The following is a 42,336-nucleotide window of genomic DNA, read 5'->3' on the forward strand; positions in this document are numbered from 1 at the left end:
TCCACCACGCCGCCGCCCGCCACTTCTCCCCGAGGTCACGGACCTTCTCCGGGTGGGCCGCCGCGAGGTTCCGTGTCTCGGCGGGGTCGGCTTCCACGTCGTATAGCTCCCACTCCCCCGCATCCCAGCCAGCCCCGTTGGGCTCGGGGAACACGGCCTTCCATCGGCCCTCGAGGAACCCGAGCCTCCCGTTGAGTTCCGTATACTGTGATGCCCTGGCTGCGGGGGCGAACCTGTCGTGGAGTATCCGCACGAAGGATTGGCCATCCATCTGGCGGGCGGGCAGACCGTGGCGTTCGGAGACTGGGTTGATGCCGGCGAGCTCCATCAGCGTCGGCGCGACGTCGACCGCATGGGCGAATTGGCGCCGGACGCCGTCGTCGTCGACTGCGCGCGGGAGCCCGGCCGGCCAGGAGACGATCATTGGCACGCGCACGCCGCCGGCGTGCGGGAATGTCTTGTAGAGGCGGAACGGGGTGTTCGCTGCGTAGGCCCAGCCGCGGGGGTGCTGAGCGTAGGTCTGCGGCCCGCCGATGAGGGCGGGGTCCCTGGGGACGTCCGCCATCCATCCCTCGGGCAGGCCCGTCTTGGGTGCGCCGAACCGACTGAAGTAGCTGCGGGTTCCCGTGGCCCCGCCCTCGGAGGTGCCCCCGTTGTCGGAAGTGAACACAATGATCGTGTTCTCGTACTCGCCCAGCACCTTAAGGTAGTCCACCAGTCGACGCAGGTTCTGGTCGACGTTGTCGATCGAGGCTGCATACACTTCCATGTAGCGGGCGAAGAGCTTCTTCTGCTCGTCGTCCAGATCGTCCCAGGCGGGGACGTCGAACCCGGGCTCGGTGTTCCGCGGCGCGCATTCAGTGTCCTCCGCGAAGAGACCTACATGGATCTGGCGGCGGAAGCGCTCGGCTCGGATGTGGTCCCAGCCCGACTCGTAGCGCCCTCGATACTTCTCCACGTCCTCCGCCTTGGCCTGTACGGGACCGTGTACCGCCGTGTGCGCGAAGTAGAGGAAGAAGGGCTTGGAGGGGTCGCTGGCACGCAGTTCGGACACCATGGACATTGCCTGGTCGGTCAGGTCATCGGTGAGGAAGTAGTCCCGGGGGTACTCGTCGATGACCACCTGGCTGTTGTCGCGCACCAGGCGGTGCGGGTGGAACAGCGATGTGAACCCGTCCATGCACCCGTAGTACCGGTCGAAACCGCGCTGGACCGGCCACGCAGACTTCTCGGCGGCATCGTGCATCTTCGCCTCCGGCGTCAAGTGCCACTTGCCGACCATGAACGTCGCATACCCGTGGGCGCGGAAGTGCTCAGCGACGGTAGGCACGTCCGCAGGTATCTCCATCGCCGCGTTCGGGAACCCGGGGTCGACATGGGGCACCCAAGCGAACCCAGCCCGATGCGGGTTCAGCCCGGTCATCAGCGAGGCTCTCGCCGGGGAGCACATCGGCGGCGTCTGGTAGTTGCCCAGCCGGTACCCCCCGGCAGCCAGTTCCTCAAGCGCCGGGGTGTCGATTTCGGACCCGTACGGCGAGATGTCGCTGTAGCCCATGTCGTCCATGAGCATGACGACGACGTTGGGCGCATCCGTCCTCGCCTGCGAGGCCGCCCCCCACGCGGGGACGGATTCACTGGCCCGCTCCGCCACTCGGCCGCAGAAGCCCGCATAGTCGCGGACCGGATACGGATAGCCGTCGCTGTACTCGTTCACTCGGTTCCTCTCCATCGGGCCCCTCGGGCGAAGTTTGCTGCCGTGGTGCCGGCGGGTTGCTAGACGGTGGCCGTCGCGCGTAGGAAACGACGGGTGCGCTCCTGCTGGGGGTTCTCCAGCACCTGCCGCGGGTCACCCTTCTCGACGACCAGGCCGCCGTCCATGAACACCAGTTCGTCTCCGACCTCCTTGGCGAACTCGATTTCATGAGTCACGACGATCATCGTCATGCCGCTGTCCGCCAACCCGCGCATGACGTCAAGCACCTCGCCGACCAGCTCTGGGTCAAGCGCGGAGGTCGGCTCGTCGAATAGCATGACCTTCGGGTCCATGGCCAAGGCTCGGGCGATGGCGACGCGTTGCTGCTGTCCGCCCGAAAGCTGGGCCGGGTATTTGTGCTCGTGTCCGGACAGCCCGACCCGCGCCAGCGCGTCCTGAGCCCGGTCGAGGACCTCGCGCTTGGGCTGCCGGCGCACATGCCGCGGGGCCTCCATGACGTTCTCGAGGGCCGTCATGTGCGCGAACAGGTTGAAGCGCTGGAACACCATTCCGATCTGGCTGCGCTGGCGGGCCAGCTCCTTCTCGGTCAGGTCGTACAGCCGTCCGTTGCGTTCTTTAAAGCCCACCAGCGATCCGTCGACCCGGATCCGGCCCGCGTCGATCGTCTCAAGACGGTTGACGCAGCGCAGGAACGTGGACTTTCCCGATCCGGACGGGCCGAGGAAGCACATCACCTCTCCGTTGTTGACTTCGAGGTCGATGCCCTTGAGCACTTCGTGGCGGCCAAAGCTCTTGCGCACGCCCTGGGCGATGACCATGGGTGTGGAGTTCATATTTCCCTTTCCGCTCATCGGTTGTAGCCCCGACCAGCACGGCGCTCGACGAACCGCTGACCGATACTCAGCACGGAGACGATGATGAGGTACCAAAATGAGGCGACGAAGAACATCTCGATGGTGCGGTAGTTCACCGCGGCGATGTCGTGGACCGCAGTCATGAGTTCTCCACCGGCGATGACCGAAACGAGGGAGCTGGACTTCAGCAGCAGGATCAGCTGGTTCCCGGTGGGCGGGATGATCATGCGCAGGGCCTGGGGCAGGACGATCCGGAACATCGCGAGTCCGGGCCGCATGCCCAGAGCCGCAGCGGCCTCCTTCTGGCCGTGGTCAACGCCTAGGATCCCGCCGCGCACAATCTCTGCCATGTAGGCGCCCTCGTGGATGGCCAGTGCGGCTGCCGCAGCGACGAAAGTCGTCATGACTGCGTTGGTTTCCACCTCGACGAACATGATGTCGGTAAACGGGATACCAATGCCAAGGGTGTCGAACAGCAGCGAGAAGTTGCCGAAGATCAGGATCAGGACCAAGAGCGGGACGCCGCGAAAGAACCAGACGTATCCGGTGGCGATGGCGCTGAGCACCTTATTGCTGGACAGTTTCGAGACGGCCAGCAGCACGCCGATAAGGACGCCGCCGATCATCGCCACCGCGGTCAGCTGGAAAGTCACGACGAGGCCGCGGAGGATGGGGCCGGCGAAGAGGTTCGCGGCGACGATCGAATAATCGAGGTTCTCGTTCTGGGCCAAGGCCATGACAAATGCACCCAAGAGCACCGTGACCACAACGGCAGTCAGCCATTGTCCGTAGTGGCGTACGGGGACGGCCTTGATGGACATGTCGAGTGCTTCGTCTCTGGCTGTTACGGTGGGCGCAGACGCTACTGTCATGCCTATTCATCCTCCTTGGTCTTCACGACGGCATCGAGCTCACCGCTGGTGGCGGGGTTGGCCACGATCTGCTCGGCAGTGAACGCCTCGTTCTGGGCCCCGTACTCAGCAAGGATCTCGTCGTAGCGGCCGCTCTCGACGACCTCCCTCAGGCCTGCGCGAACGGCCTCGACCAGTTCCTTATCGCCCTTGCTGAGGGCGATAGCCTGGGCGCCGCCCAAGAGTTCGACATCAGAGACCGTAAACGTCTTGCCGCCGTTGACCTGCGCGGCTACGTAGCGCAGAGGGACAGTGATCCCGGAGAATACGTCGACCTTGCCTGAACGCAGCTGCGTTTGGCCGGCCGCCGCATCGTCGAAGTATGACGTCTGGGGACGCTCCTTGTCACCGGCCGCGCAATCATCGGCGACCTTCTCGAGGAGGGCCTGGATGGTGCCACCGCGCACTGTGGCCAGGTGGCGTCCGCACAGGTCCTCGACCGTCTCGATAGGCTCGGCGTCCGCCAACGTCATGAAGCCGGTGGAGTTCTTCATGAAGGAAACCATCTCCATGGTCTCCTCGCGCTCCTCAGTGGCTGTCATCAAGGTCCAGACGCCGTCGACCCGGTCGGCTTCCAGCGCGGGGACGAGCCCGGGGAAGGACATCGGCTCGAAGGCAACTTCGACGCCCATCACGGCGCCAAGTTCCTTGCCCAGGTCGGGAACCATGCCGACGATTTCCTCGGCGGGCTTCATTGTGAAGGGCGCGTTGTTGGCCGTCGTGCCAAATACCAGCTTGCCGTCCTCGCGGACTTGCTCCGGCAGGAGCGCGCGGGCTTCCTCGTCGATGGCGAGGGTTGTCTGGGGCGGAGCGTCGGCGGCCGCGGGGCCGTCGCCTGCGCCGCATCCAGTCAGTGCCAGTACGGCGGCTCCGGCCACGGCGATGAACGCGAGTCCCGTATGAGGTGTATTCAGCATGATGCTCCCCAAGTTGGTGGCCCCTCAGGGCCGTGAAAGTTCGTTATGTGGAATTTAAGAAGAGGCCTGCCTTAGCGGCCTCTGGTTTCAGCCACGCTCCATTGTGACCCACCACACCTTACGGGTGCAAGAAGACGCCGAACATGACCTTCGAAAGGTATCCCTGGAGTAAGCCCGCGGAACAAATTCAATAGTCCGCTAAATGGACTTAAGACGATGGCTCAAGCCCGGCAGCTGCCCTTGTCTCGCGGTAAGGTGATCTCGAGGGGCGGACGGCGGCGGCGCCGCTGTCCGCCCCAGAGCCCGCTCTAGAAGGGGAACTGCAGCGGCGTCTGCTGCACACCGATCCAGTGATCGGTGGTGAACTCCTCAATGGCCCAGTCGCCGTTGAAGCGGCCGAGGCCGGAGTTCTTCTCGCCACCGAACATCACATGCGGCTCGTCATTGACGGTAATGTCGTTGACGTGGGTCATGCCGGCCTTGATGCCGCGGGCGAAGCGCACCCCCTTCTCAAGGTCGGTGGTGAATACCGCACTGGAAAGCCCGAACTCCGTATCGTTCGCCAATTCCAGCGCGTGCGCCTCGTCCTCGGCCCTCACGATGCCCACTACGGGTCCGAAGATCTCCTCACGAAACAGCTCCATTTCCGGCGTGACGTCGGCGAACACGTGCGGGGCGACAACACGGCCCTCTACCGGTCCGGCATGGACCTCGCGTGCACCCTCGGCCCGGGCGCGCTCGATCTTCCCGGTCACCGAGGCCAGCTGGGAATCGTTGATGATTGGGCCCACCACGTTCGCCTGGTCAGCCACGTCACCGAATGGGATGGTTGCCACGTGTGCAGCGAAACGCTCGACGAACTCGCCGTAGACCGGGGCCTCGACGATGATCCGGTTCACCGCCATGCAGATCTGCCCCTGGTGCAGGAACTTGCCCATCGCCGCGGCACGGACAGCCTGGTCCAGGTCAGCGTCTGCGAGCACCACCAGCGGGGCGTTGCCACCGAGCTCGAGTGCCACGCGCTTCATATGTTTCCCTCCGACGGCGAGCTTCCCGACATTCTGGCCCACAGGGGTCGAACCGGTGAAGGACACGAATGACGGCACCGGGCTCGCCACAAAATGGTCCCCGATCTCGGCCCCGGAGCCGACGACGACGTTCAGCACCCCGGCCGGCAGGCCGGCTTCCTCGAACACCTTGGCCAGCAGCAGGCCTCCGGTCAGCGGAGTATCGGAAGCGGGCTTGAGCACAACGGCGTTACCTAAGGCCAGCGCAGGCGCCACCGAGCGCTGGGAGAGCAGCAGCGGGAAGTTCCACGGGCTGATCACTCCGACGACGCCGACCGGCTCGCGGTACACACGGTTCTCCTTGCCCGGTGAGTTCGACGGCGCAATCCGCCCATGCACACGTGACGGGAACGTGGCAGCCTCCCGGGGTGCGGCGATCGCCGCCCCGACCTCCGCTGCCGCCTTCAGCGCGGAGGAACCCGACTCCGCCGAGAGCAACTCCGCAACCTGCTCGCGGTTCGCTTCAAGGTAGTCCGCAGCCGCAGAGAGCACGGCTGCGCGTTCCGCCGGGGTTTTCGCAGCCCAGGCCGGCTGTGCGGCGGCTGCTGCCGCATAAGCATCGTCCACGTCTTCGACGGAAGCCTGGCGGATGATGGCCAGCTCCGCGTCGTCGAATGGGTTGGTGGTGGTCAGGCTGTTCTCCGACCGGCCCTCCCGCCAGCCGACAATGTGGATGCGATGCGGGATCTCGGCTGCGAAGGACGGGGCGGCGGATGTCGGCGAGGTCGTGGTGACTGTCATGGGTGTTTCCTCCGTGGTGGGCAGGTCAGGCGATTTTCAGGACGGCCTTGATGGTTTCGCCGGTTTTGGCCTCGGCGATGGCCTGATCAAGCTGGTCGAAGGCGTAGAACTTAACGAGCTTGTCGAAGGGGAACCGCCCCTGGCGGTAGAGGCTGATGAGCGCCGGGATCAGCTCCTGGGAGGTCTTGGAGCCGCCCAGGGTGCCGATGATGCGTTGGCCCCACAGTGTGCGCAGGTGGTCCAGTGTGAAGCTGGCCTGGGCCGGGGCGCCGCCGATGAGGATCAGCGTGCCGAGCATGCCCACGGCCTCGGCGGCCTTCTCGATGACCTTGATGACTCCGGTGCAGTCCAGCACGTAGTCGGCGGGGCCGCCGCAGATACGCAGAATCTCCTCAACGGGGTCGGCGCTGCCGGAGTTGACAATGTGCGTGGCTCCCAGCTCCCGGGCGAGCTCCAGCCGCGAATCATGAAGATCTACGGCGATGATGGTGGCGGCCGGGGTATTGGTCGCGGCCATGACTGCGGCGAGGCCGACAGCGCCGGTGCCGAAGACGACGATGGACTCGCCGGGCCCGGGCTGAGCCGTGTTGAAGACCGCGCCGGCGCCTGTGGTGATGCCGCAGGCCAGCGGGCCGAGCAGGTTCAGCGGGATGTCCTTGTCCACCTTCACCAGCGCGGAGGCCAAGGCCAGCGAGTAGTTGGCGAAAGAGGACTGGCCGAAGAAGTGCCCCGAGAGGCTGGTGCCGTCCGCGCGGCGGTAGGCGGATTCGCCCGCCTTCGGACCCGAGAGCCGATGGCCGCCGCACAGGGCGTCAACGATTCTGGCGCAGTATCGGGGTTCGCCGCGCCGGCAATTGCGGCACTCACCGCAGTAGGGCCATCCCATGATCACGTGGTCCCCGGGGACGAAGTCGGTGACGCCCTCGCCGACGGCTTCGACGACACCGGAGCCCTCGTGCCCCAGAACGCCGGGCAGGGGCAGGGGCATATCGCCGGACTGCGTGTTCAAGTCCGTGTGGCAGACGCCGGTCGCAACGACGCGGACCAGCACCTCGCCCGGGCCTGGGGCTTCCAGCTCCAGTTCCTCGCGGAGGAATGGTTGGTTCTTTCCTTCGACGACGTAAGCATCAATCTTCATAACGTTCTCCTTCAGGTTCGGTTGAATCGGGCTTGCTGTTACCTGCCCGGGCGGGGTCCGGCTCTTGGGGTGTCAGACGCCGGCGGGCTGCGGCAGCGCCTGCGGTGCGATTCGCGTCTGGTAGCCATCCGGTGAGAAGGTGCCGTTCTTGTCGCGGAACGCGAAGCCGAAATCCGGCCAGATCAGCGTGAGCTTGCCGCTGCGCTGGTCCACGTACCAGCTCTTGCAGCCGCCGTCGATCCAGACTGTGCCCTGCGCATCGGCCTGGAGCTTATCGACGTAGGCTTCCTCGGCCTCGCGGGTCGGTTCGATGACCTCAATCCCGTGCTCGGCTGCGTAGTCGAAGGCACCGAGAATGTACTCCACCTGGGATTCGATGATGTAGACGATCGAGTTGTGGCCCAGGGACGTGTTCGGCCCGTTGATGCTGAACAGGTTGGGGAACCCGGCGACGGCTACGGAGTCATACGCCTGCATGCCCGATTTCCAGTGATCCGAGAGGTTGACACCGTCCCGGCCGTGCACGAGCGCCGCGTAAGGCGGTTCGGTGGCCTCGAAGCCGGTGGCGAAGACGAGCACGTCGAGGTCGTACTCCGCGCCCGACGCCGCGACCACCGTCGATCCCTCGACACGCCGCAGCGCGGAGGCCTCAAGGGTGGTCACCTCGGCCTGCAGGGCCGGATAGAACGCGTTGGAGATCAGCACGCGTTTGCAGCCCGGTTCATAATCCGGCGTCAGCTTGGCCCGCAGCTCCGGGTCGGGCACCTGGGCGGCGAGGTGGTCCAGGGCCATCTTCTTGCCGGCCTCTAGGAACTGCGGGACGGCGCGCCGCTGGGCGTAGGTGTTTTCCCCGCCCCAGAACAGCTCAGAGCGCAGTTCGGTGATGGCCGAGGGATCGCGGCGGAACAGCCGCTTCTCCCCTTCGGTATAGGCGCGTTCGGCGCGTGGGATGATGTACGCCGGGGTGCGCTGGAAGACCACTAGTTCGGAAGCGATCTTCGCCAGTTCGGGGACGATCTGGATTGCCGAGGCCCCGGTGCCGACCACGCCGATGCGCTTGCCGTCGAGCGGGACGGAGTGGTCCCAGCGGGCTGAGTGGAACTTCGCTCCGGGGAAGTCCTCGAGGCCCTCGATCGCAGGGAAGGCTTCGTCGGCGAGGTGACCGGTACCCGTGACCAGGTAGGTGGAGGTGAACGTGCCGGCGGAGGTGGTGACGGTCCAGCGGGCGGCGTTGTCGTCCCAGGAGGCGTCAAGCATGTCGGCGCCGAAGTGCACGTGCGGCAGCAGCCCCTCCTCGCGGGCGGCATCGCGCAGGTACTGCTGGATCTCGGGGCCGGGCGAGAAGACGCTCGACCAGTCCGGGTTGGGCCGGAAGGAGAACGAGTACAGGTGGCTGGGCACGTCGCACGCGGCCCCCGGGTAGGTGTTGTCGCGCCAGGTGCCTCCGACATCGTGCGCGCGCTCGATGATCGCGAAGTCACCGTCGCCGCGGCGCTTGAGCCGGATGGCCAGGCCGAGGCCGGCGAAGCCGGAGCCGACGATCAGGGTCTTGACGTGCTGGACTGTCTGGTCAGTCATGGTGGTGCCTCTCTACGGATGCTGGCCGCTGCTACGGTTGCGGCGTGGGGACGATGCTCCCGGCGGTGAATGCTTCTGGTTCATCGAGGAACCGCTGGATGTGGTGGGTGAGCTCACTGGGCCGTTCGAACACGACCGCATGCCCAGTGGGTATTTCGGCGAAGCGCGCGTCCTCGATGGCCCCGAAGAGTGCTTTCTGGTGGCGGATCGGAACCATCTGGTCGTGGGTGCAGCCGATCACCAGTGTCGGAACGCTAATCCGATGGACTTCTTCAACGATGTCGATGCGCCGGTTGAGCTCCATCTGCTGGTCGCCGAAGGCGTCGAATGCCATGGCGTCCATCGCCGGCTGCAGGTCGGCAAGGGTCTTGGACCCCAAGAACGGTCCCCCAAAGGCGCAGAAGGTGGAGTAGGACCGGATCGCGTCGTCGCCGGAGGCGCGTAGTGCCTGCCAGACGTCGTTGCGCAGTATCTGCTGCAGATCCGTCTTCATCCAGCCAGCGACGAGGACCAACCGCTCGACCAGGTCGGGCCGGCGGGCGGCGAGGGCGGCGGTAACGACCGCCCCGAGCGAGTAGCCGAGCAGGACCACCTTCCGGCCGGGCAGGATCACTTCGATTGCGCCGGCCACCTGGTCGACGAGCTGGTCCAGTTCGAGCCGCTCGCCGTCTCGATCAGGCTGGGACCAGTCGATGGATACCACGCGCTGCTTGGCGGCGAGGATTGGGAAGAGGAACCCGAAGTGTGTCTTGGTGGATCCGGAGGTCCCGTGGACCATGACCAGGACGTCATCGCGGTCCTTTTCGTCACGGGAGTCGTAGTAGGTGATTGAGGTTCCGCGGATGTCGGCAACGGCCGGGATCATGAGGTCGGTGGCCAGCATGCTGGCTCCTTTCGCAGGGTGGGGCGGGAATGGGGTCAGCGGACGTCGCGCAGGTCTATGCCTTTGATCTCCTTCCAGCGCCAGACGACGGCGGCGGATCCCAGGCAGACGGCGATCATGTATAGGTTGAACAGCCAGCCGTTGCCGGCGGAGGTGAACCAGGTGTTGAGGTAGGGAGCGGTCCCGCCGAAAAGCGCGACGGCGAGCGGCATGGCGGTGCCCATGATCAGCATGCGGTACTTAGTGGGAACCTGCTCGGAGATCATGGCCGGCTGGGTGCCCCCGATGCAGGCGCTAATCCCCATCATGATGCTCTGCGCGGCGAACAGGGTCCACGGATCGGAGCTGATCAGGCCAAACATCGGGAAGGTCAGCGCGGCGGTGGCCAGGTTGTAGAAGATTACCGGGATGCGGCGGCCGATCCGGTCGGAAATCCAGCCCATGACCGGGACCAGGCAGATGTTCAGGACTGTGGCGCCGAGGGTCGCGGCGAATGCGGGTCCTGGCTCCATGCCCTGCTGGGAGATCGCGTAGACGGCCGCGTAGGAGGACCAGATGTAGTAGGGCAGCGTCGTGCCCGCCATGTAGAAGAAGACCTCGACCGCGCGCTTGGCGATCTGGCCGCGGGTCCAGCCCGGATCGGTGGTGGCGTTCTTGGCTGCGGCGGCAACAGCGCTCACGTGCTCGGTGTGGACCTCGGATTCCATCATGTTGCGGCGCAGCCACAGGACCACGATCGCCAGCAGCGCCCCGAAGAAGAACGGAATGCGCCAGCCCCATTCGCCCATCGCCGACGCTTCGATCTGCTGGGCTAGTACCGTGCCGAATAGCGTGGCGATTAGGGTGCCGCCGCCCATTGCGACGGCGACGGTGGATCCGTACAGGGCGCGCTTGGCATGCGGGGCGATCTCCGGCAGATACACGTTCGATGCCGTGGATTCGCCGCCGTGGGCGAAGCCCTGAATGAGCCGTGCCAAAAGCAGCAGAATGGAAGCGAAACCGCCGATGGTTTCATAGCTGGGGATCAAGGCGATCACCAGGGATCCGGCGGCCATCATCAGCATGGTGACCAGCAGGACCCATTTGCGGCCCTTCTTGTCGGCCAGCCGGCCAAAGACAAAGCCGCCTAGGGGCCGCATCACGAAACCAACGGCGAAGACGGCCAGCGTGCCCAACAGGGCAGAGACCGGGTCCTCCTTGCTGAAGAGCGCCGCGGAGATGTAGGTGGAGAACACCGCATAGACGGCCCAGTCGAACCATTCGAGCAGGTTGCCGACGCCGGTTGCCACGAGCGAACGGCGCCGTTCCACGGCGCTCATTGCGGTGCCGGCGGGGCGGGTGGCCTCCGCAGTCATTGAATCCATGGATGTCTCCTTGAAATACGGGAATCGAACGAGGGCTGTGTGAGGCGGCCTAGTAGGTGGCACGGCCGCCGGAGAGGTCGAAGACCGCCCCGGTGGAGAAGCTCACCGCGGGCGAGGCAAGGAAGGCAACCATCTCGGCCACCTCGCGGGGATCGCCAACACGTCCCATGGGAATCCGGCCGAGGAGCTGTTCCTTCACGTCCCCGGAGAACCAAGGCTCGTCGAGCATCCCGGAGCCGATCAGAGCGGGGGCGACAGCGTTGACGATGACGCCGGTCTTGGCCAGTTCCTTGCCCAGGGACTTGGTCATGGCGACGACGCCAGCCTTTGCCGCCGCATAGGGACTGGAGAGCGCATGACCTTCCATACCGGCCGCGGAAGCGACATTCACGACCCGGCCATAACCGGCCGCGACCATACCCGGGACCGCCGCCTTGCACAGCATGAACTGGCTGGTGAGGTTGACGTCCAGATTACGCCTCCAGGTGTCGAGGTCGATCTCCCACAGGGGTGCCATCTCGCTGCCCGCACCGGCGTTGTTCACGAGGATTTCCAGACGTCCGAATTCGGCGTGAGCGGCCTCGACGGCACGGAGGGACAGCGCGGGGTCGCTGACATCGCCGTCGAGGGCGACGGCCCGCCCACCCACTGCGAGGATTTCCTGGGCAACCTGCTTGGCGGCCGCGGGCTTCAGGTCCACACAGACGACGCCGGCGCCCAGCTCTGCGAGCTTGTGGGCCACCGCAGAGCCGATGCCGCCCCCGGCGCCGGTGACTATCGCGGCATGCCCCTGGATCTCGTGGCTGCTGCCCATTTCTCTCCTCAAAATAAAGTCCATTCAATGGACTCTGGTTCGTGTTCGGGTTATACTGGGAGTCCCAGATCGGTGTTCCCGCTCACACATTGTGACCGAAGTCGAGCAGGGAACGCAAGCAATGTAAGCGGTTATGAACCCAATAAAGCATGTAGAGGGCGGAGTTCGCATAATGGACTTGATATCGGCGAATGGCGACGCAGACAAGAAACAGGTCGTGGCCCGCGTGGCCCAGCTTCTCTCCGCTATCGGCTCCCATGGAACAGTAGGGGCACGCCTTCTCGACTTGTCCCGGGCCACGGGAATCGCCCGGCCGACCGTCCACCGGCTCCTGCAGGAGCTGCAAGACGTCGGCTACGTCCGGCAACTTGAGAACAAGCGCTACGCCCTTGGCACGGCTTTGTTCCATCTCGGGGCTGCGGCTCCGAGCCCGGTAAGGGACTTGGCCGCGGTACGGCGGGCGGCGCAGAAGTTGTCAGACGCCTGCGGGGACACGGTATACGTGGCGATATTGCAGTTTGGGGCCGCGCACTACATTGTCCGGACCGAGGGCGCCTTCCCGATCCGCGCGCAGTCGGTCAACGTCGGCGACACAATCCCGTTAACGTCCAGCTACAACGGCCTGATCCTCCTGGCCCAACTCGACGAAGATGCCAGGGAGCAACATCTGGCGCGTCTGGAACACGACCAGCCAGACGCCTGGCGCACCACGAGCCTGACCGAACACGAGCAGGCGCTACGATTAGCCCTGACACAAATCGACGCCGATGGCTACGTCTACGGGGCCGATGTCGTCATGCCCGGTCTTGCCGGCATCGCCCTGCCCGTCCCCTCATCCACTGGCCGCCCGATCGCAGCAGTCAGCATTTCCGGGCTGGAATCCCGGCTCCCCGCCGAACGCGAGCCGGAGTTGCTGGCCTTGCTTCGGGCCACCGCGGACGAAATCGCCCGCTTCATCGACTAAGCAATCCTTCGAAAGGACCACCATGAGGCAACCGGCAGCCACACCAGCCCTCCGTCCCGTCGCCGTAGTCACCGGGGGACACCAAGGCCTCGGGTTCGGCGCCGCCGTCGAACTCGCCAAGGAAGGGTTCGACGTCGCGGTCGTGGACCTTCATGCGGAGGCGGACCCGGAAGTCCTCGCCGCCGTTCCGGCAGATCGGGTGCGTTATTACCAGCTGGACATTGCCGATCTGTCGCGGCATCGTCCGGTCCTCGAGGCTGTCCTCAGCGACTTCGGGCGGCTGGATTGCTTGGTCAACAACGCGGGAATCGCTGCCCGCCCGCTGACAGACATTCTTGACCTCTCCCCCGACGCCTTTGACCGCTCCGTCGATATCAACCTCCGTGGCACGTTCTTTCTGACTCAAGCGTTCGCCAACCTCCTGCTCGAGGACAAGGGGCAGGTAGCCGATGACGCCTACAGGAGCATCGTGATCGTCAGTTCCATCGCTGCCGAGCTGGTGAGTGTCGACCGGTCACAGTACAACGTTACGAAGTCGGCCCTGAGCATGGTGGCCAAGCTGTTCGCGGTCCGTCTCGCCAGACACGGCATCTACGTCCACGAGATCCGCCCGGGACTGATTGCCACAGCCATGACCGCCTCGTCGGGCAGCAGCGTGCCGGACGAGTGGGTCGCCGACGGCCGCGTGCCCATCCCCCGTTGGGGCCAGAAGGAGGACGTCGGCCAGGCGGTCGCCACGGTCGCCTCAGGGCGCCTGCCCTACATGACTGGCCAGCCGATCTGGGTTGCCGGCGGCATGAACATGATGCAGGCGCCCTGAACTTCCCTGATCAGCATGCTTTTCGACTGGCCCACAAAGACAAGTTTCCCTTGCTCCGCCTGGGCCGCAGGTCACCGATCGATAGGTGCATGTCGCTGGATTTCGGCCCGGGAGTCTTCTGCGTGACCGGAGGATCGGGTCCCTTCATTTTTCATCGAATCTGCCGCTGGCATCATTATTGGAAGTTCGGACGTCATCAAATCTGGGGAAAGGAAGACCGGTGAGTTGCTGCGGCATGCCGGAGCGTGAGGGTTCACGCTCCATGGATCCTGCCGGTATCCCACACCCGCAAGACCGCCGTGTCTCCCACGACGAGGTGGTGATTCCCTGTGGATCATTCCTCATGGGCGACCACTTCGATGAGGGATATCCCCAAGACGGTGAAACCCCGGTCCATCAAGTCGCACTCGATTCATTCGCCATGGACGCCACCACCGTGACCAACAATCAATTTGCCCGCTTCGTTGACGCCACAGGGTACCGGACCGACTCCGAAGCATACGGGACCTCCGCGGTGTTCCACCTGCAGGTTCAGGCCGCCCCCGCGGACGTTCTCGGCACGGTCGCTGGGGTCCCCTGGTGGGTGAGCGTCAGGGGAGCCGATTGGGCGCATCCGTACGGCCGGCGCTCAAACTGGCAGGACTTCCCGGACCATCCCGTAGTGCAGATTTCCTGGAACGACGCCCAAGCCTACTGCTCATGGGCGGGCAGGAAGCTGCCCACCGAAGCTCAGTGGGAATACGCCGCCCGCGGTGGGTTCGAGGGCCGGCGCTACCCCTGGGGCAACGAACTCCTCGGTAGCGGAAACGTGCACCTGTGTAACATTTGGCAGGGCGATTTTCCCCGAAGAAATCTAGAGCAGGACGGTTTCCTCGGCACCGCCCCAGTGCGCAGCTTCCCGCCCAACGGGTACGGCCTCTACGAAATGAGCGGAAACGTATGGGAATGGTGCGCTGACTGGTTTCTACCCAAGTACTATCGCAACTCGCCACTGATAAACCCTCTCGGCCCCACGATCGGCAGGGGCCGTGCTATGCGCGGTGGATCCTTTCTTTGCCACGACTCATACTGCAACCGCTACAGGCTAGCCGCGCGCAGCTCCAACTCGCCCGATTCTGCGAGCAGCAACTGTGGCTTCCGGACTGTTGGACCCAAAACGCCGGTGTGAAGAAAGGGTTCGCTTCCGCAGCCCTCAGCTTCCTGTACCGAAACCCAGACGGTCGTGCCACATAGAGTGACAGGCTAAACCCGACTGCGGCAGCTGGGGCAGGACAGGCTTGTCAATTACCTGGCAAGTCCCCCTATGTCCTCGCCATCAGCTGCGCTTTGAACGTTCCCCTGTTCGAGGGCCGCTGTGATTGCTTCGGGAGAAGGGAGCGCTTCACGTTCCTCGGGTGGAAGCTTGTCGTACGTATACGAGGTAACGGCAATGGGTTGAGAGGACCCATCGAGCGCGTAGCGGACTGTTGGCTCGTGTTTGGATCCGCAGACGAGGATCCCGACAGTGGGCGCCATCCCGGGGAACTTCACAAGGTCGTTGACGGCGGCGACGTAGAAGTTCAGCTGACCAAGGTGTTCTGGTTTGAACCGGCCGGCCTTTAATTCGACGACGACGAACCGGTTGGTGGGTACGTGTACGAGGAGGAGGTCGATGTAGAAGTCTTCGCCTTCTACATCAAGGTGGTACTGGCGGCCATAGAAGGCGAACCCTCTACCGAACTCAGCCAAGGTCTGGGACATGCGCAGCGTCATGGCCTGCTCGATGGCGAGCTCCTCGGCCTCTTCGGTGAGTCCCAGGAAATCGAGTACCAGTGGATCTTTTGCGACTTCCCGGGCCAGATCACTGCCTTCCCCCGGAAGTCTCGCCTCAAGGTTGTTTGGAGCGGCAGCTTCGCGGGAGTGGAGCTGTGTGAGGATCTGGTGTTCCAGCACAGCAACCGACCATCCGTGCTCGACGGCTTTTAAAGCGTACCAACGGCGCAGCCCGTGTTCGTTGAGCTTGTTCAGGAGGGCCACGTTGTGGCTCCAACTCAATTGTCCAGACGGAGTCTGGACAATTGGTTCCGGCCCCTTCCAAGCGGCGGCGAACGCCCGCATGTTGTAGAGGTTTGTGCGGGAAAACCCCTTCATATGCGGAAACTCTGCACGAAGGTCGCGCGCGAGCCGGTCCAGGACCTTGCTTCCCCACGGTTCAGTCGCCTGCTTGTCGAGGATCGTTCGGCCAAGGTTCCAGTAGAGCTCAACCATGGCGGTATTTACGGCGCGTTGGGCACGGTGCTGGGCTTCCTGAACGAGCACTTTCAGCGCCGACAACACGGCCGCATAGTCTCCAGGTAGTTCAGGTTCGAGCTCGGTCATGGATTCCACAGTAGCCGGACGTTCCGGCTGTCTTCCGCGAAAAATTGTCCAGACGCCTTCTGAACCATTGGAACCGCTGCTCCAGCCGACGCTTGGTTGGACATGACTGCCGGCATGAGTCAGCTGTAATTGTGCAACAACCTGTGGCGCTCCGCTTCGCCTTGCCCAAAACCGGATCACTTCACGAGCAAACAGGCCCCCAGAGCCACGACCAAAACCATGAGGACCACCGGTTTTGTCTTTCGGGATTATCGGCTGGGTCCGCCTTTGGACCTTTCGGCTCCGAGGCCTGCCCCTCCACGGGTCTTTCTGGCTTTGGTCACGCCCTTGCCCATGGTGACCGCTGCGCTGGGGTGTGTGCCTTCGCTGCGGGCGGCTGCGAGGCGTCCCTGTACTTGTTGCTCTGTGGCGGTTCCGGCCAGGGAGGCAGCGAAGGCCTGGTGGTGGGCGGCGGAACCGTACTCCACCGCTGCACTGGTCTCGGCTTTTTCGGGGCGGGCTTTGGGCTGTTGGCTGTCTTCGCCTATGACCCGGTTCTCCAGTTCGTGTCCCATGCCTTGAATGCGGGCGAACAGTTCCTTTTCGGCTTGTGCGTAGCGCTGTTCCAGCGGCTGGCCCAGTGAGCCGGTGAAGCCGGCTTCGGCGAGGAGCTTGGCTTCGCGCATTTCCTTGGCTGCTTTCACGAACTCTGGATCCTGGAAGTGCGAGTCTTCGGCACCGTTGATGGTGGCCGTGGTTTCCTTACGCAGCTGGTCAATCTCGGGTCCATTGATCCCGTCCTTGCCAATAAGGAACATACGTTCCTTCACTTCGGCGTCTGCAGCTGCGACCGCTGTGTGGGTTTTCGCGTTGTGTGCCCTCTGCAATGCCTGTGCCAGGTCGGGGTTGGCCAGGTACTCGGCGGGGACTTGGTGGCGTTCCATCACGGGGGCCAGCTTTGTCGCCTGGGCGCGGAGTTCTTCGGCGCGGGCCGCTGCGAGCAGCTGCATGGCTTTTTCGTGTTCGGCGGCGGCCTTGCGCGTCTCGTCCTGGCTGTACGCCGGCTCATCCTGCCCGGCCTTTTCGGTTGCGATGGTTTCGATCCCGGATTCGAGGTAGGCGGTGTCCGAGCCGACGTCGTGGGTGTCGATGCCGTACCGGGTGAGGACTTCCCGGCGGATCTTCTCCGACGCTTCCAGGGCAGTAGGGTCGTGGTCTTTCCAGCCCTCAGCGACAGCGTGGGCGGCGGCAATGTCGGCCGGCTGCGCCTTCTCCCACCACTGGTCCTTGTGTACGGCGGCGAATGCCGCGTGCGCGGTGCTGCGCTCGGCCGCGAGCCGGGTCTGGGCTTCGTGTGCCGCCTGGGCGTCCTGGTGTTCCTGCTGCCGTAGGGATTCCTGCCGGCGGCGTGCCAGTGTCTCGGCGATGCGCGAGGCGATCAGCAAGGATTGCCGCATGCCGTTATCCAGGACGTCGTCGATGCCGTCTGCTTCACTCAAGGCTATTCCCCTTGCACTAGTGGTGTGATTTTTACCGGTCGAGGCCGGGCGCGGTGTCGCGCCGGCTGGGCTGATAGGTCTTCGCCGGTGTCGCCGGAGTGGGCGTCGCGGGCACCACGGAGCCGGGACGAATCGGGGCCATGCCGCGGAGCGCGATATCCACGGCTCTGGGGACTGCTGCTTCTACGGGCGGTTGTTCGGCTCCTACTCCTACTGGTACAGCTTTGGGCATCGTTGCAGTGAAGGGGGCCAGCTGGTTCTCGACCACTGAACGGATGCGTTGGGCTTCCCGGGCACGCCCGGATTGGGCGTGCATTTCGTACACGGCGAAGGCGGTGTTGATCAGCTGCACCATCAGCGCGGTCTGCGCCGCGGTTTTGTCCTTGCTCGCGGCGGCCATGAACAGCATCGCGGTGCCCGCGATCGACGGCAGCCGAACCGGTGCGCCGTGCCGGCGCGGGTTGCGAAGCTGCGCGGTGCGGGACAGTTCGGCCGCGGTAGCGGCCAGGGGTCCGGGCGTCGGTTCGAGCCGGTGGGACCATGCTGCGAAGGCGCCGGATACTTCCCGGGCGGCTTTCGCCCAGGTCGCGTGATCATCACGCGGGATAGCGCGGAGCCGGTCCGCCAAAGCGGTGGCGTTGCGCGTGTATTCCACCCAAGCCTCCGGGCGCGGCACACTCTGTTCGGGGCCGTTCAGGTTGGCCTTGCGCCGGTTCCTCGCCGCGGCATTCCACTCCGCTGCCGCCTCGATAGCGGCCTGCGGTGAGTCCGCCCATTGCTGGCGCAGCTGCCCCAGGGTCAGGTCGGAAGCGAGCGTTCCCCCGCCGAACCAGACCGGGCGCTCACCGCGTGGCGGGCGCTCGGCCACCGAGTAGCCGACGATGACGTCCGTGGTGTTCTTCGCATAGCGCGGGCGCAGAAGGATTCCGGTGTCGCGGGCGCGGCGGACGAACTCCGCCTCACTGACCGAAGCGCCGGCGCTGGCGCGCACCTTCCGCGCCAGCGACAGGCGGTGCATCTCGCGCTCGTCCCTGATGGCGGTGGCTTTTTCCGCCCGGTCGTAGCCGCGGGACGCGTGCACGGTGGAGAGCTCTTCCAAACCGTACTTGGCCTCCAGCGCCCGGCAGGTTTCCTGCGCGCGGTGGTAGTCGCCGTGGGTGGAGGCCTTGGTGCCGTCCTCGCGGACCAGGGACACCGCGATATGGATGTGGTGATTGCCGTTCTCGCTCGTCCCGTGGTTCACCGCCGCCCAGCGGCACTGCGCCTTCCCGCTGGCCTCGGTGAAGCCCATCGCGTCCACGAAATCGTTGGCGATATCACCCCACTGCTGATCCGTGAGCGCGCCTTCCTCGGCGCGCAGACTCAGCGAGCAGTGCCACACATTCGCGTCCTTGTACCCGACATGGATGCGCTGCTTCCGTACCGGGTCCCACTGCAGGTCCTTGACCCGCACCTCAACCCCGAAGGCCTTGCGCGGCTGGTCCAAATGCCTGGCAATCGCCAACGCATCATCCTTGTCCAGGACGCCGTCGTCGTACCAGGCCATGATCGCCGGATCCCCCGCCACCAGGTGCGGCTCCGTGTGCGCGTTCTTCGTCCTGTCCGCATCCGTCGACACCAAATAGATCATCAGGCCGCCCATCCGCGCACCGCGGGTGATGTTCGGAATCATCGGCTACATCAGCCCCTCGACGGCGCGGTCGATCCGCATCGCCACCTGCCGCACATACCCCAGCACCGCGCGCGCATCCCGCGGGAACTCCTCCCCCGCATTCGCATGCCGGGCAATCTGGTTCACGTTATTCGACACCCGCGCCAACAGCGTATGCAACGCCATCAACTCCGCCGCCGCAGCCTTCCGCTCCGTCGGCGTCTCCGCCCCCTCAGACAGCGCCGCCGAGATCAGCAGATTCGGCACCGTCACCCGCTCCCTCGCCGCACGCGCCACCAGGGCCGCTTCCTCTTCCGCCGTGACCCACAGGTCCCGGCGCTTCTTCGACCCGGCCGGCGAATTCGCACGACGCCGACGCGACAACCGGGAACCGGAAACGTTCTCTTCGCCCATCGGTCTCCCCTCTCATCCTGAAGGCCCAGCGCAGCGACCCCGCAAAACCGGGGACCACACCCCCAGTGTGCCCGACAGACAACACCCTTGTCGAAAGGATTCACCACTTACACCCGTGTAAGTGTATAGCTTGCTCCGCCGGTGCTCCGCTGCGTCCACACGTCCGGGCGCACCTTTCAGGCGACTTTTTCTGGCCCGCCATCTAAGGTTTAACCATGGCGACTATCAGTATTGAAGACACTCAGGAAAAAGCCCGGCAGCTCCTCAATTCACGCATCGAATCTGTCACTGCGCTCGTCCAGGTCCGTCAGCGGATCGCTGATCTCAAAGAGCAGCTGGCCGAGGCCGAACGCGAAGACAAACGCGCCTATGTTCGCGCCACCCGCGACGGCTGGAGTGAAGAAGAACTCAAAAAACTCGGACTGGAGAACGCAGCCGTCAAACGCCGTAAACGGGCCGCCGTACAGCCCGCTAAAACGGCGCCCGCAGCGACCGTGGAAACAGCAGACGATCCCGCCTGAACGCGTAGGACGGGAAGCTCCCACAGCCAGTAGCCCCTCGTCCACATGGGCACGGCAAAAGCTATTTCCTCCGGGCTTTTCCCGCACCCATGTGGACGACGGGACCCAGCGGACCGCCTGTACACAGCCACCACGGCACCACCGGGACATCGTCGCGTTGGGCAAGCGGTGGCCGTGCACAGCCTCTGACGGCGCGGGGCCGGGTGCGGTCAGCTTTCCCATGGCCCAAAACGCAACGCTGCCGACTCCCGGACGGCACAGCGAGGTTTCAGGCGCAGGGCAAACACAACCTTTGGGACTGACATGCACTTAAACGGAAAGAGGACCGGCTGGGGCCGGCCCTCTTCCGTCCTTCGGCAAAAGGAAATCTCGTGCTTCAGCTTAGCTGAAGGTCTCTCTCGTGGGTTGGTGCCTCACGGCGTCGTCATGCCTGGCAGCGCGGCACCTACATGGCTGGGTGGCCGGTGGCGTTTAACGGCGGTCCGCCGGTGGTGAGCAGGGGCCCGGGTTCGCCCGGGGCGGCGGACCGCCCGCCGCATGAAAGGTTTCCGGCGTGTTCGCGGTGAGTGGCCGGGGTCCTTGCCGGGCGGTGGGGTCCGCCCGGCAAGGGGGTCTTAGGCCGCTGTCTCGTCCTCGCCCGGGGTGCCGCTGTCAACGATGATCCGCTCAACCTCAGACGGCGTATATCCCCACGTGATCAGCTGTGTCAGGTAGTCGCGGTGGGTCTGCGACGGGGAGCGCCATGAGTCTTTGGCGATCGTCTTCTCATACCCTGCACAGATCAGCGCGATCAGGGAAAACTCAGGCCGTGCCATGGACTTGGCCACGTGGTCCCTCAGCGGGTTCCAGCCCCACGTCTTGGACCCTTCGGCCTTCGCTCCGACCATGCCGGCGGCGACCTCGCCGTCATAGCCGCTGGCCGTCTCCGGGTGGTGCGTGATCGCGTGAACCGTGAAGTACTGCCAGCCCTTCGGTGCCTGCTTCTTCGCCAACAGGGACTTCACAAATTCCCGGCGCACCGTCGTGGCCGAGACCATGGCCTTGTTGTTCTCGATCAGGGTTTTCCGCTCGGCCTTCTGCTCCTCCGTCATCGGCCCTTTCCGTGCACCGGTGCCGCCGTCGTAACGCTCGTATCGCGGGGTGAAACCCAGGTCCTTCCACCCGCTGATGACCGGCTTCGCGTGATGCTCACCCCGGTAGTCGGTGCTGATCACGTACGCGTTGGCGTCCTCATCGGTGGCCGGATCCCCGTCCGCCCGCAAGGCTGCGGAGACATACAGGTTCTCCTCCTCGGCGTAGTATCCGGCGTCCTCCACCACCGTCTTGCCCCGGGCCGTGAGTTCTTCACGGAGCGCGGCGAGGGCCGCGACGCTGTCGCGGCGGTCGCGCAGCAGCTGTGCGACGTGCAGCAGCTGGTCGGGTTCGTCCGCGAGGACGGACTCCAACTCGGCAGTGGCGTCCTCATCCCCTTCGAACTCGGCCATGATCAGCGCCTCCTCGATCGACCAGCCCTTGCCCAGGGCGGCGGCACCCGCCACGGAGGCTTTGGCCTTCAACGCGCCTTCGACACTGGTCCTGGTCCGTCCGGTCTTCTTCGCGATGGCGGCCGCCGAAACCCCGATCAGGGACAGCTGGTGGTACGCGTCGGCTTCATCCGCTTCCGTCAGTTCCGCGCGCTGGATGTTCTCCACCACCTGCGTCACGATGCGTTCTGCCTCCTCCGGGGACTCGATAATCATCACCGGAATCAGCGGCCGTGCGGCTTCCACCGCCCCGCGGGTGCGGCGCTGGCCCATCAGGACATGCACCGTACCGTCGTCCTTGCGGTGCGCGATCACCGGCTCCATCACGCCGTGCTCCCGAATGCTGGCCACGAACTCAGCAGTCAAGGCTGCGTCCTTGCGGACATTCACGTCCACGGTCAGGGTGGCCGGGTCGAGCATTTCGAGCGTCGGTGTTGCGTTCATGTGGTGTTGCTCCTTTTTGCCGAAAGGTTGGCGGGTAAGGCGATCGTGGTGACCGGCCAGCGTCCCCTCTCCCCCGCCGCGTTGTTTGTGTTGCTGGCACGAAGTGCTCTACGGGGCCGACGGAGGCGTCTCCTCCCGCCCAGGGCAAGGTGCCGGGAATCTTCGAAAGGAAATAAGCGACCCAGGAGCGCCGTCGAAGATTTCCGGTGCCGCAGGGCCCCGGAGGAACGACGGGGTCAGGAGCTTGAGCCGGAGCGGACCGTATGATCCGCCAGGACAGCCACAAAAACGTCGTAGACACAACAGGTCCGGGCACGGCGGAGCCCTGCGGAGCCGGGACCGGACCCAACAGCCGGCCACGAAGCGAAGCGCAGTGGACGCCCTTATCGGGTGCGAGCCCCGCGAGCACCCGCTTCCCGGTCACCACGGATCTCGCCCCGGGTTCGCCCCGACGGGGTCTTGCCGCGCACACCGGGTGGTCTGTGCAGGCAGCTGGCGGGAATGGCGGTCCGCCGCCGGCGACCAGCCACCCGACCCGGCCACTGGCGGCGGACCGCCCGCGCACCTCCGAAAGGGGCGATAACCCGGGCACCCACCTACTCATGCGAGTAAGCGGGTGCCCGCCGTCTTAGGCCGTTGCCGGCTGCAGTCCGAAGAGCTGCTGTGCAAGGTCGATCAGGTCCCGGGGTACGTCGCCCTCGTCCCCGTCGGGGGTCTCCCCCAGGAACACGGCATCCCCGCAGTACAGGTCGGCCAGCACCCCGGTTTCCTCCAGGACCAGCAGGCCGGCACGGCGGTTCGGGGCAAGGCCCAGGATTTTGCCTTCCTCATTCAGGTAGAAGTGCCAGTCCCCACCGCTCACGGCTTCAATGTTGCCGCCAACCAGGGTTTGCAGGGTCTCCAAACCCGCGTCGATGGTTTCCACGCGGGCCGGCTCGTTCAGGTCCGCCGGGATGATCAGGGCGGTACAGGTGCTCATCAAGGTTGCGTCCTCTCAAATGATCGTCTCTGAGGATGGCGCGGTGCCCCGCCGCACGAGGCGGGGCACCGGCTGGTGAGGGGATGGTTAGGCGGCGTCGTAGATGGTGCAGGGCGTGCGGTAACGGCCTGGCAAGTCCGCCACGGCCTCGGGCAGGTCTTCCGGGCCCTGCGCCTGCCCGTTCTTCCAATGGAAGAACGCCTGCTCCGTGATCGCTTCCCAAAAACGCGCCTTGGTCCGGTAGAACGTCGTCCGCACATCGCCCTCACAGTACGTGGCCATGCCGAACAGGTTGCCGGTCTCATCGGCGGTGCGGATCCCCGCGACCATGACATACGGCCACTGGCCAAGGTCCCAGCCGTCACACCCCCAGCTGGGGATCACGGACCAGCCGTGTTCACTGATCACGTCCATCCAGTCGTAGCCGTCGTTCATGTGGTAATCCACGAGCACCGGAACGTCACGGATGGTTTCGCCGGTATCGACGGTGGTCACGGTCCTGATGGTGACTGCATTCATGTGGTGTTGCTCCTTTTTGCCGAAAGGGTGGCGGGTGAGGCGGCTTAGGTGACCGGCCAGCGTCCCCACTCACAGTTGTTTTGGCTGCTGGCGAAGCTTGCGGAGCTGTGGCCGACGGAGGCCTGTCAACCCGCAGGGCAAAGGCCGGGAAATTCCCGAAGGAAATCAGCGACAAAGGAGCGCCGCAGGGAAATTCCCGGACCGCAGGCCCCGACGAAGGAGGGGCTAGACCGGCCGGAGCGGACACGTACAATCCGACAGGACAGCAGCCAAAACGTCGTAGACAAAATCAGGTCCGGGCACGGCGGAGCCCTGCGGAGCCGGGACCGGACCCAATCAGCCGGCCATGCAGCGAAGCGGAGGGGCCGCCCGATCCAGTGCGAGCCCCGCGAGCACCCACCTGACCCGAAGCTGCAGCCCGGCTTGAAACCGTAAAGCTCCCACCTAATCCCCCAGCCCCAGAGCGGGGATCCTCTACGAGGGAGAGAACCATGCGACTACGGAGCCTCTTTCAGCCGGCGCCCAAAATCCGCCGTGAGGGACTCCTCCCCTACTGCGCCAAACCCGCCCGAAGGACCCGAACAGCTAACGCCGGAGCAACTGATGGCTCTGAAAGACGCGTGGTCGGAGCTCAGCAGCGCAGCTGAGGCCGCCGGCGTGCGAAGCATGCGGGCATGTACGCATAACGGGAGCGCATGGCAACAGAACGCCGCGGCTATCCGCAGCATGGCTGCCATGATCAGGGAAGTCCCCGGACCGGAAACAGCTGCATCAGCGGACGATAGGCCAGTGCGCTAACTGGCTCTCAACGGATCACACAGACCAACCCCACCAACGGACTTAGCCCTTAGGCCTGCAACCACGCTCAATGGAGAGCCTGAAGTTTGAGAGGACCTAGTGCTTCCGGCGCCTAGGCGACTTGCCTGTTGGATGACGGCCGACTATCGTAATGATTGCCCGCCATTGCGATGGAATGGGAAGAAGGCCCTTGAACCCCAGCCGGACGACTGGATCTTGGGCCTTTCGTGTTTAAGCCGAGTCTGGCGTCGTCCGTTCAAGTATCAGAAGATCTTTCAACGCCTCGTAGTAGGCGTCATGCCCGAGGTGCTTTGCATTAATGGCACCAAGGAAAATGTCAGGTATCCATAGAAGCGGATCATCACCCCCACGGCAGTGGCTAATGGTGAAGTCACGATCGACGACCTTCTGACCTCTAAGAGCCACGAGGTGAGCGACGTCCTTTTGGTTCTGGGTAGGCATCCGCGATTCACAGACAACTTCCCGGACACCCATCGAAGCCAACTCATAGTAGATCGTTTCTAGGCACTTCCGTCTGAAACGTTCGGTCTTGTTTTGTCGTTGACTCATGTGGGTCACAACCGCTGTCATGGGTGTCAGCTCGCTCACCGCCGCAACGATCTTCTTCCGGCGTGCGTCACTTTCGTCTGTCCAGTGGAGTTTGATTTGTCCCTTGAGACGCAAGGACAGCAGCTGCTCCCGAAGCTCTTCGGCCGAGTCCTCAGGAACGACTGCGGCGCACACCAGGTACTGCTGTGAGTCTTCTGACCGGATGGCAGAAGATTCATCAAGGTAAGCACGAAGTTCTGAAGGCATAAGAGACACGCATCTGAGTAGGGGGACGGACGAGTGAACACGTAGAACTGTATGAGCGATCGTGCCGTCTATCCACTAGAATGATTTGACGGGTAAAGCCGCAAGTGAGATAGATCAATATTGAGATGTCATGAAGAGCTACTGGCGGCTTTAGACGTTCAATATTAGATGTAGAAAGGCTCTCGAAATTAGCATTGTCCCCTTGGACTTTTCCCGGCTCCCCACCCCCAAGGACCGCCAGGCCTACGCAGCGAGACTGGGCAGGCTAACCGGCAGCTACGGCGAGTCCGTCAAGCGCGCGACCAGGACCATTCACACATTTCATGGGAAAGGGCCCCTGCTGGCGCGTGGCTTCCGCCTCCGTCACGAATTCATCTACCGCGGCGAAGCCCCAGCCGGTGATTTCTCGGACCGAAGGGTCCCGCCCCGCCATCTTCGCCCACCTTCTACTGAGATTTCGTCAAGCCGTGGTTCAACTCTCAGGCTCTATCTCACGGCCCTAGCCATTGCTCAGATGACCAAAACGGCCGGTGGCCACCCGCAGTGGTTACCCGTCGTAGGGAATACCGGCCGGCCTGGCTGGACTGATCTGGTCGCAACTGACGCTGTAAGAGCGGGCAACGGGCTGACAACGCTCGAAGCGAAGGACAAGAGAGCCCGGTCCGTCCGGGCAAGCTTCAAAAGTCTGGAGAGGGCGAACCTCATTCGGTTTGCCAGGTCAGAGGGCAAGCGAGGGGACTTCGAAAATTACGATCTACTAGACGAGCGCGGATCCAGCGGTGAACAGCAGCTCTATAAAGTGCCAGGCCTCAAGGAGCCCCTAACCACCTTGCCATCCGGGTTCGTTCTGAATTCCTGGATCCACGTACTGGAGGACTCGGAACTCGCGCTCCTACTCATGATCGCTTGTGGCATAGGGAGCCTGCCCGGGCCCTTCGTCAGCATCCCAGCCGAAACCAGGCTCCTGCACTACGGGATTGGCCGCGATCCGTATTCCCGTGCCCGAAAGACCCTGGAGTTGTTTGGCTTACTAAACGTGGAGGAAGTGAAGCGTCACCGCGACGGCAAAACGGAAGGAGGAGAGAATCATTTCCTCCACAAGTTCCAACTCAGAAGAGAAGGCTTCGATGAAGAGGCTCTGCCTACTGTCATCGCCATCCTAAAAGAACAGCTGGCAAGGACATAAGCAGGGCAGGACTCATGCTCCTGCTGGACGCTTCCACGGTCGTCCCGGCTACAGCAGTAAGGCAACGACACCTCGACATACTCACGGTTATCGGCACCCCAGTTTGTTCTCGCGTGGATGGATCAACCTTGGGTGCCGGCCAGGAGTGCCGTTGCTTGGCCGACCACAGCCGAGGCTCAGAAAACCGTAAGTATGCGGTTTTGTTCACACTACCCGAAGAGGCCTCTGAGCAAAGTTGCCGCTCCCCCTGCCAAGGAGAAACCTGTGACCAACCGCATTGCTCGTTTCTCCGGGACGGCGCGTGAAAGAAAGTGCCCCGTAGTGGCCCCGGCAAGCAAGGCAACAGCTGAGGAAACCCATACGGCTGGACTCAGTTCAGCTGATCCACGCATGACGAGGGCGAGGATGTTGGAACCCAGAAAATATACCTGCACGGTTCCGACGAATGTCATGAATGCCCATCCATCGGCGACCGAATGCGCCGCGAGAATCGGTCCGCCAGTCCCCGCGGTCACGTTCATGCCGCCGGATAATAGGCCCGTCAGGAGTGCACCCCGTCTGCCTTGCAGGGATCGCAATCGGACTCCGCTCAGGACCAGACCCACCGCCAGCATAATCAGCAGACCAACCGCGACCATGAGCGCCGGTGCGGTCATGAGAGCGACAAGTTGCGCTCCAATTACCGTTCCGGCCAGGCTGCCCAGGAACAGTTGGACCGCCCTTTCCCACAACACGTAGCGCCAGGTCCTGCACAACACTGCCGCTGCAAGGACGGCGTTCAGTACGAGACAAAGCGTCACACCGTTGAACGGTCCCATGACCAACACCAAGACCGGCGCTGCTACCAGGGTGAAGCCCAATCCCGTCACCCGCTGTGAAACCGAGCCCAGGAAGACCGCCAATCCGGTCAGGCCCAGTTCAAGCGGTTGCATCAGACTGACCTGCCGGGGACTTCACTGAACAACTCCGATGAAGGCAAGGCCCGAGACTCGCTGCGGCAATTGCCCGGATTCCTCTGGGGGAAGACAGTTCCCAGGGCCTTCAGTACCCCGCGGGCTTTGTCCTGGATTTCCTCATATTCGGCCGCAGGGACCGAATCTGCAGTAATGGCTCCGCCGATTCCCAGGGAAAGGCACTGGCGCGGGGTTCCCTCCCCGTCAGCGGGTTGATCGATGACCAGGGTGCGGATGACGACGGACAGATCACAGGCCCCGTTGGCCGAGAAGTATCCGATCGCTCCTGAATACACGCCGCGCGTGCCTGCCTCCAGCCCGTCAAGAATAGCCATCGTCCGGGGTTTCGGCGCCCCGGTCATCGAGCCAGCAGGAAAGGCCGCCGCCACCGCGTGGGCACGCCGGATGCCGAACCGGAGTTTTGCACTGATGGTGCTGACCATTTGGTGGACGGTGGCGTAGCTTTCGATGGCGCACAACCGCTCAACCTGGACCGATTCCGGTTCCGCGGAGCGTGAGAGGTCATTGCGCATCAGGTCGACAATCATGATGTTTTCGGCGCGGTCTTTTTCCGAAGAAGCCAATGCTTCGCGTAGCGCCCGGTCGATCACGGGATCCGCATGCCGTGGCCGGGTTCCCTTGATCGGCTCGGCCGTCATCAGGCCGTCGCTGTCGATCTGGAGGAACCTTTCCGGGGAGGTACTGGCGATCCGGAGGCTGTCGAAGGCCAGATAGGCCGCGAACGGGGCCGGATTGTGTCGGCGCAGCAGCCGGTAGACCTGCCATGGTTCGACCGGTTGCTCCGGCTCGGCCACGAGCTGGGTGGTCAGGCAGACCTCGTAGGAGTTTCCGTTGGTGATTTCCGACTTCGCGGCCAGGATCTTGCCCAGGTACTGCTGCTCGTCGTCCAGGCAGCGAAACTGGAGCGTCCGGCCAACGGGTGCAGCATCATCCGTGCTGCAGGCAATCCGGCGGTTCCCCCTCCGGATCCGGGACAGCCTGTGCAGCGCCGCCGCCGCGCCCGCCTGCCAGGATCCGGTATCCAACCCGGGCCCGCCGGGTACCAGCGACATTATGTAGGAGCAGCGTTCGGCATGGTCGATGACGACGGCACGGCTGGCGAAGATAAGTGCGGCGTCAGGGGCCCGGTAACGGGCGAAGCTCACGGCGCGTAGCGGGACGGCGCCTCCGGTTTCCCGCTTGAGTTCATAGCCGAGGTATCCCAGCCATCCCAAGGCAAACTGTGAGGGAAATGCTCCTGGTGCCGGTTCCAAGACCTTGTCCCAAGCGCCGGCAAGCCAGTTGAAGAAGGGAGAACGCACCCGTACCTGCAGTTGTGCGGAGGACACGGTGGTCATCCCGGAGAAGTGCGTCACATACATGCCGAGACTGCCTGAGTCATCGGCCAGGATGCTGAAGCGGTTGCGCGGCTGCGGCGCTGTTTCCGCGTTTGAACTGTCCAGCCAGACTGCCCGCGCGGAGGAACGGAACAAGACGTCGAAGGCATCCTCGGCGTCCGGGTACGCTTCAATTTTCCGGACCTGCAAATCCAGGTGTGGAAGCCGGATACGCTCGGCGATTTTCAGCGGTGCGAGCTGTGGCAGCGATCCCACGGCAACCATCACGTGGTACGTTGCCCAGGCCTCCAGTGGCCCGGCCCCTCCGGCAGGACGGCAGGTGAGCACCAGATCTGCATCCGGCAAGGGATCCGCCGGGCCCTCCGGCCCGAAGGTCCCTGCCTGCAGGACCGCGTCGAGGTCCCAGGCACGCCGCTGTCCGGAGACGCCCTCGCCCTCGACGAACAGAACCGCCGCGTCCCGGAAGGATTCTTCCGGGGTCTGCGCAGTATAGGGCGCCTCGCCGGCATGCAGGACCGCCACCTGCAGATGAGACCCCAGCTCGGTCTCCAGCATGCGCACCAGACACGCTCTGGCCGCTGCCGGCCCGTCAATGCCTACCCGCAGTTGGTTCTTCTGGTCCGGGAACATGGTTCGGGCCCATCCCTTCCATGAATCGCACAGGTGGCCCGTCCTTTCAGGACGGGCGGGCAGTGCTGACAGTTGCGGCTAGCGGTGTCCGAGCACGAGATCGAGGAATTCCTGCCGGGAGCGGAAGTCGCTCCGCAGGATGCCTTTGACCGACGACGTCACCGTCCGGGAACCCTGCACCCGGACACCGCGCAGGGACATGCACAGGTGCTCGGCTTCGATCACCACTCCCACACCTTTGGGCTCCAGGTGTTCATCCAGCCAGGATGCAACCTGTGTGGTCAGCCGTTCCTGCACTTGGAAGTCGGAGGAAAAGTGCTCCACAATCCTGGCCAGCTTAGACAAGCCGATAAGCCTGTCCCCGGGCAAGTAGGCAACATGTGCAACCCCGGTAAAGGGAAGCAGGTGGTGCTCGCACAGGGATCGCAACGGGATGTCCTTGACCAGGACCAGACCGTCGTAGGTTCCGTCATTCTCGAAGCTCGTCGCCTCAAACGGCTCGGGGGTGAGCATTTCCGCGAACGCTGCGGCCACCCGGCGCGGTGTCCCTGCCAGATGCGGGGAAAAGGGGTCCCGCCCCAGCGCCTTCAGCAAATCCAGCACGGCGCGCTCGGCCGCATCGACGTCAATCGACGCGGGCGCCGGTTTAATCCTCAAGGGCCGCCCCTCATCCTCGATTACGGGCGGCGCGGTCTCGCTTGTAACCGACATCTGGTCCTCCCCGTCCTGCTTCGTACCTAGCCTTGCCTGGCGCTGTCGGCGGACAACCCCGCCACAACGCAATTGACGAGAGTCTCCACGAGCGCTTCATCCGGCTGCATCTTCTGCAGCACCATGCGGTAGACCAGTGGTGCTCCCACAATCGTGACGGCAGCCTCGACCGGCACCTCCGGCCGGATCTCGCCCCTGGCCTTGGCCCGCGCCACAATGGCCGTGTTCGTGGACATCTGCTGGAGTTCCATCCATTCCCGCAGGTGTGCGCCGAACACCGGATCCTCGGCGGCGACGCCGATGAGGGCGCCGAACATTTTGTCCACACCTTCGCCCCGGAACTCCTTCAGCCGCGCCTGAAGAAGCATCCGGAGTTCATCGCGGAAACTGCCTAGATCCGGAATTTCCGGTGACCGGATGATCCGGCTGGCCGCATCGATCAGCAGGCTGGTCTTGTCCGGCCAGTATCGGTAGATAGTGGCTTTGCTCGTCCTGGCCCGTGCCGCAATGGCGTCCATGGTAAGGGCGCTGCCGCCGCCTTCCTTGAGGATCGCGACGACGGCGTCCATGATTTTCTGTTTCTTGGCCTCCGTCCTGGCCTCCGCCAGGCTCGGTTCCGCTGCTGCCTGCATGGTGTTCATTCTGCCTCCTGCTTCAAATTTACCTCTTGACGGTACTGTACCGTTTCGTACAGACTGTGTGAACCGGGTCACGCCAAATGGCTCCAACGTCATTTCGAGGTGAAGAACCCGTGCTTTTAGCCTCCTTGGCTGTCCGACGTCGAAAGGAAACCAAAATGCCCGAGAACTCCGTGAAGCGCCGCAAGGTCACCATCCGCCACCTGATGGAGAAGAAGGCGCAGAAAGAGCCGATTCGCGCCATCGGCGTCTACGATGCCCCGATGGCCTCGATCGCCGACCGTGTCGGGTTCGACATGCTCGTGAACGGCAATGGCGGCCCGATGTCGCTGCTGGCCCACCAGCACCCTATGGGGGTTCTCTACGAGGAGCAGCTGGCACTGACCAAAGCGGTGAGCCGCTCCACGCAGTACGGCTTCATCGTCAGCCATCTGCCGTGGATGACCTACCACCAGTCCAAGGCGCAGGCTATCGAGAGCGGTGGACGCATGCTGGCCGAAGGCGGGGCGGATGCCGTCAAGGTCGAAGGCAACGAGTACACCGCGGAGTATGTGGCCGACATGGTACGTGCCGGGATTCCTGTCGTTGGGCACATCGGGATGCAAGCTTCCCGCAAGATTGAGCAGAGCGGCTATGGCAAGAAGGGCAGGACCGCGGAGGAGGCGCGCGATATCGTCCGCGGAGCCCGGGCCTTCTCGGAAGCCGGCGTGTGCGCCTTCATCATCGAGCAGGTTCCCAATGAGCTGACCAAGTATCTGGCCGAGACCCTGCCGCAGCCCGTGATCGGCGTCGTCGCCGGCCGTGACGGTGACGGGATCTACGAAATCAGCGGCGATCTGGTTGGCTACACCGCCTTTAAGGCGCCCAGCCACAAGCGGACCTTCGCGAACGTCGCCCCGATCATCGAAGAGGCCATGCGGCAGTTCTCCGATGAAGCCGCCGCTGGAAACTACCCGCCCAAAGAGCATGACCTGCTCATGGACCCGACCGAATACAAGAAGTTCCTGGACTTGGTCTCCTAGACGCCGGCCCTATCGAAGGATCAGACATTATGACCCGTGTGAACACCATCGACGATGCTGTCGTACAGAAAACCTGGGCGCGCCTGCTCGACTCACCCCGGTGGGAAATGGCTCCCGTGAAAAACCCTCTGCTGCTCGTCGACGACCTGCCGTCGGGTGCCACCGTGACGATGGGCTGCTTTGCCAACTCGGAGGGATTCCAAAAGTCCATCGAGCTGACGGCGGCGATCATCGCCCGCGGCTTCGAAGTCATCCCTCACCTGCCCACCCGCTCCCTGACCGGCCGGGACCACCTCAAGGATGTCCTCGACGCCTACCGCGATGCCGGAGTCGCCGACATCTTCGTCGTTGCCGGAAATACCAAGAAGCCGGCAGGACCGTATGACGGAGCGCTCGAGGCCCTGGAGGATATTGCCGCCGCCGGGTTCAGGATCGGCGTCGGCGCCTACCCCGAGGGGCACCTCTATATGGACGAGGCCGCGGCCTTTGAGCTGCTGCGCCGGAAGCAGGAATACGCCTCCTATCTGGTGACCCAGACATGTTTTGACGCCGAGGCCTTCCGCAGCTGGCTCACCCGGTTGCGCGAGGCGGAAGTTTCCCTGCCGGCGCACCTGGGCATCGCAGGTGTCGTTCAGCGCAAGGAACTCATCCGGATGGCCGGCGCTTTGGGTTTCGGCGCCTCGATGAAGTTCATCAGCAAGCAGCGATCCCTGGCAACAAAAATGATGCTGCCGGGCGCCTACGATCCCACCGGGCTACTGACCGACGTGGCCCGGGTGGCCGCTGACGCTTCACTGGGCGTATCCGACGTGCATCTGAACACCTTCAACCAGGTCGCCAGCACGCGGGCCTGGTGGGATGGACTCCGCGGGAAAACCTCGTCCTAAATACACGGCATCTCAAAGGAGAGAGCATGTCTACAGGAAATTCCAGGAACGGAGCCGGCCCGGCCGAGCCGAACCTGATGCGCCGGGTGGCCAATGCCAGCATGGCCGGCTCGCTGCTGGAGTGGTACGACTTCTATCTGTACGGCTTCGCGGCCGCCCTCGTCTTCGCCCCACTCTTCTTCCCGGAGACCGACCCGCTGCTGGGGACCCTGGCCTCCTTCGGTACCTTCGCCGTCGGCTTTATCGCCCGGCCGGTCGGCGGCATCATCTTCGGCCACTTCGGGGACCGGATCGGACGCAAGGCCATGCTGGTGATCACCCTGGTCATCATGGGCCTGGCCTCCGTAGCGATCGGGCTGCTGCCCACCTACGAACAAATCGGGATGGCGGCACCGATCCTGCTAATCCTCATGCGCATTCTCCAAGGCATTGGTCTCGGGGGCGAATGGGGCGGAGCGGTGCTGATGGTGGTCGAGTATTCCCCGGAGAACAAGCAGGGCTGGTGGGGCAGCGTCATCCAGCTGGGCGCCTGCCTCGGCCAGGCCCTGGCCACGGGACTGCTCTTCGGCTTCTCGTTCTTTCTCAGCAACGAGGCGTTCATGTCCTGGGGCTGGCGGGTGCCGTTCCTGCTCAGCGGTGTCCTCCTGGTGGTGGGCCTGTTTATCCGGCTCAAGATCCTCGAAACACCGTCATTCCGCAACGCGCAGGCCAAGAAGGAAGTGGCGCGCTTCCCGCTCGCCCTGGTGTTCCGCCGGAACTGGCGGTCCCTCCTGGCCTGTTTCGGTGTGTACCTGGGCGCCATCACCGTCCCGTTCTTCCTCCAGGGGGTGTACCTCACTTCCTACGGAACGAACACGCTGGGCCTGGACAGAAACGGCGTTCTCTTAGGAGTGGCCGCACTGCACGCGACGCTCTACTGCGCCGTCACACTCCTTGGTGGACGGATGGCGGACCGGATCGGACCCTTGCGTGTCATCCGTACGGGCATGCTGACATTGATCCCTGCCTCCGTCCTCGGGGTGCTGGTACTGGGCCCGTCCATCCCGCAGCTCATTGCCAGCATCGTCATCTTTGCCATACCCCTGTGGTGGGCCTGGGGGGCACTGCCGGCGTACTTCGCCAGATCGTTCCCCACCAATGTCCGCTACAGCGGCATCTCGCTCTCGGCGCAAGCGGCAACCATCGGCGGCGGATTCGTGCCGATCGTCCTGACCCTGGCGGTAGCAAAGCTAAACTCCGTCTGGCCGCTGGCCATGGTCGGCGGCGGCTGCGCCCTGATCGGCCTGATGCTGCTCCTTCTGGCGCCCCGCCATCCGGGCGGCGGTGCCGGGGACGGAACAACGACAGCCAAACCCCTGGCCGATGATGACACGGTCCAGGCCGGACGAAGGGACTGAACTCGAATGGAACAGAAACGCCGCAAGCTCCGGATACCGGACCTGCAGCAAAGGAAACGCAACGGCGAACCCCTCGTCCAGCTGCTGGTCACGAACCACCGGGACGCCGCCGTCGCGGACAGCTTCGGAGCGGACATCATCACCGCCTCGGATGCGGCAGGCCTGATGCTCTTCGGCATGGACAGCAGCACGGACATGACCCTCGATGACATGATCCTCGTCGGCCGCGGCATTGCCCGCAACGTCCGCACCGCGATCTGCCTGGTCGCGATGCCCTACTGGACCTACCAGGTCTCACCGCAGCAGGCCGTGGAGAACGCCGGCAGGCTCATCCAAGCCACCGGTGCGGACGGCGTTTCCTGCGAAGTCAACCGGCACCACCGGGACGCCGTGGCGGCCATCGTCCAAGCCGGAATCCCGGTCCAAGCCCACATCGGCCTGTCCAGCCAGCGCTCCGCGCAGCTAGGGGGGGTCAGGGGGCTGGGCAAGACCATGGACGAAGCCTGGGAATTCGTCGACGATGCCAGCGCCATGGCTGAGGCAGGCTGTTTCTCCATCATTGCCGAACTGCTGGCCGCCGAGGTCACCGGCCATATCGCCTCAACGGTTCCAATACCTGTGATCTCGATCGGATCCGGCGGATCCTGCGACGGCGCCGGCGGACTCTTCGAAGACCTGTACGGACTCGCCGGAACGCATGTCCCCCGCCACGCAAAGGTCTACCACACCCTGGGCCCGATGCTGGAAGAAGGCATGCAGAACTTCGTGGCCGACATCCGGGCGCGCACCTACCCCCAGCGCGAGCACTCGGTGGTCATGGAAGCGGCGGAGGCCAGGAAATTCAAGACCTCGATTACCCGCCGCAACCGCAGCACCGCGGCCTCCTAGGAGCGGTCGGGTGTGCCCGGAGAACTTCCCGGGCACACCCGACCGGCCACCAGCCGGAAAACGCGAACGAAAGGAATTCGGGATGTCGCTGTACCAGCAGGCTTACCGTGCCAGCCTTGCCGACCCGGAACAGTTCTGGGACCAACAGGTATCCTTAATCGACTGGGTGGAACGCCCCCACTCCGTACTGGACCAGACAGCAAAACCGCTGGCCCGCTGGTTTCCCGACGGCCGGCTGAACACCTGCTTCAATGCTTTGGACCGGCATGTTGCCCAAGGACGCGGCAGCCAGGCAGCTATCCACTATGACAGCCCGGTCACCGGAACCCGTCGAACCCTCACCTACGGCCAGCTACTGGACGACGTCTCGGCGTTCGCGGGCGGCCTTGCCTCGCTCGGCGTCGACACGGGCGACCGGGTGCTCATCTACATGCCGATGCTCCCCCACACCGCAGTGGCGATGCTCGCCTGCGCCAGACTCGGCGCCGTCCACTGCGTGGTGTTCGGCGGCTTCGCCGCCGCCGAACTGCGAAGCCGGATCGAGGACTTCCGGCCCAAAGTCGTCATCACCGCTTCATGCGGGATCGAACCGAAAAGAATCGTCGAGTACAAACCGATCGTGGATGAAGCCCTGGCTGCGGCGGGGCACCGTGTGCAGCGCTGCATTGTGCTGCAGCGGCCGCAGGCCGAAGCTTTAATGGTGCCCGGGCGCGACATCGACTGGGAAGACGTCCACGACACCGGCCGGGCCGCTCCGACCGGGTGCCGTACCGTCGCCTCCGACGACCCCCTCTATGTCCTGCATACCTCGGGCACCACAGGCAAGCCCAAGGGCATCGTCAGGGACAATGGCAGACACGCGGTCGCCATGGCGTGGTCCATGAAGAATATCTACGGCATCGGTCCCGGAGACGTCTGGTGGGCCGCCTCGGACCTCGGCTGGGTAGTGGGCCACTCCTACATTGTCTACGCCCCGCTCATTGCCGGTGCCACCACCGTGCTGTACGAGGGCAAACCCGTGGGAACCCCCGATGCCGGCGCATTCTGGCGCGTCATTCAGGACTACCAGGTGTCCGGACTTCTGACCGCGCCCACCTCGCTGCGGGCCATCCGCAGGGAGGACCCGCAGGCCGCCGAGGCAGACCGGTATGATCTGTCCGGCCTGCGGAACCTGTTCCTGGCCGGCGAAAGGCTGGACCCGGAAACCTATGCCTGGGCCTGCGAGGTCCTCGGAATACCGGTGACCGACCATTGGTGGCAGACCGAGACCGGCTGGCCCATCGCTGCAAATCCCCGCGGCCTGGAAAGCCTGCCGGTCAAACCCGGATCATCGACTGTTCCGGTCCCCGGCTACGACGTCCGCATTCTGGATGCGGCCGGCCGTGAGGCGCCTGCGAATACGGAAGGGGCGGTGTGCCTGAAACTGCCCCTGCCCCCGGGCACCTTGGCCGGCATATGGGGAGATCCCCGGCGCCTCGAACGGTCCTACTTGTCCACCTTCCCGGGTTACTACCTGACCGGGGACGGCGGTTACATCGACGAGGACGGCTACGTGCACATCCTGGGCCGGTCCGACGACATCATCAATGTCGCCGGGCACCGGCTGTCCACCGGAGCCATGGAGGCCGTCCTTGCCCAGCACCCGATGGTCGCCGAATGCGCCGTGGTCGGCATCGACGATGCACTCAAGGGACAGCTGCCCCTGGGATTGGTTGTCCTCAAGACCGGGGCCGCCATCGATTCCGGCACACTGCAGGCGGAGCTGGTCAGACAGGTCCGGGCCACCATCGGAGCCGTGGCAGCCTTCCGGAAAGTCCTCGTGGTCCCGTCGCTGCCCAAGACCCGGTCCGGCAAAATCCTGCGCAAGACCCTGCGGGAAATTATCGCCGGACAGGACACCGGAGTGCCGCCGACCATTGAGAACCCGGAAGTTCTCCAGCTGCTGCGCCCGCTGCTAGCCGCCTCCTCCTGAGCCTTTGAAAGGAGCCCTGCCATGTACGAAAACACATATGTGCTGTCATTGTCGTGCACCAACCGGCCAGGTATCGTCGCGGCCGTCTCGAACAAGCTGCTGGAACTGGGCGGAAACATCACCGATGCCCAGCAGTTCGACGATCTGACCACCGGGCGGTTCTTCTCCCGCATCGAGTTCGAGACACGCGGTCCACAGCTGCCCGTCCAACGGTTGCGCGACCGGCTCGCAGCTGTCCTGGATCCGCTGGAAGCAAACTGGCACGCGCGCCACCTCAACGAACGCAAACGGATCCTGCTGCTGGTCTCCAAACAGGACCACTGCCTGGCGGATCTGCTCTACCGGCAGCGGACCGGCGAACTGCGGGCGGAGATCGCCGGGATCATCTCGAACCATCCCCAGACCGTCCATTCCAGCGTCGGTCTGGGCGACATCCCCTATTTCCACATGCCAGTTGATCCCGAAAACAAACCCAAACAGGAAGAAAAGCTGCTGGCCCTCACCGGAGAGCTCCAAGTCAACCTTGTCGTCCTCGCCCGCTACATGCAAGTCCTTTCCGACCCTCTCTGCTCAGAACTCGCGGGATGGTGTATAAACATTCACCATTCCTTCCTGCCCGGGTTCAAGGGCGCCAAGCCCTACCATCAGGCGTACGACCGCGGCGTGAAACTGATCGGCGCCACCGCCCACTACGTCACCGGCGAACTGGACGAAGGACCGATCATCACCCAAGACGTCGAGCCGACCAGTCACCGGGACACCCCCGGGAGCCTCGCCCGCAAGGGACGGGACATCGAACGCAGGGTCCTGGCCTCGGCCGTTCACCACCATCTGGAAGACCGGGTCTTCCTCAACGGCAAGACCACCGTGGTGTTCCCCGAATGAGCACCGATGTCAGAAACCCACGTCCAGACACGCCTCACCGGGTGCGCGGCCGCTTGGAATCCCTTGTCCTGAACCACGGGGACGAACCCGACCCCCGGTTTACCCTGGCCAATGAACGGACATTTCTTGCCTGGATCCGCACCTCGCTGGCATTCCTCGCAGCAGGCATTGCCATCGAGGCATTTGCCGACGAGCTGCTGTCCGCCCCCCTGCGCACTCCCGTCGCGGGCGGGCTCCTCAGCGGTGCTGCACTCATTGCCGCTTTGGCCGGCATTCGCTGGCTCCGGGTGGAACGCGCCATGCGCCATAAGGCACCGCTGCCCCTGGCCCCGTTCGCGCCCATCGTCGCTGCCATCGGAATCCTGGGAACCTCCATCCTCCTGTTCACCTTGATGAGCCAAACAGGAACATGATGCCGCCGGCTACCGGCCCGAATGGGCTCCGTGTGGATGCGCCTGGTTCCCTGCACCAGGACCCCGGGCTGCAGCCCGAACGCACTGCACTGGCATGGAACCGAACCGCCTTGGTGCTGATCATCACCGCCCTGATGTTTCTCCGCTGGATCCCATTGTTCGGGCCGGTCGCCTCCTTCCTGTCAGCAGGTGCTGTGGCCGTGGCACTGGGGGCATCCATAGGCCGATCGCGCCGCTACCGGCGCCAGTCTGCAGGCATACGGTCCGAATCTCTGGCGCCGGCCGCGTCCGGCGTCGCCTGGGTCACGGCAGCCGTGTTTGTCCTCGGCTGCGCGGGTGCCGTTCAACTGAGCCTCGGTGCGATAAGCCAATTCACCCCCTAGAAAAGTACACCCCAGGAAAAAGCTTGACAGTACTGTACGGTTTCGTACTGTATTTGTATCAGATGTGATCTTCGCCCGACCTATCCCGCAATCAAACAAAGGAGCTAATGATGACTATTTATGCACAGCCCGGCACGGATGGATCGCCGGTCAGCTTCAAGTCCCGCTACGAGAACTGGATCGGCGGCGAATGGGTGGCCCCGGTCAAGGGCCAGTACTTCGAGAACATCTCCCCGGTCACCGGCAAGCCGTTCTGCGAGGTCGCCCGCGGCACTGCCGAGGACATCGACCTCGCCCTGGATGCCGCGCACAAGGCCGCACCGAGCTGGGGCAAGACCTCGGTGGCCGAGCGCGCCGCGGTGCTGAACCGGATCGCCGACCGGATCGAGGAGAACCTCGAGCTGCTCGCCGTCGCCGAGACCTGGGACAACGGCAAGGCCGTCCGCGAGACCCTCGCCGCGGACATCCCGCTGGCCGCCGACCACTTCCGCTACTTCGCCTCCGCCGTCCGCGCGCAGGAAGGCCGCCTGTCCCAGCTGGACGACGACACCACCGCGTACCACTACCACGAGCCGCTCGGCGTCGTCGGCCAGATCATCCCCTGGAACTTCCCCATCCTGATGGCCGTCTGGAAGCTGGCCCCCGCACTGGCGGCGGGCAACGCCGTCGTCCTCAAGCCCGCGGAACAAACCCCGGCGTCCATCCTGGTGCTGATGGAACTCATCGCCGACATCCTGCCCGCCGGCGTGGTCAACGTCGTCAACGGTTTCGGCGTGGAGGCCGGCAAGCCGCTCGCCTCGAGCCCGCGGATCCGCAAGATCGCCTTCACCGGCGAGACCACCACCGGCCGGCTGATCAGCCAGTACGCCTCGCAGAACCTCATCCCGGTCACCCTGGAGCTCGGCGGCAAGAGCCCCAACATCTTCTTCTCCGACGTCGCGGCGGAGAACGACGCGTTCTACGACAAGGCACTGGAGGGCTTCGCGCTCTTCGCCTTCAACCAGGGCGAGGTCTGCACCTGCCCGTCGCGCGCGCTGGTCCAGGACTCGATCTACGACTCCTTCATGGCGGACGCCTTGGCGCGCACCGGGAAGATCATCCAAGGCAACCCGCTGGACACCGACACCCAGATCGGCGCCCAGGCCTCCAACGACCAGCTGGAGAAGATCCTCAGCTACATGGACATCGGCAAGCAGGAAGGGGCCAAGGTCCTGGCCGGCGGGGAGCGCAACATCCTCGACGGCGACCTGGCCGAGGGCTACTACGTGAAGCCGACGGTCTTCGAGGGCACGAACAACATGCGCATCTTCCAGGAGGAGATCTTTGGGCCGGTGGTCTCGGTGACCCGGTTCTCCGATTACGCGGAGGCGATGGAGATTGCCAACGACACCCTGTACGGCCTGGGCGCGGGCGTCTGGAGCCGCAACGGCAACGTGGCCTACCGGGCCGGGCGCGAGATCCAGGCGGGCCGGGTGTGGGTGAACAACTACCACGCCTACCCGGCGGGCGCGGCGTTCGGCGGCTACAAGTCCTCCGGCATCGGCCGCGAGAACCACGCGATGATGCTCGACCACTACCAGCAGACCAAGAACCTGCTGGTCAGCTATAACGAGAACAAGCTCGGGTTCTTCTAAACCATGTCCATTCCCGAAACCGGCCTCGCGGCGGCGGTGGCGATTCCCGGAGAGGACTTCTCCCGGGTCTCGCTCACCCCGCCCGCGGTCGGGCTCCTGCAGAAGCTCTGGGACCGCCACGGGCCGCTGATGTTCCACCAGTCCGGCGGCTGCTGCGACGGTTCCTCGCCGATGTGCTACCCGGCCGAGGAGTTCATCACGGCTGACGCCGACGTGCTGCTGGGAGTGTTCAACCTCCCCGGCCGCGGCCCGCTGGACTTCTGGATGTCCCGGGAACAGTTCACCTACTGGCAGCACACCCACCTGACCGTAGACGTGGTCTCCGGCCGGGGCAGCGGCTTCTCGGTCGAGGCCCCAGAGGGCAAACGCTTCCTGATCCGCTCCCAGCTGCTCGGATACACGGGCTGACGTGCTGTCGGCAGCGTGTCCATCGACGGCGCTGATACGTATGAAAGCAAGAATGAATAACCGCAAGATTTCTCAGTATGAAGATCTGCTTCGTGATGTCCGAACCAATGGACAACGCGGGGATGACCGCACCGGGACAGGAACTATCAGTGTTTTCGGACGACAGATACGTTTTGATCTCGATGCAGGGTTCCCGCTGGTCACCACGAAACGGGTGCACTTCAAATCGATCGCACTTGAGCTTCTGTGGTTCCTCAGCGGGGATTCCAACGCCCGGTGGCTGCAAGACCGCGGCGTGACCATCTGGGATGAGTGGGCTAATGAAGACGGGAATCTGGGCCCCATTTACGGGGTTCAGTGGCGTTCATGGCCTGCACCGGAAGATCGGGCCATAGATCAAATCGAGCAGCTGATCAAATCACTTCGAGCCAACCCTGAGTCGCGCAGGCATGTTGTCTCAGCTTGGAACCCGGCCTCCCTCCATCAAATGGCTCTGGTTCCATGCCACGTTCTGTTCCAGTTCCACGTTTCACAAGGCAGGCTTTCCTGCCAGCTTTACCAGCGAAGCGCCGACATGTTCCTGGGCGTTCCCTTCAACATTGCCAGCTATTCGCTGCTAACCATGATGCTGGCACAGCAGCTGGATCTGGAACCGGGGGAATTTATCTGGACAGGTGGAGACTGCCACATCTACCTGAACCACCTAGAGGCCGTCGACAGGCAACTGGAACGTAGCCCGTACCCAAACCCGCAACTCACGTTCAACAGGAAACCACCCGCAATTTTTGACTATCAGTACGAAGACATCAGCCTGCTCGATTACCGGCACCACCCCCTCATAACTGCACCGGTCGCTGTGTAATCGGCAACCACGCCCAAGACCTGACAACGCGGTCTCTGTTCTGTCAACACCTTAGGAAACCTAGATGATGCAATTACCTGCAACCCTCGCGAACCTGCTGCACGAGGACCGCCGGTTCGCCCCGGACCCGGAGTTCGCCGCTGGCGCGGCGGTCCAAACCGGTGTCTATGCCGAGGCCGATGCCGACCGCGTGGCGTTCTGGGCCAAGCAGGCCCGCGAGCTGCTGACGTGGGACACGGATTTCACCCAGACGCTGGACTGGTCCGGAGAACCCTTCGCGAAGTGGTTCGTCGGCGGCACCCTCAACGCTGCCTACAACGCGCTGGACCGCCATGTCGAGAACGGCCTGGGCGACCGGGTGGCTATCTACTTCGAGGGCGAGCCCGGCGACACCCGGACCTACACGTACGCGCAGCTGACCGAAGAGGTCAAGAAGGCGGCCAATGCCTTAGAGTCACTCGGGGTGGGCAAGGGAGACCGCGTCGCCGTCTACCTGCCGATGATCCCCGAGGCCGTCATCACGATGCTGGCCTGCGCGCGGATCGGCGCCATCCACTCGGTGGTGTTCGGCGGCTTCTCCGCGGATGCGCTGCGCAGCCGCATCGACGATGCTGAGGCCAAGCTCGTCGTCACCGCTGACGGCACCTACCGCCGGGGCAAGCCGAGCCCGTTGAAGAACGCGGTGGACGCCGCGCTGGAGGCCGAGGGCCACAGCGTCGGCAACGTCGTCGTCGTGAAGCGCAACGGCGAACCCGTGGACTGGCACGAGGGCCGCGACCAGTGGTGGCAGGACGTGGTGGAGACCGCCCCGGCCGAGCATTCGCCGGTCCCGCACGACTCGGA

39 protein-coding genes (1 of these 39 only partly in view) are annotated in these 42,336 nt (G+C 64.1%); 17 read left to right on the forward strand and 22 right to left on the reverse strand.

The genetic code is table 11. The features are described from left to right. The 10 genes from AHIS1636_RS18020 to AHIS1636_RS18065 form a co-directional block, all read right to left on the reverse strand. Nucleotides 1-1,714, reverse strand: partial view of an arylsulfatase gene (locus tag AHIS1636_RS18020; protein ID WP_264797233.1) — the 5' portion only. 623 nt of this gene lie to the left of the window's left edge; the window shows 1,714 of its 2,337 coding nt (coding positions 1-1,714); it begins with the start codon at nt 1,712-1,714; its stop codon lies off the left edge, out of view. Nucleotides 1,715-1,773: 59 nt separating this feature from the next. Beyond that, nucleotides 1,774-2,547 carry an amino acid ABC transporter ATP-binding protein gene (locus tag AHIS1636_RS18025; RefSeq protein ID WP_275116387.1) on the reverse strand — a complete coding sequence of 258 codons (774 nt, stop codon included), beginning with the start codon at nt 2,545-2,547 and terminating at the stop codon, nt 1,774-1,776. A gap of 14 nt (nt 2,548-2,561) precedes the next feature. Continuing rightward, nucleotides 2,562-3,440 carry an amino acid ABC transporter permease gene (locus tag AHIS1636_RS18030; protein ID WP_264797234.1) on the reverse strand — a complete coding sequence of 293 codons (879 nt, stop codon included), beginning with the start codon at nt 3,438-3,440 and terminating at the stop codon, nt 2,562-2,564. Between the two features lie 2 nt (nt 3,441-3,442). Beyond that, on the reverse strand, nt 3,443-4,396 hold the full coding sequence (locus AHIS1636_RS18035) for a transporter substrate-binding domain-containing protein (RefSeq protein ID WP_264797235.1): 954 nt from the start codon (nt 4,394-4,396) through the stop codon (nt 3,443-3,445). Between the two features lie 308 nt (nt 4,397-4,704). After that, on the reverse strand, nt 4,705-6,204 hold the full coding sequence (locus tag AHIS1636_RS18040; RefSeq protein ID WP_264797236.1) for an aldehyde dehydrogenase family protein: 1,500 nt from the start codon (nt 6,202-6,204) through the stop codon (nt 4,705-4,707). A gap of 25 nt (nt 6,205-6,229) precedes the next feature. Next, nucleotides 6,230-7,342, reverse strand: coding sequence for an NAD(P)-dependent alcohol dehydrogenase (locus AHIS1636_RS18045; protein ID WP_264797237.1), 1,113 nt, complete (start codon nt 7,340-7,342; stop codon nt 6,230-6,232). Nucleotides 7,343-7,414: 72 nt separating this feature from the next. Then, entirely contained in the window at nt 7,415-8,920 is a 1,506-nt protein-coding gene (locus AHIS1636_RS18050) for a flavin-containing monooxygenase (protein ID WP_264797238.1), read from the reverse strand. Nucleotides 8,921-8,951: 31 nt separating this feature from the next. Then, the gene (locus AHIS1636_RS18055; RefSeq protein ID WP_264797239.1) at nt 8,952-9,803 is read right to left on the reverse strand and encodes an alpha/beta fold hydrolase; all 852 of its coding nucleotides are present in this window, start codon (nt 9,801-9,803) and stop codon (nt 8,952-8,954) included. A gap of 35 nt (nt 9,804-9,838) precedes the next feature. Further along, entirely contained in the window at nt 9,839-11,167 is a 1,329-nt protein-coding gene (locus tag AHIS1636_RS18060; RefSeq protein ID WP_264797240.1) for an MFS transporter, read from the reverse strand. Nucleotides 11,168-11,216: 49 nt separating this feature from the next. Next, nucleotides 11,217-11,981, reverse strand: coding sequence for an SDR family NAD(P)-dependent oxidoreductase (locus AHIS1636_RS18065; protein WP_264797241.1), 765 nt, complete (start codon nt 11,979-11,981; stop codon nt 11,217-11,219). 172 nt (nt 11,982-12,153) lie between these two features. Here AHIS1636_RS18065 and AHIS1636_RS18070 point away from each other — a divergent pair, with 172 nt between their 5' ends. The 3 genes from AHIS1636_RS18070 to AHIS1636_RS18080 all read left to right on the forward strand — a co-directional run bounded on the left by AHIS1636_RS18070 (nt 12,154) and on the right by AHIS1636_RS18080 (nt 14,933). Continuing rightward, nucleotides 12,154-12,945, forward strand: coding sequence for an IclR family transcriptional regulator (locus AHIS1636_RS18070; RefSeq protein WP_264797242.1), 792 nt, complete (start codon nt 12,154-12,156; stop codon nt 12,943-12,945). Between the two features lie 22 nt (nt 12,946-12,967). Then, nucleotides 12,968-13,765, forward strand: coding sequence for a 3-ketoacyl-ACP reductase (locus AHIS1636_RS18075; RefSeq protein WP_264797243.1), 798 nt, complete (start codon nt 12,968-12,970; stop codon nt 13,763-13,765). A gap of 235 nt (nt 13,766-14,000) precedes the next feature. Then, nucleotides 14,001-14,933, forward strand: a complete 933-nt coding sequence (locus AHIS1636_RS18080; RefSeq protein ID WP_444979310.1) for a formylglycine-generating enzyme family protein — start codon at nt 14,001-14,003, stop codon at nt 14,931-14,933. Between the two features lie 116 nt (nt 14,934-15,049). Here AHIS1636_RS18080 and AHIS1636_RS18085 read toward each other — a convergent pair whose 3' ends face one another. From AHIS1636_RS18085 to mobC, 4 genes are all read right to left on the reverse strand, one after another. Further along, a complete protein-coding gene (locus AHIS1636_RS18085) occupies nt 15,050-16,123 on the reverse strand; it encodes a PDDEXK nuclease domain-containing protein (RefSeq protein WP_264797245.1) in 1,074 nt (357 codons plus the stop codon). A gap of 248 nt (nt 16,124-16,371) precedes the next feature. Continuing rightward, nucleotides 16,372-17,601 (reverse strand): hypothetical protein, encoded by a 1,230-nt coding sequence (locus AHIS1636_RS18090; RefSeq protein ID WP_264797246.1) that lies wholly within the window; start codon nt 17,599-17,601, stop codon nt 16,372-16,374. A 31-nt stretch (nt 17,602-17,632) separates the two neighbouring features. After that, complete coding sequence (locus tag AHIS1636_RS18095) at nt 17,633-19,273, reverse strand: relaxase/mobilization nuclease domain-containing protein (protein ID WP_264797247.1); 1,641 nt, start codon at nt 19,271-19,273, stop codon at nt 17,633-17,635. Nucleotides 19,274-19,276: 3 nt separating this feature from the next. Then, nucleotides 19,277-19,666 carry a plasmid mobilization relaxosome protein MobC gene (mobC, locus tag AHIS1636_RS18100; protein WP_264797248.1) on the reverse strand — a complete coding sequence of 130 codons (390 nt, stop codon included), beginning with the start codon at nt 19,664-19,666 and terminating at the stop codon, nt 19,277-19,279. A 215-nt stretch (nt 19,667-19,881) separates the two neighbouring features. Between mobC and AHIS1636_RS18105 the strand changes: the two genes are divergently transcribed. Beyond that, nucleotides 19,882-20,187, forward strand: a complete 306-nt coding sequence (locus AHIS1636_RS18105) for a hypothetical protein (protein WP_264797249.1) — start codon at nt 19,882-19,884, stop codon at nt 20,185-20,187. 614 nt (nt 20,188-20,801) lie between these two features. Here AHIS1636_RS18105 and AHIS1636_RS18110 read toward each other — a convergent pair. From AHIS1636_RS18110 to AHIS1636_RS18125, 4 genes are all read right to left on the reverse strand, one after another. Next, nucleotides 20,802-22,154 (reverse strand): ParB/RepB/Spo0J family partition protein, encoded by a 1,353-nt coding sequence (locus tag AHIS1636_RS18110; protein ID WP_264797250.1) that lies wholly within the window; start codon nt 22,152-22,154, stop codon nt 20,802-20,804. Nucleotides 22,155-22,782: 628 nt separating this feature from the next. Then, the gene (locus AHIS1636_RS18115; protein WP_264797251.1) at nt 22,783-23,133 is read right to left on the reverse strand and encodes a DUF3846 domain-containing protein; all 351 of its coding nucleotides are present in this window, start codon (nt 23,131-23,133) and stop codon (nt 22,783-22,785) included. An 87-nt stretch (nt 23,134-23,220) separates the two neighbouring features. Next, nucleotides 23,221-23,652, reverse strand: coding sequence for a hypothetical protein (locus tag AHIS1636_RS18120; RefSeq protein WP_264797252.1), 432 nt, complete (start codon nt 23,650-23,652; stop codon nt 23,221-23,223). Between the two features lie 1,029 nt (nt 23,653-24,681). Then, complete coding sequence (locus AHIS1636_RS18125; RefSeq protein ID WP_264797253.1) at nt 24,682-25,266, reverse strand: hypothetical protein; 585 nt, start codon at nt 25,264-25,266, stop codon at nt 24,682-24,684. A 514-nt stretch (nt 25,267-25,780) separates the two neighbouring features. Between AHIS1636_RS18125 and AHIS1636_RS18130 the strand changes: the two genes are divergently transcribed. Beyond that, nucleotides 25,781-26,452: a hypothetical protein gene (locus AHIS1636_RS18130; protein WP_264797254.1), complete on the forward strand. Its 672-nt coding sequence runs from the start codon at nt 25,781-25,783 to the stop codon at nt 26,450-26,452. A gap of 209 nt (nt 26,453-26,661) precedes the next feature. On the opposite strand, the gene AHIS1636_RS18135 is transcribed toward AHIS1636_RS18130, so the two are convergent. From AHIS1636_RS18135 to AHIS1636_RS18150, 4 genes are all read right to left on the reverse strand, one after another. Then, nucleotides 26,662-27,384, reverse strand: a complete 723-nt coding sequence (locus AHIS1636_RS18135; protein ID WP_264797255.1) for a sulfite exporter TauE/SafE family protein — start codon at nt 27,382-27,384, stop codon at nt 26,662-26,664. Then, entirely contained in the window at nt 27,384-29,318 is a 1,935-nt protein-coding gene (gene pabB / locus AHIS1636_RS18140; protein ID WP_264797256.1) for an aminodeoxychorismate synthase component I, read from the reverse strand. The genes AHIS1636_RS18135 and pabB overlap by 1 nt, the downstream gene beginning before the upstream one ends. Before the next feature lie 153 nt (nt 29,319-29,471). Beyond that, the gene (gene folE / locus AHIS1636_RS18145; protein WP_264797257.1) at nt 29,472-30,104 is read right to left on the reverse strand and encodes a GTP cyclohydrolase I FolE; all 633 of its coding nucleotides are present in this window, start codon (nt 30,102-30,104) and stop codon (nt 29,472-29,474) included. A 26-nt stretch (nt 30,105-30,130) separates the two neighbouring features. Next, entirely contained in the window at nt 30,131-30,745 is a 615-nt protein-coding gene (locus AHIS1636_RS18150; protein WP_264797258.1) for a TetR/AcrR family transcriptional regulator, read from the reverse strand. Nucleotides 30,746-30,900: 155 nt separating this feature from the next. Between AHIS1636_RS18150 and AHIS1636_RS18155 the strand changes: the two genes are divergently transcribed. The 12 genes from AHIS1636_RS18155 to AHIS1636_RS18210 form a co-directional block, all read left to right on the forward strand. Next, on the forward strand, nt 30,901-31,764 hold the full coding sequence (locus tag AHIS1636_RS18155; RefSeq protein WP_264797259.1) for a 3-methyl-2-oxobutanoate hydroxymethyltransferase: 864 nt from the start codon (nt 30,901-30,903) through the stop codon (nt 31,762-31,764). A gap of 29 nt (nt 31,765-31,793) precedes the next feature. Continuing rightward, nucleotides 31,794-32,651 carry a methylenetetrahydrofolate reductase gene (locus tag AHIS1636_RS18160; protein ID WP_264797260.1) on the forward strand — a complete coding sequence of 286 codons (858 nt, stop codon included), beginning with the start codon at nt 31,794-31,796 and terminating at the stop codon, nt 32,649-32,651. 26 nt (nt 32,652-32,677) lie between these two features. Then, nucleotides 32,678-34,048: an MFS transporter gene (locus AHIS1636_RS18165; RefSeq protein WP_264797261.1), complete on the forward strand. Its 1,371-nt coding sequence runs from the start codon at nt 32,678-32,680 to the stop codon at nt 34,046-34,048. A 6-nt stretch (nt 34,049-34,054) separates the two neighbouring features. Beyond that, nucleotides 34,055-34,936: a 3-methyl-2-oxobutanoate hydroxymethyltransferase gene (locus AHIS1636_RS18170; RefSeq protein ID WP_264797262.1), complete on the forward strand. Its 882-nt coding sequence runs from the start codon at nt 34,055-34,057 to the stop codon at nt 34,934-34,936. 82 nt (nt 34,937-35,018) lie between these two features. Continuing rightward, entirely contained in the window at nt 35,019-36,908 is a 1,890-nt protein-coding gene (locus tag AHIS1636_RS18175; RefSeq protein WP_264797263.1) for a propionyl-CoA synthetase, read from the forward strand. A 21-nt stretch (nt 36,909-36,929) separates the two neighbouring features. Beyond that, nucleotides 36,930-37,793 carry a formyltetrahydrofolate deformylase gene (gene purU / locus AHIS1636_RS18180; protein WP_264797264.1) on the forward strand — a complete coding sequence of 288 codons (864 nt, stop codon included), beginning with the start codon at nt 36,930-36,932 and terminating at the stop codon, nt 37,791-37,793. Next, nucleotides 37,790-38,206 carry a YidH family protein gene (locus tag AHIS1636_RS18185; RefSeq protein WP_264797265.1) on the forward strand — a complete coding sequence of 139 codons (417 nt, stop codon included), beginning with the start codon at nt 37,790-37,792 and terminating at the stop codon, nt 38,204-38,206. The genes purU and AHIS1636_RS18185 overlap by 4 nt, the downstream gene beginning before the upstream one ends. After that, nucleotides 38,206-38,589: a DUF202 domain-containing protein gene (locus AHIS1636_RS18190; protein ID WP_264797272.1), complete on the forward strand. Its 384-nt coding sequence runs from the start codon at nt 38,206-38,208 to the stop codon at nt 38,587-38,589. The genes AHIS1636_RS18185 and AHIS1636_RS18190 overlap by 1 nt, the downstream gene beginning before the upstream one ends. A gap of 110 nt (nt 38,590-38,699) precedes the next feature. Continuing rightward, nucleotides 38,700-40,223, forward strand: a complete 1,524-nt coding sequence (gene exaC / locus AHIS1636_RS18195; RefSeq protein WP_264797266.1) for an acetaldehyde dehydrogenase ExaC — start codon at nt 38,700-38,702, stop codon at nt 40,221-40,223. Nucleotides 40,224-40,226: 3 nt separating this feature from the next. Then, nucleotides 40,227-40,631, forward strand: coding sequence for a DUF779 domain-containing protein (locus AHIS1636_RS18200; protein WP_264797267.1), 405 nt, complete (start codon nt 40,227-40,229; stop codon nt 40,629-40,631). 52 nt (nt 40,632-40,683) lie between these two features. After that, the gene (locus AHIS1636_RS18205) at nt 40,684-41,493 is read left to right on the forward strand and encodes a thymidylate synthase (protein ID WP_264797268.1); all 810 of its coding nucleotides are present in this window, start codon (nt 40,684-40,686) and stop codon (nt 41,491-41,493) included. A 64-nt stretch (nt 41,494-41,557) separates the two neighbouring features. Next, the coding region (locus AHIS1636_RS18210; protein ID WP_264797269.1) for an AMP-binding protein at nt 41,558-42,336 on the forward strand (779 nt) is incomplete at its 3' end.

Source organism: Arthrobacter mangrovi, from assembly GCF_026011795.1.
GTDB classification, from domain to species: Bacteria; Actinomycetota; Actinomycetes; order Actinomycetales; family Micrococcaceae; genus Crystallibacter; species Crystallibacter mangrovi.

Bases quoted from the DNA above. Each gene is read 5' to 3' on its own strand.
- AHIS1636_RS18025 (WP_275116387.1), bottom strand. From the start codon at position 2,547: ATGAACTCCACACCCATGGTCATCGCCCAGGGCGTGCGCAAGAGCTTT.
- AHIS1636_RS18030 (WP_264797234.1), bottom strand. From the start codon at position 3,440: ATGACAGTAGCGTCTGCGCCCACCGTAACAGCCAGAGACGAAGCACTC.
- AHIS1636_RS18035 (WP_264797235.1), bottom strand. From the start codon at position 4,396: ATGCTGAATACACCTCATACGGGACTCGCGTTCATCGCCGTGGCCGGA.
- AHIS1636_RS18040 (WP_264797236.1), bottom strand. From the start codon at position 6,204: ATGACAGTCACCACGACCTCGCCGACATCCGCCGCCCCGTCCTTCGCA.
- AHIS1636_RS18045 (WP_264797237.1), bottom strand. From the start codon at position 7,342: ATGAAGATTGATGCTTACGTCGTCGAAGGAAAGAACCAACCATTCCTC.
- AHIS1636_RS18050 (WP_264797238.1), bottom strand. From the start codon at position 8,920: ATGACTGACCAGACAGTCCAGCACGTCAAGACCCTGATCGTCGGCTCC.
- AHIS1636_RS18055 (WP_264797239.1), bottom strand. From the start codon at position 9,803: ATGCTGGCCACCGACCTCATGATCCCGGCCGTTGCCGACATCCGCGGA.
- AHIS1636_RS18060 (WP_264797240.1), bottom strand. From the start codon at position 11,167: ATGGATTCAATGACTGCGGAGGCCACCCGCCCCGCCGGCACCGCAATG.
- AHIS1636_RS18065 (WP_264797241.1), bottom strand. From the start codon at position 11,981: ATGGGCAGCAGCCACGAGATCCAGGGGCATGCCGCGATAGTCACCGGC.
- AHIS1636_RS18070 (WP_264797242.1), top strand. From the start codon at position 12,154: ATGGACTTGATATCGGCGAATGGCGACGCAGACAAGAAACAGGTCGTG.
- AHIS1636_RS18075 (WP_264797243.1), top strand. From the start codon at position 12,968: ATGAGGCAACCGGCAGCCACACCAGCCCTCCGTCCCGTCGCCGTAGTC.
- AHIS1636_RS18080 (WP_444979310.1), top strand. From the start codon at position 14,001: ATGCCGGAGCGTGAGGGTTCACGCTCCATGGATCCTGCCGGTATCCCA.
- AHIS1636_RS18085 (WP_264797245.1), bottom strand. From the start codon at position 16,123: ATGACCGAGCTCGAACCTGAACTACCTGGAGACTATGCGGCCGTGTTG.
- AHIS1636_RS18095 (WP_264797247.1), bottom strand. From the start codon at position 19,273: ATGATTCCGAACATCACCCGCGGTGCGCGGATGGGCGGCCTGATGATC.
- mobC (WP_264797248.1), bottom strand. From the start codon at position 19,666: ATGGGCGAAGAGAACGTTTCCGGTTCCCGGTTGTCGCGTCGGCGTCGT.
- AHIS1636_RS18105 (WP_264797249.1), top strand. From the start codon at position 19,882: ATGGCGACTATCAGTATTGAAGACACTCAGGAAAAAGCCCGGCAGCTC.
- AHIS1636_RS18110 (WP_264797250.1), bottom strand. From the start codon at position 22,154: ATGAACGCAACACCGACGCTCGAAATGCTCGACCCGGCCACCCTGACC.
- AHIS1636_RS18115 (WP_264797251.1), bottom strand. From the start codon at position 23,133: ATGAGCACCTGTACCGCCCTGATCATCCCGGCGGACCTGAACGAGCCG.
- AHIS1636_RS18120 (WP_264797252.1), bottom strand. From the start codon at position 23,652: ATGAATGCAGTCACCATCAGGACCGTGACCACCGTCGATACCGGCGAA.
- AHIS1636_RS18125 (WP_264797253.1), bottom strand. From the start codon at position 25,266: ATGCCTTCAGAACTTCGTGCTTACCTTGATGAATCTTCTGCCATCCGG.
- AHIS1636_RS18130 (WP_264797254.1), top strand. From the start codon at position 25,781: ATGACCAAAACGGCCGGTGGCCACCCGCAGTGGTTACCCGTCGTAGGG.
- AHIS1636_RS18135 (WP_264797255.1), bottom strand. From the start codon at position 27,384: ATGCAACCGCTTGAACTGGGCCTGACCGGATTGGCGGTCTTCCTGGGC.
- pabB (WP_264797256.1), bottom strand. From the start codon at position 29,318: ATGCTGGAGACCGAGCTGGGGTCTCATCTGCAGGTGGCGGTCCTGCAT.
- folE (WP_264797257.1), bottom strand. From the start codon at position 30,104: ATGTCGGTTACAAGCGAGACCGCGCCGCCCGTAATCGAGGATGAGGGG.
- AHIS1636_RS18150 (WP_264797258.1), bottom strand. From the start codon at position 30,745: ATGAACACCATGCAGGCAGCAGCGGAACCGAGCCTGGCGGAGGCCAGG.
- AHIS1636_RS18155 (WP_264797259.1), top strand. From the start codon at position 30,901: ATGCCCGAGAACTCCGTGAAGCGCCGCAAGGTCACCATCCGCCACCTG.
- AHIS1636_RS18160 (WP_264797260.1), top strand. From the start codon at position 31,794: ATGACCCGTGTGAACACCATCGACGATGCTGTCGTACAGAAAACCTGG.
- AHIS1636_RS18165 (WP_264797261.1), top strand. From the start codon at position 32,678: ATGTCTACAGGAAATTCCAGGAACGGAGCCGGCCCGGCCGAGCCGAAC.
- AHIS1636_RS18170 (WP_264797262.1), top strand. From the start codon at position 34,055: ATGGAACAGAAACGCCGCAAGCTCCGGATACCGGACCTGCAGCAAAGG.
- AHIS1636_RS18175 (WP_264797263.1), top strand. From the start codon at position 35,019: ATGTCGCTGTACCAGCAGGCTTACCGTGCCAGCCTTGCCGACCCGGAA.
- purU (WP_264797264.1), top strand. From the start codon at position 36,930: ATGTACGAAAACACATATGTGCTGTCATTGTCGTGCACCAACCGGCCA.
- AHIS1636_RS18185 (WP_264797265.1), top strand. From the start codon at position 37,790: ATGAGCACCGATGTCAGAAACCCACGTCCAGACACGCCTCACCGGGTG.
- AHIS1636_RS18190 (WP_264797272.1), top strand. From the start codon at position 38,206: ATGCCGCCGGCTACCGGCCCGAATGGGCTCCGTGTGGATGCGCCTGGT.
- exaC (WP_264797266.1), top strand. From the start codon at position 38,700: ATGACTATTTATGCACAGCCCGGCACGGATGGATCGCCGGTCAGCTTC.
- AHIS1636_RS18200 (WP_264797267.1), top strand. From the start codon at position 40,227: ATGTCCATTCCCGAAACCGGCCTCGCGGCGGCGGTGGCGATTCCCGGA.
- AHIS1636_RS18205 (WP_264797268.1), top strand. From the start codon at position 40,684: ATGAATAACCGCAAGATTTCTCAGTATGAAGATCTGCTTCGTGATGTC.